Annotated in this window: 41 protein-coding genes (1 of these 41 only partly in view); 18 read left to right on the top strand and 23 right to left on the bottom strand. The window is 42.2% G+C overall.

The window, feature by feature from the left end; genetic code table 11:
* Positions 1-45: 45 nt before the first annotated feature.
* Both ACRHOZ_RS08540 and rlmD read right to left on the bottom strand, forming a co-directional pair.
* A complete protein-coding gene (locus ACRHOZ_RS08540; RefSeq protein ID WP_431124616.1) occupies positions 46-393 on the bottom strand; it encodes a GIY-YIG nuclease family protein in 348 nt (115 codons plus the stop codon).
* Positions 394-442: 49 nt separating this feature from the next.
* Positions 443-1,870 (bottom strand): 23S rRNA (uracil(1939)-C(5))-methyltransferase RlmD, encoded by a 1,428-nt coding sequence (gene rlmD / locus ACRHOZ_RS08535; protein ID WP_431124614.1) that lies wholly within the window; start codon positions 1,868-1,870, stop codon positions 443-445.
* A gap of 120 nt (positions 1,871-1,990) precedes the next feature.
* Here rlmD and ACRHOZ_RS08530 point away from each other — a divergent pair, with 120 nt between their 5' ends.
* From ACRHOZ_RS08530 to rocD, 3 genes are all read left to right on the top strand, one after another.
* Positions 1,991-2,533, top strand: a complete 543-nt coding sequence (locus tag ACRHOZ_RS08530; protein ID WP_431124612.1) for an RNA polymerase sigma factor — start codon at positions 1,991-1,993, stop codon at positions 2,531-2,533.
* A 1-nt stretch (position 2,534) separates the two neighbouring features.
* Positions 2,535-2,915 carry a DUF6768 family protein gene (locus ACRHOZ_RS08525; protein ID WP_420399118.1) on the top strand — a complete coding sequence of 127 codons (381 nt, stop codon included), beginning with the start codon at positions 2,535-2,537 and terminating at the stop codon, positions 2,913-2,915.
* A gap of 146 nt (positions 2,916-3,061) precedes the next feature.
* Positions 3,062-4,306, top strand: coding sequence for an ornithine--oxo-acid transaminase (gene rocD, locus ACRHOZ_RS08520; RefSeq protein ID WP_431124609.1), 1,245 nt, complete (start codon positions 3,062-3,064; stop codon positions 4,304-4,306).
* A gap of 68 nt (positions 4,307-4,374) precedes the next feature.
* Here rocD and ACRHOZ_RS08515 read toward each other — a convergent pair whose 3' ends face one another.
* From ACRHOZ_RS08515 to ACRHOZ_RS08505, 3 genes are all read right to left on the bottom strand, one after another.
* The gene (locus tag ACRHOZ_RS08515) at positions 4,375-5,427 is read right to left on the bottom strand and encodes a S66 peptidase family protein (RefSeq protein WP_431124607.1); all 1,053 of its coding nucleotides are present in this window, start codon (positions 5,425-5,427) and stop codon (positions 4,375-4,377) included.
* A 106-nt stretch (positions 5,428-5,533) separates the two neighbouring features.
* Positions 5,534-6,862 carry a carboxypeptidase-like regulatory domain-containing protein gene (locus ACRHOZ_RS08510; protein ID WP_431124604.1) on the bottom strand — a complete coding sequence of 443 codons (1,329 nt, stop codon included), beginning with the start codon at positions 6,860-6,862 and terminating at the stop codon, positions 5,534-5,536.
* Positions 6,863-6,970: 108 nt separating this feature from the next.
* Positions 6,971-9,421, bottom strand: a complete 2,451-nt coding sequence (locus ACRHOZ_RS08505; protein WP_431124602.1) for a M14 family metallopeptidase — start codon at positions 9,419-9,421, stop codon at positions 6,971-6,973.
* 146 nt (positions 9,422-9,567) lie between these two features.
* Here ACRHOZ_RS08505 and bshC point away from each other — a divergent pair, with 146 nt between their 5' ends.
* The gene (bshC, locus tag ACRHOZ_RS08500; RefSeq protein WP_431124599.1) at positions 9,568-11,169 is read left to right on the top strand and encodes a bacillithiol biosynthesis cysteine-adding enzyme BshC; all 1,602 of its coding nucleotides are present in this window, start codon (positions 9,568-9,570) and stop codon (positions 11,167-11,169) included.
* Between the two features lie 251 nt (positions 11,170-11,420).
* On the opposite strand, the gene ACRHOZ_RS08495 is transcribed toward bshC, so the two are convergent.
* From ACRHOZ_RS08495 to pgmB, 3 genes are all read right to left on the bottom strand, one after another.
* Complete coding sequence (locus tag ACRHOZ_RS08495) at positions 11,421-13,379, bottom strand: thiol-activated cytolysin family protein (protein WP_431124597.1); 1,959 nt, start codon at positions 13,377-13,379, stop codon at positions 11,421-11,423.
* A gap of 227 nt (positions 13,380-13,606) precedes the next feature.
* The gene (locus ACRHOZ_RS08490) at positions 13,607-15,484 is read right to left on the bottom strand and encodes a tetratricopeptide repeat protein (RefSeq protein WP_431124595.1); all 1,878 of its coding nucleotides are present in this window, start codon (positions 15,482-15,484) and stop codon (positions 13,607-13,609) included.
* Positions 15,485-15,545: 61 nt separating this feature from the next.
* Complete coding sequence (pgmB, locus tag ACRHOZ_RS08485; protein WP_431124592.1) at positions 15,546-16,208, bottom strand: beta-phosphoglucomutase; 663 nt, start codon at positions 16,206-16,208, stop codon at positions 15,546-15,548.
* A gap of 234 nt (positions 16,209-16,442) precedes the next feature.
* On the opposite strand from pgmB, the gene guaA reads away from it, so the two are divergent.
* From guaA to ACRHOZ_RS08465, 4 genes are read left to right on the top strand one after another with little or no spacing between them, the layout of a single operon-like run.
* Positions 16,443-17,975, top strand: a complete 1,533-nt coding sequence (gene guaA, locus ACRHOZ_RS08480) for a glutamine-hydrolyzing GMP synthase (RefSeq protein ID WP_431124590.1) — start codon at positions 16,443-16,445, stop codon at positions 17,973-17,975.
* Complete coding sequence (locus ACRHOZ_RS08475; protein WP_431124588.1) at positions 17,972-20,116, top strand: LysM peptidoglycan-binding domain-containing protein; 2,145 nt, start codon at positions 17,972-17,974, stop codon at positions 20,114-20,116. The genes guaA and ACRHOZ_RS08475 overlap by 4 nt, the downstream gene beginning before the upstream one ends.
* On the top strand, positions 20,094-20,498 hold the full coding sequence (locus ACRHOZ_RS08470) for an OsmC family protein (protein ID WP_431124586.1): 405 nt from the start codon (positions 20,094-20,096) through the stop codon (positions 20,496-20,498). Before ACRHOZ_RS08475 ends, ACRHOZ_RS08470 begins: the two co-directional genes overlap by 23 nt.
* On the top strand, positions 20,486-21,016 hold the full coding sequence (locus ACRHOZ_RS08465; protein WP_431124584.1) for a DUF922 domain-containing protein: 531 nt from the start codon (positions 20,486-20,488) through the stop codon (positions 21,014-21,016). Before ACRHOZ_RS08470 ends, ACRHOZ_RS08465 begins: the two co-directional genes overlap by 13 nt.
* Positions 21,017-21,028: 12 nt before the next feature.
* Here the strand turns inward: ACRHOZ_RS08465 and ACRHOZ_RS08460 are convergent, their stop codons facing one another.
* From ACRHOZ_RS08460 to ACRHOZ_RS08430, 7 genes are all read right to left on the bottom strand, one after another.
* Positions 21,029-21,505 carry a nuclear transport factor 2 family protein gene (locus tag ACRHOZ_RS08460; RefSeq protein WP_431124582.1) on the bottom strand — a complete coding sequence of 159 codons (477 nt, stop codon included), beginning with the start codon at positions 21,503-21,505 and terminating at the stop codon, positions 21,029-21,031.
* 4 nt (positions 21,506-21,509) lie between these two features.
* Entirely contained in the window at positions 21,510-21,851 is a 342-nt protein-coding gene (locus tag ACRHOZ_RS08455; RefSeq protein ID WP_431124580.1) for a hypothetical protein, read from the bottom strand.
* 95 nt (positions 21,852-21,946) lie between these two features.
* Positions 21,947-22,234 carry a hypothetical protein gene (locus ACRHOZ_RS08450; protein ID WP_431124578.1) on the bottom strand — a complete coding sequence of 96 codons (288 nt, stop codon included), beginning with the start codon at positions 22,232-22,234 and terminating at the stop codon, positions 21,947-21,949.
* 59 nt (positions 22,235-22,293) lie between these two features.
* Positions 22,294-22,704 carry a MarR family winged helix-turn-helix transcriptional regulator gene (locus ACRHOZ_RS08445; RefSeq protein WP_431124575.1) on the bottom strand — a complete coding sequence of 137 codons (411 nt, stop codon included), beginning with the start codon at positions 22,702-22,704 and terminating at the stop codon, positions 22,294-22,296.
* Between the two features lie 59 nt (positions 22,705-22,763).
* The gene (locus tag ACRHOZ_RS08440; protein WP_431124573.1) at positions 22,764-23,582 is read right to left on the bottom strand and encodes a cyclase family protein; all 819 of its coding nucleotides are present in this window, start codon (positions 23,580-23,582) and stop codon (positions 22,764-22,766) included.
* A 24-nt stretch (positions 23,583-23,606) separates the two neighbouring features.
* Complete coding sequence (locus ACRHOZ_RS08435) at positions 23,607-24,152, bottom strand: 3-keto-disaccharide hydrolase (RefSeq protein WP_431124570.1); 546 nt, start codon at positions 24,150-24,152, stop codon at positions 23,607-23,609.
* Positions 24,153-24,219: 67 nt separating this feature from the next.
* A complete protein-coding gene (locus tag ACRHOZ_RS08430; RefSeq protein ID WP_431124568.1) occupies positions 24,220-25,083 on the bottom strand; it encodes a hydroxypyruvate isomerase family protein in 864 nt (287 codons plus the stop codon).
* A 44-nt stretch (positions 25,084-25,127) separates the two neighbouring features.
* On the opposite strand from ACRHOZ_RS08430, the gene ACRHOZ_RS08425 reads away from it, so the two are divergent.
* The 3 genes from ACRHOZ_RS08425 (at position 25,128) to yidC (ending at position 28,999) form a co-directional block, all read left to right on the top strand.
* Positions 25,128-25,364 (top strand): DUF3820 family protein, encoded by a 237-nt coding sequence (locus ACRHOZ_RS08425; protein WP_431124565.1) that lies wholly within the window; start codon positions 25,128-25,130, stop codon positions 25,362-25,364.
* Positions 25,365-25,419: 55 nt separating this feature from the next.
* Positions 25,420-27,054: a CTP synthase gene (locus ACRHOZ_RS08420; RefSeq protein WP_431124562.1), complete on the top strand. Its 1,635-nt coding sequence runs from the start codon at positions 25,420-25,422 to the stop codon at positions 27,052-27,054.
* Positions 27,055-27,121: 67 nt separating this feature from the next.
* On the top strand, positions 27,122-28,999 hold the full coding sequence (gene yidC, locus ACRHOZ_RS08415; RefSeq protein WP_431124559.1) for a membrane protein insertase YidC: 1,878 nt from the start codon (positions 27,122-27,124) through the stop codon (positions 28,997-28,999).
* A gap of 276 nt (positions 29,000-29,275) precedes the next feature.
* On the opposite strand, the gene ACRHOZ_RS08410 is transcribed toward yidC, so the two are convergent.
* On the bottom strand, positions 29,276-31,159 hold the full coding sequence (locus tag ACRHOZ_RS08410; protein ID WP_431124556.1) for a fasciclin domain-containing protein: 1,884 nt from the start codon (positions 31,157-31,159) through the stop codon (positions 29,276-29,278).
* 488 nt (positions 31,160-31,647) lie between these two features.
* Here ACRHOZ_RS08410 and mnmA point away from each other — a divergent pair, with 488 nt between their 5' ends.
* The 3 genes from mnmA to ACRHOZ_RS08395 are packed head-to-tail and all read left to right on the top strand — an operon-like array spanning position 31,648 to position 34,304.
* Positions 31,648-32,838, top strand: coding sequence for a tRNA 2-thiouridine(34) synthase MnmA (gene mnmA / locus ACRHOZ_RS08405; protein WP_431124554.1), 1,191 nt, complete (start codon positions 31,648-31,650; stop codon positions 32,836-32,838).
* Positions 32,839-32,840: 2 nt separating this feature from the next.
* Positions 32,841-33,785, top strand: a complete 945-nt coding sequence (locus ACRHOZ_RS08400; RefSeq protein ID WP_431124551.1) for an NAD(P)H-dependent flavin oxidoreductase — start codon at positions 32,841-32,843, stop codon at positions 33,783-33,785.
* A 39-nt stretch (positions 33,786-33,824) separates the two neighbouring features.
* Complete coding sequence (locus ACRHOZ_RS08395; RefSeq protein WP_431124548.1) at positions 33,825-34,304, top strand: hypothetical protein; 480 nt, start codon at positions 33,825-33,827, stop codon at positions 34,302-34,304.
* On the opposite strand, the gene ACRHOZ_RS08390 is transcribed toward ACRHOZ_RS08395, so the two are convergent.
* Genes ACRHOZ_RS08390 through ACRHOZ_RS08365 form a run of 6 tightly spaced genes read right to left on the bottom strand, consistent with a single transcriptional unit; the run spans position 34,296 to position 40,378 of the window.
* Positions 34,296-35,627 (bottom strand): DUF58 domain-containing protein, encoded by a 1,332-nt coding sequence (locus tag ACRHOZ_RS08390; RefSeq protein ID WP_431124545.1) that lies wholly within the window; start codon positions 35,625-35,627, stop codon positions 34,296-34,298. The genes ACRHOZ_RS08395 and ACRHOZ_RS08390 overlap by 9 nt on opposite strands.
* A gap of 2 nt (positions 35,628-35,629) precedes the next feature.
* Positions 35,630-36,613 carry an AAA family ATPase gene (locus ACRHOZ_RS08385; RefSeq protein ID WP_431124542.1) on the bottom strand — a complete coding sequence of 328 codons (984 nt, stop codon included), beginning with the start codon at positions 36,611-36,613 and terminating at the stop codon, positions 35,630-35,632.
* Positions 36,603-37,832, bottom strand: a complete 1,230-nt coding sequence (locus ACRHOZ_RS08380) for a DUF4350 domain-containing protein (RefSeq protein WP_431124539.1) — start codon at positions 37,830-37,832, stop codon at positions 36,603-36,605. Before ACRHOZ_RS08380 ends, ACRHOZ_RS08385 begins: the two co-directional genes overlap by 11 nt.
* Positions 37,810-38,544, bottom strand: coding sequence for a DUF4129 domain-containing protein (locus tag ACRHOZ_RS08375; protein ID WP_431124537.1), 735 nt, complete (start codon positions 38,542-38,544; stop codon positions 37,810-37,812). Before ACRHOZ_RS08375 ends, ACRHOZ_RS08380 begins: the two co-directional genes overlap by 23 nt.
* Positions 38,545-39,423, bottom strand: coding sequence for a hypothetical protein (locus tag ACRHOZ_RS08370; protein WP_431124534.1), 879 nt, complete (start codon positions 39,421-39,423; stop codon positions 38,545-38,547).
* Complete coding sequence (locus ACRHOZ_RS08365) at positions 39,407-40,378, bottom strand: stage II sporulation protein M (RefSeq protein ID WP_431124531.1); 972 nt, start codon at positions 40,376-40,378, stop codon at positions 39,407-39,409. Before ACRHOZ_RS08365 ends, ACRHOZ_RS08370 begins: the two co-directional genes overlap by 17 nt.
* A 32-nt stretch (positions 40,379-40,410) precedes the next feature.
* On the opposite strand from ACRHOZ_RS08365, the gene ACRHOZ_RS08360 reads away from it, so the two are divergent.
* Both ACRHOZ_RS08360 and ACRHOZ_RS08355 read left to right on the top strand, forming a co-directional pair.
* Positions 40,411-41,127, top strand: coding sequence for an RDD family protein (locus tag ACRHOZ_RS08360; RefSeq protein WP_420399151.1), 717 nt, complete (start codon positions 40,411-40,413; stop codon positions 41,125-41,127).
* 2 nt (positions 41,128-41,129) lie between these two features.
* A complete protein-coding gene (locus ACRHOZ_RS08355; RefSeq protein ID WP_431124527.1) occupies positions 41,130-41,738 on the top strand; it encodes a trimeric intracellular cation channel family protein in 609 nt (202 codons plus the stop codon).
* Between the two features lie 3 nt (positions 41,739-41,741).
* Here ACRHOZ_RS08355 and ACRHOZ_RS08350 read toward each other — a convergent pair whose 3' ends face one another.
* Positions 41,742-42,461, bottom strand: coding sequence for a peptidylprolyl isomerase (locus ACRHOZ_RS08350; RefSeq protein WP_431124524.1), 720 nt, complete (start codon positions 42,459-42,461; stop codon positions 41,742-41,744).
* Between ACRHOZ_RS08350 and ACRHOZ_RS08345 the strand changes: the two genes are divergently transcribed.
* Both ACRHOZ_RS08345 and ACRHOZ_RS08340 read left to right on the top strand, forming a co-directional pair.
* Positions 42,460-43,101 (top strand): NUDIX hydrolase, encoded by a 642-nt coding sequence (locus ACRHOZ_RS08345; RefSeq protein ID WP_431124641.1) that lies wholly within the window; start codon positions 42,460-42,462, stop codon positions 43,099-43,101. The two genes, ACRHOZ_RS08350 and ACRHOZ_RS08345, sit on opposite strands and share 2 nt — an antisense overlap.
* Positions 43,102-43,137: 36 nt before the next feature.
* A protein-coding gene (locus ACRHOZ_RS08340) for a lysophospholipid acyltransferase family protein (protein ID WP_420399154.1) crosses the window boundary here: on the top strand, positions 43,138-43,764 show its 5' portion. 186 nt of this gene lie beyond the right edge of the window; 627 of the gene's 813 nt are visible here — the first part of the coding sequence; it begins with the start codon at positions 43,138-43,140; its stop codon lies off the right edge, out of view.

The following is a 43,764-nucleotide window of genomic DNA, read 5'->3' as shown; positions in this document are numbered from 1 at the left end:
GATTCCCGAAAAAAATACTTTCCCAGTATATCCTAGAAATATTATTCATTCCTGTCCCATATTGTATATAGGTGCCTCTTTTTTATCTAATTCAAACCATTCTCCTAGGAATCGCTTTGATTTGTAATACTTATGCAATAGTTCTTCTATTACAGGATAAATAGGACATCGACCTCCTTCAGATAATATAGTCATGACAACATCGATTATACAACCGGATTCTGTTGTTATTTTGTTTACTCTTTGATTTAAATTTTCAGTTACCCCTATCTTGTACCTCTTTGAAGATCTATTGTACAGAACATAACAAATCCCATAACTAAATGATTCACCATCCACTAGCTCTTTAGGCTGCCAATTATTTTCAAAATACTCGATTAAATTTTGTTTCATTTCCTAACCAAATTAATCAAAATTCTGCAATTAATCCGCAAAACTAAGATTAACTACCCTTGTAGGTATCACGTAATGAAAGAAGTACAACATTTTCAACGTGATGTGTTTGGGGAAACATATCCACCGGTTGCACCTTGATTACTTGGTATTTTTCATCCAATAGAGCCAAATCCCTGGCTTGGGTTGCGCTGTTGCAACTCACATAAACAATTCTTTGGGCAGCTACCTGCAACAGTTGCTCCACAACTTGTTTGTGCATACCGTCCCTGGGCGGATCGGTGATGATAACGTCGGGTTGACCATGTTGTTCAATAAATTCCGTAGTGAATACATTCTTCATATCCCCTACGTAAAACTCCACATTGGATATGTCATTTCCAAGGGCATTGTTTTTGGCATCTTCAATGGCTTCTGGAACAGATTCAACCCCAATGACCTTTTTGGCTTTTTTGGAAACAAATTGGGCTATGGTGCCGGTTCCCGTATACAGGTCATACACCAATTCCTTACCTGTAAGTCCAGCGAAATCTCTAGTGACTTTGTACAGTTCGTATGCTTGCTCAGAGTTGGTCTGGTAAAAGGATTTTGCGTTTATCTTGAATTTTAGGCCTTCCATCTCCTCAAAAATATGGTCCCGACCTGAAAAGCAGACCACGTCCTGATCATAGATGGTGTCGTTCGGCTTTTGATTTATAACGTAAAGCAAGGAGGTGATTTCGGGGAATTCTTCCATCAAAAAATTCAGCAATAGTTCCCTTTGTTCTTTGTTATCCTCAAAAAATTGAATCAGAACCATGACCTCCCCAATACTACTTGTCCGTAACATCAAGGTTCGAAGTAAGCCTTCCTGGGTCCTTGGATTGAAAAAGGGAAGCCCGTTTTCTACAGCAAATTGTCTAATGGCCGTTCTAATGGCGTTGGAAGGATTTTCTTGTAAATGGCATTTGTTGATGTCCAGAATTTTGTCCCACATACCAGGGATGTGAAAACCCAGCGCATTGCGATCTGTGATTTCCTCCTGCGAGTTGATTTCCTGTTCAGTAAGCCATCTACTGCTCGAAAATGAAAACTCCATTTTATTCCGATAGAAATATTGCTTCTCGGAACCTAGGATGGGCATGGTCTCTGGTAGCTCCACCCCGCCAATTCGCTGAAGATTATTTTCCACTTCCTTCTGCTTATAGAACAGCTGGTGTTCATAAGCCATGTGTTGCCATTTGCATCCCCCGCAAACCCCAAAATGTTCACATTGGGGATCTGTTCGTTTGGCTGAGCGTTGATGAAAATTGGTGGCAACTCCTTCAAAATAGGCCTTACGTTTCCTGGTTGTCATCACATCCACTACATCACCAGGAACAGCATTGGAAAGAAAGATTACCCTTCCGTCCGGAGCTTTTCCAACGGATTTTCCCTTGGCTCCGGCGTCCACAACTTCAACATGTTCAAAGGTCTGTCGGCTCTTTTTTCTTCGCATGGCGCAAAAGTAGGCATAGGTTTTTATTCAGAACAACTAACTTGTATAAATGTATCCCAAAAAATTCTTCAAACTTTTGAACCTTTTCCATGACAAGGCGTCCTTGTATTGAAAGTAGATATGAAAACAACCCGTTTTGTATTTGATGGCTTAATGGTATTGGAATACCAGTCTGGGAACGTAAAGTCTTTGTCCGTACTGGTCAATCGGCATCATAATCGATTGTGCAGGCATTCCTATAGATACACCAATGATGTTGAGGCCTCGAAGGACATTGTCCAAGATTCATGGCGGGTGATCATAAAAAAGTTGAACACGCTAAAGGATCCCAACAGTTTTAGCAGTTGGTCCACCAAGATTGTAACGCACAAAAGTTTGGATTACCTAAACAAACTTAAAAGCAGTCAAAGGAATCTGAAAAGTTATGCGGAAAACAATCCAGAGCAAACGCCAAAGGGAAATGATGACACGGGAAAGGTAACCCGGCTGTTGAGTGCCATAAAGGAGTTGCCTGAAAACCAGCAAATGGTATTGAAGTTATTTTACACGGAAGAATACTCCCTGAAAGAGATTGCCGAAATTTTGGACATATCCGTGGGAACAACAAAATCACGATTGTACCATGCAAGAGAAAAGTTGAAGAAAATTTTAAAAAATAAATAAGATGAAAAAAGAGATGGAAGAAATAGACAAGTTGATCAAGGAAGCGCTTACCCAGGAGGAAGCCAAATTTTACGATGAACTGGGAGAACAGAATGTCTTGGAGAAGTTTGGGGGAATTTTTAAGGGTAAAATGGGCTGGTTGGCCGTTATCATGAACATCATGGTTCTGATATTTTTTGGACTCTTAATTTACTGCTCCATCCAGTTTTTGGATTCGGAAGCTACCAATGACCTTATTAAATGGGGCATGGGCATATTTGTTTCCAGTTTGATCATGAGCATGCTCAAAGTCTATTTTTGGATGCAAATGGACAAAAACGATGTGCTTCGGGAATTAAAACGATTGGAGCTGCAAATCTCTGCGCTTTCCCATAAAAAGTGACGTACAATTCACTTTTAATTGGATAAAAATTTGATATTTTTGCGACACTACTAGGGATGATTTCTCTCCCACGCTGCTTTTTCGAGTCCTCGAAAGAATAAAGGTACAGAAGGAATGGTTGTTTTATCAATTTAAAAATTACTAAAATGGCTGTTTTAGAACATTTAACGTCGCAGCAAGCGATTGATTTAGAGAACAAGTACGGAGCCCACAATTATCATCCACTACCCGTTGTACTGAGCAGGGGAGAAGGGGTATATGTTTGGGATGCTGAAGGAAAAAAGTATTACGATTTTTTGTCGGCCTACTCGGCCGTGAACCAAGGTCACTGCCATCCAAAGATTGTTGGGGCCATGGTAGATCAGGCAAGAACCCTGACATTGACTTCCCGAGCATTCTACAACGACATGTTGGGTATTTATGAAAAGTATGTGACCTCCACCTTTGGGTTTGACAAATTGCTGCCCATGAACACTGGAGCGGAAGCGGTTGAAACGGCTTTGAAGATTTGCCGTAGATGGGCGTATCAGAAAAAAGGGATTCCTGAGAATCAGGCGAAGATCATTGTGTGTGAAAATAACTTCCACGGAAGAACAACAACGATCATCTCTTTCTCCAACGATCCCGTTGCAAGGGAGAACTATGGACCCTATACCGAGGGTTTTGTTAAGATTGAATACGATAATCTGCAGGCTTTGGAAAATGCCTTGATCGCTAATCCAGATGTGGCAGGATTCCTTGTTGAGCCTATTCAGGGTGAAGCAGGGGTCTATGTGCCCTCGGAAGGCTACTTGACAGCGGCTAGGGCACTTTGTGAGCAACACAACGTTCTCTTTATTGCAGATGAGGTACAAACGGGAATAGCCCGTACGGGAAAACTATTGGCAGTTGATCATGAGGACGTAAAACCGGATATTTTGATTTTGGGTAAAGCCTTGTCTGGAGGAGCTTATCCAGTTTCGGCGGTTTTGGCCAATGATGAAATCATGGATGTGATTACCCCTGGAAGCCATGGAAGCACTTTTGGTGGTAATCCTGTTGCAGCTGCCGTTGGAATAGCTGCACTTGAGGTGGTCAAGGAGGAGCAACTGGCAGAAAACGCCATGGAATTGGGTGAAATTTTTAGAGAAGAACTCAACAAGTTCATTCCAAGCTGCGATTTGGTTTTAAAAGTACGAGGAAAAGGCCTTTTGAATGCCATCGTGATCAATGACACAGAAGATAGTTCCACCGCGTGGGATATCTGTATGGCGTTGCGCGACAATGGATTGTTGGCCAAGCCCACCCATGGCAATATAATTCGATTTGCACCGCCATTGGTCATGAACCATGAACAATTGATGGATTGCATTTCCATTATCAAGCAAACGCTTTTGGAGTTTGAAAAATAAAAAAAGCTTCTTGGAACAAAGGCTCGGTTATCCGGGCCTTTTTTTATGCATGTTATTAAATCTGAGGGTTATAAAACTGCATTTTCCAAAAGCTCCAAAGTCATTTTATCGGCATCCCAATGGGCATGGATACCAATTGGAAAAGTAAAGTTGTTCGGGACATGGCCAAAGCTCATTCCATACGCTGACGGAATGTTCAAGGGAGCAATTCGGTCCATGAGGACTTCCTTTAGGGTGAAACCGCTGGGACTTGGTTCTTTATCGCATCCGGCGCAAACCCCAAAAACGATTCCCTTGGCTTTTTTAAATGTGGATCCTTCGATCAACTGTGTTAACATTCTGTCCATTCTATAGGGCGCTTCCTCCACATCTTCAATACAAACTATGGCATCGGTAAAATCAATTTCATGAGGGGTGCCTACTAATGCCACAATCAAACTTAAACTACCACCCACTAATTTACCCGATGCGGAACCTGCAGTTATGGTGTATCGCTCATATTCCGGGTTTTCAAGCATTTCCTTGTCCTCCAAAACCACATTTTCTATGGTTTGTGGGTAATTGGGGGATTCCAACTTTGTCAGCAACTGTTGCTTGCTGTAGTCGTCATCAATTGTACTACCCACGGGACCATGGAAGGTGACCAATCCAGTTTCTTGGTTGATGCCATTCAGAAGGGCGGTAACATCACTAAACCCTACCAATATTTTTGGATTTGATTTTATGTTGTCGTAATTGATCATTTGCATGATTCGGGTGCAGCCGTAACCACCACGGGCGCAGAGAATGGCATCTATATCCGGATTGGTGAACATTTCATTAAGATCATCTGCCCGTTCTTTATCCGTGTCGCTAAAATATCCGTGATTTCCATGAATACGATCTGTATGGTAGGGAACAAAGCCCATATCAACCAAGGTGGACTTCATTTCTTCTAAAACCTCAGGTTTAACCGCATACCCTGGGGCAATCAGCCCAATGGTGTCTCCTTTCTTTAGTCTTTTGGGCAACAATTTGTTGGTGTCCTTCGCAAAACCTTCAATGTTGGGTCTTACCTGGGAGACCAAGGTGGAAGCGGACAGCAGTGCGGATAGATTGATAAATTGCCTTCTTTTAAGCATTGGGTTTAGGTTTTACATGGTCACAAAATAAAATAGCCACCCTAAATATGGTGACTATTTTTGACTTTATGATTTGTATCTACCACAGAACGGTATGGAGGCATGTTTAAGGAGCTGCTGATCCACCCTTTGACCTTGCCCTACGCAATTGCCTCTGTATTTTTTTAATAGCGGACTCAATGGACTTCTCTGGCTCAATGATGTTATATTCACCCCAGAAATCCGGGTCGGAGAATCCCAATGCCTCATCACTCAAAATAATGGACTTTTTAAGACGTTCCCTGACTTTTGGTAATTGTCCGTCCAAGTTTTTCTCCCAATCTGTTACCGCCATTTCGGCTGTCATACTATACACGGAGTTGAACAGTTTGTCTTGCCAATCCACTTTAAATTCCAAAAGGACATTGCTGTACCCATAATACCACTTGCCTCCTTTTTCACGGTAGTCCACTCGGTAGGCCACCTCCGTGGGCCATACATCCACCTTGGCGGGTTTTTTCCTGACAAAGAGCCGGGCCGCCTTGTACTTATCTGTGATGTTGAGGGTGTAAATGGCACTGGTCAAGGTTCTGTTCTCCACATCGATAAAAAGCTCTCCTTGGTATAAGGGCTCTTTAATACTCTCCCATTGATTAAACTTGATAACATAAATCAGCTGGTCATTAATTCTGGTGGAACGACTAAAGGTGAACTGGTAATCTTGAATGGAGCCTTCAGCGAAAATATACTCTGGATACTTCATAATATCCACATAAAGGGTGTTGAAAGGCCCACCTTGAAGTTTCAGGGCTACGGTATCCAATTTACTGTAGTCTGTGCTTTTGCGTGCCCTATAGAGTTCAACTGCATCCTTTCGGAGTGAGCTATAGGGAGTCTTATAAATGTTTACCACAGCTTCGGACAGGGATACATTTTTTCTTCGCTTTTTGATGGTTTCCCTGTAAAACGCGGTCATCAACGTGGGATCGTCAAAGTAATTGTCCCCTTTTCGGGCCAAAGTCTCCCTAACCAAGGCTGCTGCATCTTTTGGGGCGTTGATATTCACCTCCGATAGCTCTGTAACCGAAACTACAAGGGTAATCTTGTTTTTATTGGGCTTTAAATCGGCCAGCGGAATGTTCTTGCTCTTATACCCCAAAAAGGAAACCACCACTGTGCCATCCGTCATTTCCTTGGGTATCTTAAGCAAAAAATTACCCTCCGTATTGGTAATCGTACTTATGTTGGTGCCTTCTACCGAAAGGGTAGCAAAAACCAAGGGCTTTTTGGAGGAAGCATCGCTTATTTCTCCCTTGTATTGATTAAAAGCACTGTCTCCATCCTGAACATCCTGAAATGCCATGGAATCCAAAGGGGAAAGCATCCAAACAAGTAAGAGAAGACATGTGGGGACCAATCGAATCCCTTTGTATAAAGTGTTGGCAAATAAATTCATAGCCTATGATTTTATAAATAATCCTAACTATAAAGATACAAATTTTTAAAATGCGAAGCTAGGGCTGGATACCCGTCCCAACCCTTTAAATTTGCCACAGCCTTGTACTTAATCTACCATAAACAAGGCGTTTGCAAAGAACAGTTTTCCATTTTCCCAAAAGCCTCGGAACAACGGATTGTCAACCATGTAAACCACCGCACCTTCACCGCGGTTCTCCACACCAAAAATCAGTGAATTGGCTACTTTTTTGAGTGCTTCACTCCCAGCAAAACCGGACACTTGTTTGGGACTTTCACCTTCTAAATAAGCGGCGTTGCCGTATTTTAAGTAATCATATCCTGCACTTCCAAGTTTTAGGGTAAAGTATTCCGTTCCATAGCCATAGGCCAAAGGATGCGAATTATCCACTCTTGCTTTAAAGATGGCTCCGGTAATGGCATTTTTGATTTGTTCCCGTTGTGCGTTCTTATGGGGTTTTGGTTTATTTTTTGTTGAATCTTTGGCAGCTTCCTTTTTCTTGATGCCGAATCCTTTTTCACCATCAATACCATCAATGGCACCGCCCATGGCAATGAGCTTACCTCCGGCAGACACCCAGTCCTTGAGTTTGGTCAACTGGGCCTCATTAAAATGATTTCCATAACCTCCGCTGGGAAGTATCAGAATATCGTAGTCTTTTAGATCTACCTGATCGGCATATTCGCTATCAATAACCGTAATGGGATACTCCAATTGCTGCTCAAAGAAATGCCAGATTTCTCCAAACCGAAGGGTGGAGGTAGGTTCCCCGGATAAAACCGCGATTTTGGGTTTGGAAATCATTTGAACATAAGCAGAACCAAAATCCTTTCCAGAATCAACATAACCCGTACTGGAGGCCGTCAATTCTTGACTGAATTCCCTGCTAATTTTCGTCAATTGGGAAAAGAAGTCCGCATTATTTTGATTATCGCCCTTAGTGATGATCAAACTCCCCCTTGCAAAGGACTTGCCTTCAACGGAAAATGGATGATCAGCTTTGCGTACGCGAATACCGGCTTTCAGCAATGCAGCCAAGAATTTGGCATCTTTCATGCTGTTCCAATTGGAGATATAGGCGTAGCTATTGGCATCCAAAGCACCTGAGTTTACCGCTGGATTTTGCGCTTGACTGGTAACCAACGAAGTTGAGGCTATACCATTCAAGCCATATGCATATGGCAAAGACCAGGCTGTAATGTCATAGGTAAGTGAATCACTCAGTTTTGCATTCGGCTCAAACAATACCTTGACCAAAGTACCTTTGGACTGGTTTGTGGAGACCACCAAACTGTTTTGGGAAATAGCCATGCTTCCACTGCCACCTGTTTGGTAATTATAGCCCTTAACCGATGAAACTGTTGGACTTCCGTATTTGATTTTATGCTTGGAAAGAAGTTGCTTCAATGCTTCAATTTTATCGGAATCCCCGTTCAATACATAGCTTTTGTATTTGAAGTTTTTATTTTGGTAGAACTTCTTGAATTCTTGGTTCAACCGCTCCGCATTTTGGTGGGAAACCTCAATAGTGGAAAGTCCCGTGGTATGGTGATGGGCAATACGGTCCTTAAGAGTAAGAGTGTCACCAATACCGGTGATTACTCCAAGTCCAGCGTGTCCACTGCCACCTTGCTCATAGGTCATGCCAATAGCGCCATTATAGGTGGGGTAGGTATCTCCATAGCTCGGGTAGAAAAGGTCAAATATTTCCTTGGTAAAATAGAACCAGCCCTCGGCATCAAAATATTTGGCGTGGTTCTTTCCTAAAGTAACTTGAAAATCGCGTTGGAAATCCGTAATCACTTCGTGGTAGGGTTCCGCGGCAGGGGCAAAATAATAGGGCTCATTGACGCCTTGTTCATGAAAATCCACATGCACGTGGGGAAGCCACTCGTTGTACACTTTAATTCTCTGTTGACTCTCCACCTGGGTCAACCAAGCCCAATCCCTGTTGAGGTCAAACATATAGTGGTTGCTTCGCCCGCTCCACCAGCCTTCGTTGTGTTCCTTGCTGTTGGGGTCTAACTGATGGGGCGTGTTTTTATACTGATTGTACCAATTGCTATAACGGTCCCTTCCATCTGGATTGATACAGGGGTCCATAATTACGACAGTGTTATCCAAATAGGAACGTTTGCTGGTAAGGAGCTCATAAATGGTCTGCATGGAGGCTTCCGTACTTACGCTTTCATTTCCGTGAACATTGTAACTCAACCACACAATTGCTGCGGAGCTGTTTCCAGAACCTTCCGTATCCTTTAAATGCTCTTGCCTAATGTTTTCCAGATTGGCCATATTGGTGGCAGAGGATACATAGGCCAATAGCAGCGGGCGTCTTTCATTGGTTTGCCCGTAAGTGGTTAATTTGACCATATCCGGAGCTTGCTCCGCCAAGTATTGGTAGTAATCCACCACTTCGTGGTGACGGGTAAATTCCGTTCCCAATTCATACCCCAAAAACTCAGAAGGGGATTTTAGATTTTGTGCAGTAAGGAAACAGCTTGTAAGGGCCAACAGAGAAAATAAAAATCTTGTCATATGTGCGGATGTTAGTAGAAATCAAATCTAACAATAAATTAGAGAATCACCATTTTTAAAACAATATTGGACCTTATCTAATTAACTTATTTTTAGGATGAGAAAAAAAGAAGAGAAGTATCTTTAGCACTTCATTTTGAACTTTGATGGACGTAGCGTGTATACCTTTTAAGGAAACTGGTTATTTTTCTAGACTTATTTGTGATTATTTGGATCAAAAGGAAGACCTAAAACCTTTTTACAACAGATTCCCCCAAATAGAAAATTTTCAAGACCAGATAAAGGAAAAAGAAGCCAACTTTCCTTCGCACCGTAGAGGCACTTTGGTGGAAGCCGTTGAGGAACAGTATAAGGGACTAAAGGTTTCAGAACTTACGCAAGAGAACATTTCCCTATTAGGTGATACCAAAACCTTTACCGTGGTAACTGGGCACCAGCTGAATCTGTATACGGGTCCACTTTACTTTTTGTACAAAATTGTTTCCACCATCAACCTTACCAAAAAACTTAAGGAGACCTATCCGGATTACAATTTTGTTCCCATCTATTGGATGGCCACGGAAGATCATGATTTTGATGAGATCAACTACTTCAATTTCAAAGGTCAAAAAGTGCAGTGGAACAAGGAGGCTTCAGGCGCGGTTGGCGCGTTGAATACCGAAGGGTTGGAGGCAGTGTTCCAAACTTTTTCCGCCGGTCTTGGAAATTCAACAAGTGCTGAGCATCTTAAAAACTTGTTTCAAACCGCTTATTTGGAGCACAATACGCTTACCGAAGCCACTAGATTTTTGGCCAATGCATTGTTTGGCGAATTCGGTTTGGTTATTGTGGACGGAGATGATTCCAACCTCAAAAAGGAGCTGGTGCCGTATGCCAAACAGGACATCTTTGAGAATATCCCGTTTGATTTGGTTACGACTTCAATCAATGGACTCTCTAAAGTATCAACGGATTATAAGATTCAAGTAAACCCGCGGGAGATTAATTATTTCTATCACAAAGATGGAATTCGTGAGCGGATTGTTGGCAAGGATGGAAATTTTGAGGTGTCCAATACGGATATCAAATTCACAAAGCAAGAGCTTGAAAAGGAACTGGAGCAATTTCCCGAGCGCTTTTCACCCAATGTGATAGCACGCCCCTTGTATCAAGAGGTCGTATTGCCAAATCTGTGTTACATAGGAGGAGGAGGGGAACTGGCTTATTGGTTGGAACTCAAGGCGTATTTTAATGCTTTGGAGGTAACCTTTCCCATGTTATTACTTCGTAATTCGGCCCTAATTATGACCGAAAAACAAAACGGAAAAGTGGAGAAGTTGGGATTGAAGATTCCTGATCTCTTCTTAAAACAGAACAGTTTCATCAACAAGAAAATTAGGGAAATTTCCAATATCGATATTGATTTTTCTCCGCAGAAGAAACATCTAGAGGAACAATTTGAGGCCATGTACAAATTGGTCGAAGAAACAGATAAAAGTTTTATTGGTGCTGTAAAAGCCCAAGAAGTGAAGCAGAAAAAAGGTTTGGATGCCCTTGAAAAAAGATTGCTTCAGGCGCAAAAACGAAAACTCCGAGATCATGTTATCCGCATGACGGATATCCAAAATGCACTTTTTCCAAACCAGTCCTTGCAAGAAAGGCAACTTAACTTTTCCGAGGTATATTTGGAAATTGGGGAGCGCCTAATTCCCAATCTTATGGAGTCTTTAGACCCGCTGGCAGGAAAATTCTTGATTCTAAAGGATTAATTTTATCTATTTTAACCATTTGTATTTCAGTTCATTACGACTGTAAATGGCTTTTTTTAGGTGTTTTTTTCAAAAAAAATCGAAAATAAAGTAGGGTATTTTACCACCTAGTTGTTTTACTAGTGAAAATTGCTATGAAATTTTTTAACAAAATGAGTTGGTAAACTCATATGTTTAGGTTGGTTTTGATTTTATTTTAAAGCCCCGGAGTGGTTCCTGGGGCTTTTTTTTTTCACTATATCAAATCAACCTTAGTCAATGACCCAGGGTCCTTCGAATCTATCTTCACCAATAGTAGCCGACGAGAACCATTCATTAAGCTCATCGCCAGTATCCTCTATGAACAGGAATCGACTACTGCTCCCACCTATTGAAAATTCTGTGGCTGCCCCAACTTTATCAAATAATCGGCCGTTTTTGAAACTCTCAGCATCACCAAACCATTCGTTGGAAGGAGTTAATGGCGACCAAGAACCCGAGCCGCTTGAATCGTATATCTGATAATCATCTCCACTGGTCCCGAAAAAGGCCATTTTTGTGGCACCAACCCGCACCGCGGCACCAATGCCTTCACTTCCTAGAAAGAAATTACCGCTATCTCCGAAAATAGAATTTACTAAAAGCACGCTACCGGCGGCTCCCACGGGACCGGCAGGTAACTGATTGGTTTCCGTGTAATTATTCAAAATATAAATTTGCAAGCTAAAACCATCCCCGCTAAAGATGTAGAGTCGTTCGGCAAGATTGTCCGCAAACTTCACCATGGCTCCAACATTTTCAAGTTCTAGACCACCTAAGGGGCCATTTTCATCGGTAATATCAAATATTTTTCTATCACCATCTTCCAAGATACCAGGAGTGTTTCCGTTATACCAGGCATATTGGGTACCCGCCTTATTAAAGATGACCACATCGCTGTTACCTACATGCCCCATAGCTCCTATGCCATCTTCAAAAAGTTCCACTAGATCGGTATAAGCTCCTGGAGGCAATACTCCTTTTAATTCGCAATTGACCACGTCGTATTCTGTTGCCAGAGATGTGCCCACAATAGTGTCGGGGCGCTCCACACTGCGTACCACATAGGATAAAGGTAGACCCGCCCTAATGTCGGTACTCTCAGCCAACTTGCTGGCTATATCGGAAATGTTGGTCTCTCCCGCAAGCTCAAAAGTTCCGGCGGCATCGCCTCCATAGGCAACAACCTTGATTTTGAGGTCATTGAGTTCTTCCATAGCGCTTACCCCTAATTCGCCTTCCACTTTATTTCTAAAAGCACCATAGGCAACATCCAATTTGGCTTCCATTTCTTGGCGACTGGAAGTGGATTCCACCAGCATATAGAATATTCTTCCATAAGTAACAGAAGAAATAAAGGTAGCAGGATTGTCTGCCTGAATGTAAGCATCCAATTGCTCTGGAGTGGCATTGTCCGAGAAAATGGCATTTAGGCTAGTGGGGAGGTCAAAACTCATGGTGTAATAGCGCTGGGTCAATTTGACCAAGGTGCGATTAAATGTTTTCTCTGTGCTGAAAGACAGGTCGGACGAAACCTTGGTTGTGAAAGTCTGAACATCCAATCCCATTTCAAGGGCCAATTGACTTTCAGATTCAATCTGTAAAATATCCAAAGTGAAGTTGGCGGGTACTACATCCCCGGCTCCGGCAATGATATTGTTCATCGCATTTTGGATGCTGCTTTTAGATACTTGATCTACGGTGAAACTTGATTGAAGATTGCCATTGTTTAAGTCATAAGAAACGGTTCCCCCAGCCCTTTCTACCACAATAGGGGAAGGGGTGGCATTATTCAATGTTTTTCCTTGAAGCAGACTGCCAGGATAAATAACATCCGCACTGGTATTGAACAAAGGAAATGTTCCGTTGCCATCGGTTACACTTACCCGTTTGGTAACACAGACAAATCGCTGCTCTATGTCATCGCCTTCTTCGTCCGTGGTTACATAATCCTCACTTTGAGGCTCAGACTCTGAAAGTTCTGTGGTGGTCCTGCTTTCTGGAAAACTTTCAAACTCGCCTCCCTTGGCCACTACTTGGGCAAATGTTAGATCTGCCCCAGAATCTGGGTCGGGATTGGTGGTTGGGTCTGGGTCAGGTCCCATTTCATCAGTATCCGTGCTACACCCTATGAGCATAATCACCAATAAAGGAACCAAAATTTTTACGATTGACTTTTTTGTTGTTTTCATCACCTATTGTTTTGTGGGTTAAATTTGATTGCAATTTTGTGTGACCTGCCCGGCGAACGGTCTGCAGCCCTTAACCGAGCAAGACCACAAAACTGGTTTGTCAACTTAATGACACGGCAAACCTAAAGCGCTGATTTTGAGCAATGAAAAAACTAAGGTGGACAATTGGTGGACACCTTGAAATTAAAATGGGGACAAAGGGTGGACGGTACTGTAAGCCCCTATATTTAAAGGCTTAGCACAAGGTCTTGTAACGAATCTTCCGTGGTGATGTCCAGCTTTTTGCGAAGTCGGTATCGGGCTTTTTTTATCCCTTCGGGTGAAATATTAAGGATGTTGGCGATCTCTTTTGAGGAAAGATTCATCTTTAAGAGAGCTAGAAGACGTAGCTCATTGGAAGTGACCTGTGGATATTTGGTTTTTACGTTGCTATTGAAATCTTTGTGCACCTCTTCAAAATAACGTGAGAAATTTTCCCAATTGTTGTCGTCCTGCAAATCAAAATTAATGGTCCGGATAAGCTGTTGATACCCTTTATTCGAGGTTTCATTCTCCTTGAGCTCTTGTGCCTTTTGTTTTAGGCTTTCCAGGACCTCGTTCTTTTTGGCCAAGTGCAGGGCATGGGTGGTAAGTTCTTTCTTTTTAAAGGCCAGCTCGGTATCCACTTTCTCCTTTTCGAGTTTGTTACGCTTCAGTTTTTGACGGATGCCATAAAAACCAATTAAAGATAATACCAAAAGCCCCCCTAAAAGCATTTTTTGCAGGGTGCTGATTTCTGCCTGTTGCTCCAAAACAGTTATCTCTTTGTCTTGTAGCGCAATCTGTTGTTCTTTTTTTTCAGTGTCGTAAATGGTTCGGAGTTCCTCTATTTGTTGGGATTTGGTTTTGTCAAAAATGGAATCGTTAACAGATTTGAACATTTCATGATCGGAGAGAGCCAATGTAAAATCCCCCTGTTTTTTATAAACCGTGTACCTTAACTGTAATGATTCCCTTAAATTGTCTTTTGCACCAATCTCGGAAGAAATCCGTATGGCCTGTTCCAAATGATCCAGGGCTACTGAGAAATTGTTGCTGCGTATACTGATTTTGGCAAGCTCTATTAAATCAGCAGCAATATTTTTTTTGTATTCCAGTTTTGAGTGGATTTCCAAGGCCCTTTCCGCAAAATCTTTCGCTTTATTGAGATCCTCAGATTCTCTGAATACGCCCGCCATGGCAATCAAGGCATTTCCTTTTATCTCTTCGTTTCCAATTTCCGTAGCGATTTCCAAACTTTCGTTGAAATACTTCTGGGCATTGGAGAATTGGCCCAGGACCATATAGTTGTCACCTATGTTATTGGCCGAAAAGGCCTTGTATTGCTGATCGTTAAAGTAATCGTAAATGGAGTAGGATTTTTTATAATAAGGGGTTGCTTTTTCATGGTTTCCCAGCAAGGTTTCAATATTGCCCAAGGCCATGAGTGCATCGCCAGCCCTTATCGTGTCCTTGATTTGTTCATAGAACTTTAGCGCTTTGTGGGTTTCCTTAAGTGCGATGTTATAGTTGCCCAGTTCTATATGAATGCTCCCGATTAACTCATACTCGGCTCCAATCAGATTGAAATCCGCATTGTAGGTTGTTTTGATTGAATCCCTGTTTCGGTATAGTTCAATATTCCTGTTGGCATACTCTAATGCCTTTTCATAATTGCCCTGACTCTTCTCGAAGGAGGCCTGAGAGTGATTGATGAACAACAAACCAAGAGTATGGTCTTGCTTCTTGAAAATCTGGTAAGATCGGTCAAAATAATATTTGGCTGAATCAATCTGCCCAGAATTTTTGTAGGAATCTGCAAGATGCAGTTGACCACTTCCAAGCCCTGTTTGATACCCTATTTTTTTCGATAACTCAAATTCCTTCTTTGCAAACTCAAAGGCTTTTTTGGGGTCCTTGAACATCAAATTCTCATAGATGATGCCGTAATAGGCCACTTTTAAAGTGTCATCTGGCATTTTACGAGTTACCTGTATAATGCTGTCAATATTTTTAGGTTGTTGAGCATTAAGGCAGGTTGCCAAAAGTAGGAAGCTGATACAACTGTAATACAGGATTATTTTCATGGTGGGTGGATTACGAACTAAAAATAGGCAATTTTACACCAACCTTTTGAAAAAGAATATGTTAGCTAAATAGCTCTTTAAAATGGGACTTGATTTCGAAAAGAGTGGCCTCGGCCATGGAATCAAACCTTAAATCTGCGTGGCCAACCCTTTCCTTGGGACCTATTCCCACGCTGTAAAAACCACCGGCCTTGGCGGCATCAATTCCACTTTCGGCATCTTCAAAAACGATACATTCATCCGGCTGAAGCTTCATTTTTTCAGAACCATATAGGAAGATGTCGGGTTCAGGCTTACTTTTTGATACACTATTTCCATCCCCAATCACATCAAAATACATATTGGCATTGAGCTGTTGCAATACCTTGATGGCATTCTTGCTTGCGCTACCCAATGCCACGTTAAAGCCTTCGGTTCTTAAATGAGTCAATAACTCCTTGGCTCCGGGAAGATAATCTTCGGATGTCATTTCATCCAAGCTGGCTACATATATATCATTTTTCTTTGTGGCCAGTTCAGCAAGGGTTTCCTCATTCAAAGAAGCTTGGTTATGGTCCAGAATCACTTTTATGGAGTCCATTCTTGAGATACCCCGTAGTTTATCGTTTATCTCGTAATCAAAGTCCCAGCCCATTTCATCGGCTAGGTTTTTCCATGCCTTATAGTGCAGCTCTGCGGTGTCAGTGATAACCCCATCCAGGTCAAAGATGAATCCCTTAATCATAGTTTGGCGTGTTTAGGACAGCAAAGAAATGATGAAAAATGTAAAGAAAAAAACGAATTGACGTTATATTTAAGTGCGATATTTCGCAATAAAATAGAAGTTGAGGATACCCTTGAAGCTCTCCAAATCAACAAAAAATAAGGGCAAGCGTTATTAAATAACTCTTTTGAAAACTTATAAAAAATATCCCCGAAAAGATACTTTTCCAACTCCGGCAAATTGCTATTTTTGCCCATGCAAAACAACGTACTTATCCTAGACTTTGGCTCCCAGTACACCCAGTTGATTGCAAGAAGGGTCCGTGAGCTGAACATTTACTCAGAAATAAAACCTTTTAATAACCCACCTGAAGATTTATCGGCTTACAAAGCCGTTATCCTTTCAGGATCTCCCTATTCCGTTAGAAGTGAAGATGCCCCGCATCCGGATCTTACGGAAATCAAGGGAAAAATCCCATTATTGGGGATTTGTTATGGAGCACAATATCTCTCCCATTTCAACGGAGGTAGCGTGGCTCCGTCAGCGACCAGGGAATATGGTCGCGCCAATCTGTCTACTGTAAAAGAGGGTGAAACCTTTTTGGAAGGCCTGGAAATAGGAAGCCAAGTATGGATGAGCCATAGCGATACCATCAAGGAACTTCCCACTGGGGCAGTGCGTTTGGCCAGTACCCATGATGTTGAAAATGCGGCCTTTCGCATTGAAGGCGAACAAACCTTTGGTATTCAATTTCACCCAGAAGTTTATCATACCAAGGATGGAAAGCAGCTACTGGAGAATTTCCTGATAAAGATTGCCGGTTTAAAGCAGGATTGGACACCGGATGCCTTTATAGAGACCACAGTGGCTGAGCTTAAGGAAAAAATAGGGGATGAGAAGGTAATTTTAGGACTTTCAGGTGGAGTGGATTCCAGCGTGGCGGCCATGTTGTTGCACAAGGCCATTGGTAAGCACCTGCACTGCATCTTTGTAAACAATGGATTGCTGCGGAAAAATGAGTTTGAAAGTGTTTTGGACCAGTATCAACACATGGGGCTCAATGTTAAGGGCGTGGATGCTTCGGCACGTTTTTTGGAAGCCTTGAAAGGAGAATCCGAACCGGAGAAGAAAAGAAAGATCATCGGAAGAGTCTTTATTGAAGTTTTTGATGATGAAGCCCATAAGGTGGAAAATGCAAAGTGGTTGGCCCAAGGAACCATCTATCCCGATCGGATAGAGTCCGTTTCGGCAAGCGGCGGGCCATCGGCCACCATTAAAAGTCACCACAATGTTGGTGGACTTCCGGACTATATGAAATTGAAAATTGTGGAACCATTGCATTTGCTATTTAAGGATGAGGTCCGAAGAGTAGGTAAGAATTTGGGGATGGATCCTGCAATTTTGGGAAGACACCCATTTCCAGGCCCAGGTTTGGGAATTCGGATTTTGGGTGACATTACTGCCGAAAAGGTGTCCATATTACAGGAAGTCGATGCTATTTTTATCGATGGACTCAAAAAATGGGGACTTTATGACAAGGTTTGGCAGGCCGGAGCCATGCTTTTGCCCGTAAATAGTGTGGGGGTTATGGGAGATGAACGCACTTATGAAAAATGCGTTACGCTCAGAGCAGTGGAAAGCACGGACGGAATGACGGCAGATTGGGTGAATTTGCCCTACGAATTTTTACAAAAGACCTCCAATGATATAATAAATAAGGTGAAGGGCGTTAATAGAGTAGTGTATGACATAAGCTCCAAGCCTCCAGCAACAATAGAATGGGAATGAAAAAACATCTTGTATTATTGGGTTTTGTGGCGTTTTTCTTGGCCACAGCGCAGCTTTCTGCGCAAAAGTTTACAACACATGCCGTAAAGGAGGGAGAGACCCTACAGAGCATTTCCCAAAAATACAGGGTTACGCCCTATACCATTATCCAATCCAATAAAGAGATAAAATCCGCTGCAGACGTAAAGGTCAATACCCTTTTGGTCATTCCATTGGATGGCAGTGTCATCACTCCCAAAACCGAGCCCAAAGAGGAAAAGGTTGCGGAGGAGCGCAAACCCAAAAGTTTTATTAGGCATAGGGTAAGGAAACGCGAAACTCTATTTGGACTTACCCAACGCTACGAAATAACGGAGGAGCAGTTGAAGCGCCATAATAGGCAGTTGTATGCAGAACCTTTAAAAAAGGGCATGATTTTGCAAATTCCTGTCTATCCAGAACTTACGGAAGAAGAGGAAAGAGCCCTGGATTTTGAGACTTACACGGTACAACCCAAGGAAACCCGCTGGAGTATTGCACATAAGTATGGTATCTCCGTGGATAGCTTGGCAAAGCTTAACCCTGAATTGGACGGTACTTCCGATTATTTGGCGATTGGGCAGGAACTTACCCTACCAAGGCCCAAAGGGGATAGCTTGGAACAAGAAATAAATCTTTTTACTTCGTTTACTGTACCTCCCAAACAGACGCTGTATAGCCTAGGAAAGGAATATGGGATTCCTTCGGATTCCATTGTGAAGCTTAATCCCGAAATCATGGAGCGAGGAGGCTTGAAAGAGGGAATGGTGCTGCGTTTGCCCAAAAAGAAAAATACTTCTGGGGAAGTCAACACGGACAATTTTATTTTTTACGAAGTAAAACCCAAGCAAAACATTTTTAGGCTCACCCAAAACTTGAAAATCTCAAGGGACACTCTTTTTGCCTTGAACCCTACTTTGGAAAATGGGCTTAAAGCAGGAATGGTGCTAAAGTTGCCCAAAGCAAATTCCAGGGAATTGGTGGTTAAAAATGCCTTGGTCATTGACAAAATCAACTTGGCTGACAGTATCAATTTGGAAAACAGGCCCAAATTGGTATTTATGTTGCCCTTTAGATTGGATCGTATCAACTTGAACGATCGCACGAAAACTTCCAACCAAATAAAAACCCGCAGGGATTTGGAGCTTAGTCTCGGTTTTTACTCTGGGGCCTTGGTGGCCTTGGATTCCATTAAAAAAATGGGCGTTTCGGTAGAAGTGGATACCTACGACACCGAGTTGAGCCAAGCTAAAGTAAAGGAGATTCTTTTCCGCGAAAGTATTTGGGATGTGAGTGCAATAATTGGCCCGGTATCAACCAAGGCTTTGGATGAAGTTGCCGTGCAAGCGGCAAGCAAGAACATTCCAGTAATCTCTCCAACGGCCTCGGATAGCGAACTGAGCCATGGAAATGTGTATTACTCGGTACCCAAGGATGAGGTGCTAAGAAAAAAGATGTTGGATTATCTGGCCAAGGTACATACCGACCAAAATGTCGTTATCATTGCAGATTCCACACATCAAGTTGCGTACGACTCCATTTTGTCCAAGTTTCCGGCAGCACAGATTGCCAAGGTCATAGACAACAAATCCCTTCATTTGGATGAGTTTTTGATTCAATTGTCCGAGGAGAAGGAAAATTGGGTTTTCTTGGAAACCGATCAGGCCAATATGGTATCCAGTGTAAGTTCCATATTGAACTCGGCCAATACAGAGGAGGTTTCCGTGCGAATGTTCACCACCAATTTCAACAGTGCCTTTGAGAATGACGCAGTCTCTGTCTCGCATTTGTCCAACCTAAAATTTGCATACCCAAGTTTTTACAGAAAGGCGGGCAATGATTCCTTTACCAGGGCCTATAGACAAAAATATGGGGGGTTGCAGCCCGACAGATATGCAGTGAGAGGCTTTGATGTCACTTTTGATCTTTTGTTGAAGCTGGCCCATAAGAACAATCTATTCGAAACCTCCAAAATAGTTGGGTTGACCGAATACACTGGAAACAGTTTCAACTACTTCAATGAATATGCATCAGGGTTCTACAACAGGGCGGCTTATCTGATGGAATACGATAGTTTACAAATCAAGGAAATACAACTGGATGACCTCAAAAGTAACTTATAAGGGCGAACTACGAACCACTTGTCTGCACCTTAGATCAAACAATGAATTTGTTACCGATGCCCCTGTGGACAATAATGGTTTGGGACAGGCTTTTTCCCCTACGGATACGGTGGCAACAGGGTTGGCCAGTTGCATGTTGACTATGATGGGGATTAAGGCCCGTGATTTGGAAGTGGATTTGGCCGGTTCCACCGCTGAAGTAACCAAGCATATGGCGGCAAACCCCAGACGTATCAGTAAGATTGAGGTGAAAATGGAATTTCCTGCCCATGTTTCCGATAAACATCGGAAAATTCTTGAAAATACGGCGAACACCTGCCCTGTACACTACAGTTTACACCCTGACATTGAAAAGATAATTGAATTTAATTGGGTAAAATAAATACCATAATATGCTTACTTCTTTTTGGTTTTTTGGGTTGGGGCCAGGAAATTGAGGAAGGAGTGTTATGGGATGCCAATAAGCGTTTATCCTGGTCGGATTTTAAAGGGAAAGTACCTCCAGCAGCCGAACCCGCAGCTACCACAGCCAGTGGCATCAGTTATCGCTACTCCGCAAACCTGATTCACCATGAGGTAAAGTTGGATTTTGAAGTAAATGCCTATTTCTATCCCAATGAATCGTGGTACAAACCAGAGGTTTGCGACGAGCTTATCCTAAGTCATGAACAACTCCATTTTGACATTGCTGAGCTCTTCGCCAGAAAAATGCGTAACAAATTACGACGAACCTCCTTTTCGGATAATGTAAAACAGGAAATCCGGGATATTTATCAGGATATTTTACAGGAGCTTCAGGATTTTCAGGATCAATACGATTGGGAAACCGGATATTCCAGAAATGCAAAAAAACAGTTGGAGTGGAACCGTAAAATTGCCAAAGCACTAAGCGAGGAATAGCTTCCTATCAATTCACTTGATTTTCCCATCGTGGAATCCCGCTCGTTTCCAATTGCCATTTTCATTTACCCATAAATGCGTAACCCTATACTGATTTTCTATGGTGTCTTGGGAAATTCTATTGGTGACCAATACCCTCCCGGTAACTATCGTAAAATCCCTGTAGTGGACGAATCCCAGGTCATCCATTTCATAATGCAGCACTTCCAACTCCCCTGAAGTTAGGCGTTCGTTTCTTTTTTCCAAGTAGCCCAACCAGTTTGATTTGTGAATCGCTTGGGAGGTTCCATTGGTGTGCACATAAGAATCGGTTATCATGGAATCCAGGGTTTGGATATCTCCATGTTGGAAGGCAGTGTTGAATTTTTGCAAAGCCACCAAGAGTTTTTCTTTGGATGCCTCGGAGGTTTCCTCGGATTTTGGTTTGGGCGAACAGTTTAGGAAGAGACCAAGGGCTAATACAAATAGTATGCTTTTGAAGGAGTTCATGGTTTTATAATTGTTCAAATATATTGGTACCTCTTGCTCCCGTTCTGGATTTCCATTCAAAATGCTCCGTCAGACGCAGTTTACCTTCTGCAGTGACCGAAAGTTGTGCTTTGGAAATCCCATTATCCAATATACCATCTGTTTGAAGCTGGCAGTAGCTGAAGTTGAGAATTTCCTTTTCCAGAACACCAATTAGAAACCCCTTGGCAACCTTTCCGCCAGAGTATGCGGCTTGCACTTGATTGTTCTGTTGCGAAAAGGCAAAGATGGTTTCATGGTTCACTACACCATTTGGAGCGGTTTGCACCACATTCATTTGAACATTATCCAAATCAAAAGAATCCATTGGACTGTATTTTTTGGGATGGTTATGGAACTTGCTTTATTCCACAACCATCCGTTAAAAATATTTGATTTATGGACAACTATCAAAACTAATTCTCAGTTCAGCAGCGTAGCCAAAGGGGTTAGGGCTCCAACCGGAATCAAGTCAAAATCGAGAATCCCTTCTTCTACCAATGGAAGTTGTTCCAAAATGGACCTAGCTTCATCCAAGGAAGCTGTTTCCATGAAGAATATTACACCAGGTCGGTCCTTTCTAAAATAAAAACTACGGATTTTCTCATCGAGATAGAGCTTAACGGTCGCTGCCAGCTCTTCGGGCAGGTGCTGATTCAATTCTGATTCGCTAACTGCTCTTTTCATTTTGTCAATAGCTAAAATTTGCATAAAAAAAGATTTAATGATTAATAAATTAAAATGTATATACAACATGAATAATAAAATTTTTAGATATTGTTAATTTTGGATTCAAATTGCTGGAAACCCTTAAGGTCATACCAACTAAGTACGGCATGGATTTCATCCATGGCGGCTTCCCAAACCGGACGTAGTTGCTCCACCCTCGTTTTTCCTTCCTTGGTGAGATTTAGTTTGGGTCGGTTGGAAGCCCCTGATTTGCTAACATATCCAGAGTTCACCAATCTGACGAGGTTTCTACTGAGCGAGGACCTTTCCAAGGTCAGAAGCTGTGCAATTTGATTTTGCTCTATAGTACCAGTCTTATATAGCGCCATCATAATACTTAACTGGTTTTCGGTAATGTCGGAATTTCCAAGATGTTTTCTATAGATTCCATCCAGCTTTCTGGATAAACTCCTCACCCGAGAACCCAAACAAGATTCGAATGTATAATTCATTTTACGTTGTATATACATCACAAATGTAGTGATTTGTAATTTATCACCAAAAAAACTTTTTAAGGTAGTAGGGCAACAATCCTGAGAGGAGCCCCACTGCCACCTTGTATCTTCATGGGAAGGGCTACAATTTCAAAACCTTTTGCGGGTAGTTGATCTAGGTTGGTCAGATTTTCAAAGGCTGGGATATTTTCTCCCAACAGAATCACGTGACTTTTGAAGTATTGGGATTGTCCATAATCTATGCTCGGCGTATCAATTCCGATGGAACTGATATTCCGATTTTGTACAAGCCATTCTGCTGCTTCTGGAGAGAGTCCAGGAAAATGAAGCAATTTAATGGCATGCTCCCCACGTTCATTGGTGCCAAGGTACTCGACTTTGTTGGGGTAATATTGGGAAAAACCGGTTTGCAACAGGACAATACTTCCATCTGGAATGGTAATTCCCTGTTGGCGCTCCCAATCTTTTAAATCTTCCACGGAAATCAAATAGTCGGGATTATTCAATGCGTTGGATGAAACATCAATTTTGATCGCATCCCCAATGAGCTTGTCCAATGGTATTTGATCCACCGTCTTGCCGCTTTCTGAAAAATGGATTGGGGCATCAATATGGGTGCCGCCATGTTCGGCGGTACTGAAGTTATAGGCGGAATAGTAGTAGCCCTTTTCTGTTTGACCTTCAAAAACGGTATCCATTTCAAATTCCTTGGCGGTAACCCAATAAACCGTTTCGTCGGAGTAAGCATGGGAAAGATCAATAATTGCCTTTTCTGCAGATTGCTGTTGCGCATGCAAGTCAGGTTCAGATTTTGGTCGTTCGTTGCAGGATACCAGAATCCATAGAATCAAAAGATATGTATTATAGCTTTTCATAGCTGACATTTTGGGTCAAGGATGTCAATCCAGACTTTCCACAGTGACATTCCTAAATTTAATCTTTCCCTTTCCAGCTGCTTGAAGGCCTATAAATCCTTCAACCAGGCTATCATCGCGCAGATCCACGGTTAATGTATCGTTGACCCAAACCTGTACGCGATCGTCTTGGTTTTTGATTTTGTAAGTGTTCCATTGGTTCAAGGTAGTCACTTTGGCCAGTGGTACGGCTTTAGTCACTACTGCACCGGTTCTAAAATCCTGGTTGGGATGTAAATCCCAGATATTGATTTCATGACAATCAGCTGCGTCAATGTTGTGCTCCTTGCACCTCAGAAATACTCCTGAATTGATGGTGCTATCTGGATAAAATTCCAACTCCAAACTGAAATCCTTATAAGAATTATTGGTCATAACAAACCCAGACCCCTCCGCACTGGTTCCAACTAGTTCGCCTTTATCAAAGGACCATGTGGCATCACCCTTTTCAAACCAATCGTTCACATTTTCATTGAATAGCTGCTCCTTGCGATTACAGGAAAACAAAAGGAAGGATACTATAACTAGCAAAAAATATGGCTGTTTTTTCATTTAATGATGGGTGTATTTGGTTGGTTGTTATAAGGTTGTAGGGTCATTACACATCGCACCGTAGAAATCCATCCTTGAGCGCTTCAATTTTATCACTCCAGGTGGGGATGAACTCTTGGGCCACATAACCTGTATATCCCGTGTCCAAAATAGCCTTCATGATAGCCGGGTAATACAGTTCTTGTGAATCATCAATTTCATGTCTTCCCGGAACCCCAGCGGTATGGTAATGTCCAAAATACGGGTGGTAGTTCTGAATGCTCCTTATGATATCACCTTCCTGTATCTGCATATGGTAAATATCATACAACAATTTAAAATTGTCACTTCCCAAGTGCTTGCATAGCTCTACCCCCCAAAGCGAACTATCGCACATATAATCTGGATGGTTTACCTGGTTGAATAGTTCCATTTGAATGATGACCCCATGTTTTTCTGCCAAAGGAATAATCTGCGAAAGTCCATCCACGCAATTATGTAATCCCACATAATCGTTCATGCCATTTCGGTTTCCACTGAAACATATAAGATTCGTGTAACCGGCCTCAGCAACTTTCGGAATCATTTCCGTGTAATTCTTAATGAGCACTTCATGGTTTTTGGGGTCGTTCCAACCCTCTTCCAAACTAATTTCTGCTCCATTGCACATGGAACAGTGGATATCATATTTTTTTAGAAGGTGCCAGTCCTTTGGGCCTATTAAATCAATGGCCTTAATGCCCAATCCATTCAAAGTCTTCAGAAAATCCTCCAGGGGAATATCGCCAAAACACCATTGGCAAACACTGTGGTTAATATTGTTTTTTAGTTTGAAGTCTTTGGTGGTTTCCATGTTTTGTGCGTTAACTTTGGTTGTTGCAATACCCGCAGCTCCTACAGCCGTGGTTGCAATAAAATTTCTTCTCTTCATGATGGATGGATTATTGTGGTTAAGATAGTACTTTAGAGATTGATATGGAAATAAGCCCAGACAAACAAAAGCTGTTGGAACTGGCCCATTACAAAATGCCATTTGGCAAGTATAAAGAGCGATATTTAATCGATTTGCCTTTGGCTTATTTGGTGTGGTTCAGGCAGAAAGGCTTTCCAAACGGGAAATTGGGAGAGTACCTTAGCACCACTTTGGATATCAAGGAAAATGGTTTGGAACCCATCATTCGGAAAATCCAAAAAGAATTTCCGGTCGATTGAGTTAGTTTTCTACTAGCAATTCGTACCTTTACACCCCGTAATAGAGTATCCAAATATGTCACAGACAAAGTACATTTTCGTTACGGGAGGGGTAACTTCATCCTTGGGAAAAGGAATTATTGCCGCATCATTGGCCAAACTACTACAGGCCAGAGGTTACCGAACCACCATCCAGAAATTGGACCCCTATATCAATGTTGATCCAGGTACCTTAAATCCGTATGAACACGGGGAATGTTACGTGACCGATGATGGTGCGGAGACCGATTTGGATTTAGGCCATTACGAACGCTTTTTGAACGTTAAGACCTCACAGGCCAACAATGTGACCACAGGTAGAATTTACCAAAGTGTTATTGAAAAGGAACGTAAAGGGGAATTTTTGGGCAAAACGGTTCAGGTGGTCCCGCATATTACCAATGAAATCAAGGAACGTATCCAAATCCTTGGGAAAAGCGGTGATTATGATATTGTAATTACGGAGATAGGTGGAACTGTTGGTGATATTGAGTCACTACCTTATATAGAAGCTGTTAGGCAGTTGCTTTGGGAGCTTGGGGAAAACAACGGGATTGTAGTCCATTTGACGTTGGTGCCCTTCTTGTCGGCTGCTGGAGAGTTGAAGACCAAACCTACCCAGCACTCAGTTAAAACTTTGATGGAAAGTGGTATCAAGGCTGATATCCTGGTCTGCCGAACCGAACATCACATTTCAGATGATATTAAAAGAAAACTGGCTCTTTTTTGCAATGTGAAACAAGAAGCCGTGATTCAATCCATAGATGCGTCCACCATTTATGACGTACCCATGCTGATGCAGGAAGAGGGACTGGACAAAGTGGCCCTTGAGAAATTGGCCCTGCCCAATGATGTGGAACCCGAATTGGGCCAATGGGAACAGTTTCTGCAAAGACACAAAAACCCTAAGCATCAGGTGACCATTGGACTGATAGGGAAATATGTTGAACTTCAAGACTCCTATAAATCCATTCTCGAATCCTTTATCCATGCCGGGGCGGCCAATGAGGTCAAGGTGGTGGTCCGTTCCATACATTCAGAATATTTGTCCGCAACTAATGTGGATAAGAAATTAATGGGACTCGATGGGATTTTGGTAGCTCCAGGTTTTGGTGAAAGAGGAATTGAGGGCAAGATCAAAGCTGTCCAATATGCCCGTGAAAACGACATACCCTTCATGGGCATTTGTTTGGGGATGCAAATGGCGGTTATAGAATTTGCCAGAAATGTATTGGGTTATACCGAAGCCAATTCTACCGAGATGAACCCGGAGTCGCCAGACCCTGTCATCAACTTAATGGAAGAACAGAAAAAGGTGACCAATATGGGAGGTACCATGCGATTGGGAGCTTGGGATTGCGATTTGCAAGAAGGTAGCTTGGTACACGAAGTTTATGGAGAAACCGAAATAGCTGAACGACACCGACATCGATTTGAATTCAACAACGATTACAAAAGTCGGTTGGAGGAGGCTGGATTGAAAGCCACCGGTTTTAACCCAAAGACCGGGTTGGTTGAGGTGATTGAAATTCCGGCACATCCGTGGTTTATTGGAGTGCAGTACCACCCTGAATACAAAAGTACCGTAGCCAATCCCCATCCATTGTTTGTTGGATTTGTAAAGGCGGTTTTGGCGCAAAAACAGCAACAAACTAATGCCAGTTTGGCATAAACTGCGGTTTTGGACATATATTTGCGACCTGAAAAGCGCAGATAAAGATTTTCACTAAATAACTTTCATGGAAGAAAAGAAACTGGACCCCAATTCCATTATTGGATTTGTGTTGATTTTTGGAATACTCATCTTTATGTTTTACCAAAATCAGCCTACCCCTGAAGAATTGGAGGCCCAAAAAGCGGAACAGGAAAAGATTGAGGCGGCTGCCCAACAAGAGGAAGTTGCCCAAGAACCCCAGATAGAGACTCCCGCACCAATCAATACACAAGATTCTACGGCAGTGGCCAACTACAAGAATTCGGTTGGGGCATTTGGATTCACTTCTACCCAAGAGGGAACAACCAAATTGGAAAATGAAGTTTTGTATTTGGAGGTTTCCAATAAGGGAGCACAGATTGTAGAAGCACGGATGAAGAATTTCGTCACCTATGATTCTGTACCTGTATACCTGGTAAAAGACGGCAATGCAAAATTTGCCCTGAATTTTACGTCTGCGGACAATCGTGTTTTAAACACTTCGGACCTTTATTTTGAACCTACACTTTCCAACAATGGGGATAACCAAGTGCTTTCCATGAAAGCCAAGGTGTCCGATAACCAATTTTTGGAATACAGATACGAAATGAAACCCAATGATTATTTGTTGGGCTTTACCATAAGAACCCAAGGGTTGAATGGGGTAATCAATTCTGGAAGACCGATTGACCTGGAATGGGATTTAAAAGGGATACGTCACGGGAAAAGTGTCAAGTATGAAAACCGTTACACCCGTTTGACCTATAATCATGACGAAGGAAAAATCAGTAAGCTTTCTGAGGGTAGTGAATTTGATGAGGAAACGGAGGAAGACATAAAATGGTTGTCTTACAGACAGCATTTCTTTAGCACCATCTTGGCCACAGATACTCATTTTAAAACGGCTGAATTGAGTTCACAAAACTTGGTGGAAGAGGAGAGCAAAGAAACTGAATTCACCAAGATCTATAAGACCAAGGCTCCTTTGGAACTCCAAGGCGGGGAATTATCCATGAATATGCACTGGTACTATGGCCCAACGGATGTTAAAGTACTGGACAAATATGAGGATTTGGGATTGACGGATACCATTCCCTATGGCTGGGGGATTTTTGGTTGGATCAATAGATATGTGTTCACACCCTTTTATAATTTCCTGAGTTCTTTCTTGCCTTATGGTATCGCAATTATTGTGATGACCATTTTGGTTCGATTGGCTTTGTCGCCGGTAACTTATAAGTCCTATCTCTCCCAGGCCAAGATGAAAGTCTTGAAGCCTGAAATCACCGAGATCAACGACAAGTACAAGGACAATGCCATGAAGAAGCAGCAGGAAACCATGAAGCTTTACAATAAGGCTGGGGTAAGTCCGATGAGTGGCTGTATACCCGCTTTGCTGCAGTTGCCGATATTCTATGCACTGTTCATGTTCTTCCCAACTTCTTTTGAGTTGCGACAGAAATCGTTTTTGTGGGCAGAGGATTTGGCGTCTTACGATTCTATTTTTGAATGGTCCACAAACATTCCCGTAATTTCCAGCTTCTATGGAAATCATGTGAGTCTGTTTCCCATATTGGCGTCCATTGCTATTTTCTTCTATATGACTTTGACCACGGGTCAGACGATGCAGATGCAACAACAGCCTGGCATGCCCAACATGAAATTTATCATGTATCTCTCTCCACTGATCATGTTGATTTTCTTCAACAATTATGCGAGTGGATTGAGTTTGTACTATTTCATCTCCAACTTGATTACCATCTTCATTATGTTGGCCATCAAGAACTATATCTTGGATGAGGATAAGATCCATGCACAGATCCAGGAGAACAAAAAGAAGCCGAAAAAGGAAAACAAATTCCAGAAAAAAATGCGGGAGATGATGGAACAGGCCGAAGAGCAAAAGAAAACAGGAAGAAGATAATCCTTCACAAAAAAACAAAAACTCCCCCAAGGTTCTTGGGGGAGCTTTCACCATTGATAGGTATAGTTTGGAAAGATTTGGGACTCCAAAGATGGCACATAAAAGCTGCCCAAAAAATTAATAGTTGTCAAAGCAGGTATTTTGTATGGTAAAAGAGACCTGTTTTGATGTGTCATCGACGAACGGTAAACCCTTATAGATAAAGGAACTCCCTTAAGGTAAATTAAGGGAGTTCTTTTGTAATATTTGACCTACAAAATCTACATCAAAAGATATTTAGTTCATAGTGTCTGGAATCAAGACGGCATCCAAAACATGGATTACTCCATTTATGGCCTGCACGTCCACAGCATCAATTCCTATGCCCATATTTCCAGCTCCATCAGTTACATCTGCAATGTTGCCATTTGTGCCGGGCAGGGTAATGGTGAACGTATCACCTTCCAAGGTGGCCGGCGTTACTGTGTCTCCATTTGGAGTTAAGTCCCCAGAGCGGATATTGGCTCCAGCAATTACATGGTGCTGAAGGACAGGAATCAAATCGGCTTCCTCAGGAATGGCTGCCAATGCATCAAAGGCTGCATTTGTTGGTGCAAACACGGTAAATGGATCGGAGCCATTTCCATCTTGAGCGGATAAAACCGAAACAAAATCAGTGCTAGGGGTCAAATCTGTTAACGCGGTTACCAAAGTTGAGAAATTTGGATCTGCGGTTGCAAAGGTAACCACGGTAGGAAGGTCAATAACCATATCCACAGCATGGATAACCCCATTAGTGGCCACAATATCCGCTATAGCCACTTGGCTCATTCCGTTCAAGGTAACACCGTCATCTGTATTGATATACAAGCTCAATGGCTCATCAGTGTCGAAAGCTGCTGCAGTATTCACATAGGAATTGGACAATCCTGATGAGAATGCGGCCGCGCCTACCACAACATGGTTGGAAAGGATATCATTGATATCGTTGCCATTTGGATTCATGAAGGCATCAAAACCTGTATTGACTGGAGCAAATACGGTGAACACTTCCATTTCATTGGATAACAAATCAGTAAATGTGGTGTTACCTCCATCTGTAAGGGCAGCAACCAAAGAAGTTAAATTTGGATTAGCTACGGCGTGATCTACAATGTTGGGCAATCCTATAACGGCGTCAACAATATGTACAACTCCGTTAAGTGCTTTTACATCGGCGGCTTCAACTGAGGAAACCCCATTGAAGGATACACCATCCGAGGTGTCAAAGAAAATGCTCATTTGCTGATCTCCAGCCCCTGTAGCTAAGGTATTGCTATATCCTGAACCCAATCCTTCCAAATCAGCTTGGTACAACTCCCCTTCCAGAACATGATTCAATAAAACATTTGTGAGCACGTCTACCGGAATATCACCCAAGGCAGCTCCATCCAAGAAGGTTTCAAAGGCTGCATCGCTAGGAGCCAAAACCGTGAATGGGCCTGCACCTCTTAAAACTGTAGGTAGGTCTCCGTTAGCAGCGACCAAGGCTGCAACTAAGTTCTCCAGGTTTTCATTTCCAATGGCCAAATCGGTAATGGGAACCAGTAAAATATCGGCCAATTCGTCCAAAATGGTTTGTGGGAGCAACACCTTATTGATGATGTGTACCACTCCATTGGAAGTTTCCACATTGGCGGTTGTCACCTGGGCATCTGCGTCGGTATCGTCACCAATAAAAACACCTCCATCGGTGGAGACCGTTAGGTTGGAACCTTGCAGAGTGGTTAAGGTTTGTCCATCCGATAAATCTGTGGACATAGCTGCAGTTCCAGAAATAACATGATAGGTGAGAATCGTAGCCAACAGATCTTGCAGTTGTTCAGAGTTGAAATCATCCAAGGAATCAAATCCGTCCAATTGGGCCAAAAGATCTGCAAAGGCAGCATTGGTAGGTGCGAAGACCGTGAAAGGCCCATCACCACTTAAAGCACTAATTAGATCATTATTGGCACTTTCATCGGCTTTTTGTATGGCACTTACCAAGCTGCTTAAATCTGCAGTGGCCTGAGCAGCTTCAACAATGTTGGTGGTCTCTTCAGGTGGTGGATTCATGACTCCGTTGTCATCTTCCTCACAGGAAGTAAAGATCAATACGAAAATTAACAAGGTCAATTTTGAAAAATTAATTAGTGCTTTCATGGGTAAAATTTTTGATTATACATTTTGTTTAATAAAACAAAGATTTAATTAAACATTGTAAATATATAAAATGTTTAATGTTTTTTATTAAAAGTTTAACAAAAAATATTCTTGGGTATATGGATTTCACCATTTTTCTTACAAAATCACCAATAAAAAAGGGTGAATCGACCTAAAAAGGAAATATTTGGAACCTATTTATAGAGATTTCCCTTTTTTAGTTAGGGAACCTTCTTTAGACCTATTTTTGAAAAATTGGCATTTCTTAGTGAAACAACAATTGTAATTATGTTTAATAATAGAGGTTAAAAACTTAGTCAAATTATGCAATGAACAAATTAATTTGGCCAAGTATACAATTGAAATGGCGTTATGATTTGTCGCAACTTGATACTACCACTAAAGTGCAATTTGTAACTATTACCGAATTGTAACGACCTAGCGTCAATGTTTCTCATTTTGTATTTTTGCACACGTAATTCAATAGGATGAAAAAAGTTGTAGTAGGACTTTCTGGTGGAGTGGATTCCAGCGTTACAGCCTATCTTCTAAAGGAACAGGGGTATGATGTTATTGGCCTGTTCATGAAGAATTGGCACGACGATAGTGTTACCATTTCCGAGGAATGCCCATGGTTGGAGGATAGCAATGATGCCCTGATTGTTGCGGAGAAGCTGGGAATACCGTTCCAAACTGTTGATTTAAGTGCGGAATACAAGGAGCGTATCGTGGATTATATGTTCAATGAATATGAACGAGGGCGTACTCCTAATCCAGATGTACTTTGCAATAGGGAGATCAAGTTTGATGTTTTCCTAAAAATCGCATTACAGCTGGGTGCCGACTATGTGGCTACCGGACATTATTGTCGCAAAGGGATTATAGAAAATGAAGATGGTACCAAAACATATCAATTGTTAGCTGGTGTGGACAATAACAAGGATCAGTCTTATTTTTTGTGCCAACTTTCCCAAGATCAATTGGCTAAAACCTTGTTTCCGATTGGGGAACTTACCAAACCAGAGGTAAGACAGATCGCTTCGGAAAACAATTTGATCACGGCGGACAAAAAAGATTCTCAAGGACTTTGCTTTATCGGGAAGGTGCATCTACCTGAGTTTTTGCAACAGAAGTTGAAACCCAAAAAGGGAGTCATCGTTGAAGTTCCGGATGATGCAGACCAATATAGCCATGGAACCCCATCGTTCAATAACAAAAGAGAAGAGTTGGCTTTTCAAGCGGAAAAACCATCTTATTCCGTGACGGATGGCAAGGTAGTGGGTGAACACCAGGGAGCACATTATTTTACTATAGGACAACGCAAGGGACTCAATGTGGGTGGAACCAAGGAGCCTTTGTTCGTAATAGAAACGGATGTGGACGCGAATGTCATTTTTACGGGACAAGGAAAATCCCATCCAGGGTTATACAGAAGCACCTTGTTCGTCAAGAACGATGAGTTGCACTGGGTACGCCTAGATTTGGCATTGAAGGTGGATGAAACCATGGAGGTCATGGCAAGAATCCGTTATAGACAGCCTTTACAACAAGCCACGCTTTATAAAACGGATAACGGTCTTTACGTTGATTTCAAGGACAAACAATCCGCAATAACCGAAGGGCAGTTTGTTGCTTGGTATATAAAAGACGAACTTGTGGGTTCAGGAGTTATCTCATGATTATGGATCCCAGCAGAATCACCCAACTTTTTGGTGTTAAATATCCCATTGTTCAAGGTGGCATGATTTGGACCAGCGGCTGGCGATTGGCATCCGCAGTGTCCAATGCCGGTGGGTTGGGACTGTTAGGGGCAGGTAGCATGTATCCCGAAGTACTCAAGGAACATATTGCCAAATACCAACAGGCTACGGACAAGCCGTTTGGTGTAAATGTTCCTATGCTTTACCCCAACATTGAGGAAATCATGGACATCATTGTTCAATCCGGGGTCAAAATTGTTTTTACCTCCGCGGGAAACCCAAAGACCTGGACCACCTTTTTGAAAGGAAATGGGATCACCGTTGTGCATGTGGTCAGTAGTGTGAAGTTCGCCTTAAAAGCACAAGAGGCCGGTGTAGATGCCATAGTGGCCGAAGGCTTTGAAGCAGGGGGGCACAATGGAAGGGATGAGACCACTACCATGGTGCTCATTCCGTCAGTAAGGGAAAAAGTGGAGATTCCATTAATTGCTGCAGGAGGGATAGCCACAGGCAAGTCCATGTTGGCAGCTATGGTTTTGGGTGCAGATGGAGTGCAAGTTGGAAGCCGTTTCGCAGCTAGCGATGAGGGATCTGCCCATGCCATGTTCAAGGATTATATTGTAAATGCTAAAGAAGGCGATACCCAACTTACCTTAAAGGAATTGGCTCCGGTTCGCTTGTTGAAGAACAAGTTTTACAATGATGTTCAACAAGCTTACGCCAATGGAGCTACCGCTGAAGAATTAAAACAACTCCTGGGTCGTGCCAGGGCCAAAAAGGGAATGTTTGAAGGGGATATGGAAGAAGGCGAATTGGAAATTGGTCAGGTATCCGGGCTAATTCATGAGATTCTACCGGCGGAAGTCATAATCAAGAATATGATGGAGGAATACGGGGCTGCCATCCAAGATGTCAAGGGACTTTAGGGCCATCAAATCGATAATTTTCCCTACTTTTACTGGGTAATGAGAACACTAATCCCCACATTAGTCGTGTTCCTTTTTGCATCACAAATGCATGCACAACTGGAGCGGGACAAAGTACTTCATTTTGTAGGTGGCGGGCTTTTTGGCCTAGCTGGCGCAGGTATAGCTAAACATGCATCAGATGGAAATCGGGTTTGGACGTTCGTTGGAGCGGTGGCTGGTAGTGCCTTGGTTGGTGTGGCGAAGGAAGCCATAGATTCCGGTCAACAAGACAACGCTTGGGACAATGAGGATTTATTGGCAACGGTTTTGGGAGGTGTGACGGTTGGGGTGTCCATTGAACTGTTCTCAAAGAAGCGAAATAAAAGACGGCCCATGGGAAGTTTGACCACCCAAACTTTTGATCCCGAAGATTTCCAGGTGAACACTAAAGCTTACCAGTACGTTGACTCGGATTCCCCGTTACCAACCATTAATGCCCTTGGGTTTAATGCACCAGGGGAGATTTATCTAGAGTAACCCTCGAGCTTTTATCTCCAAATATTTGTTGATTGTGTTGATGGTCAAACTTTCAGGCTTGGTCAATATGGTTTGGATACCATACTGCTGCAATTCTTTTTGCATTAACCTTTTTTCCAAAGAGAACTTTTCCGCAATGGTCTTGTGGTAAATGGTCTGCAGATCTTCGGCATCTGTGGAGATTAGGGCTTCCAGCTCCGTGTTTTCAAAGAAGATGACCACAAGCACATGTTTTTTGGCTATGGCCAAAAGGAAGGGCAGTTGTCTTTTTAAGGCTGATATATGCTCAAAGTTGGTGTAAAGCAGCAACAAACTTCGCTGGTTGACTTTTCTTTTGATATGCGCATAAAGCAGACCAAAATCGGAATCTGTAAACTCGGTGGTAATGTTATAAAGCTTTTCCAGAATGGTGTTCAAGTGCGATATTTTTTGCACGGCGGGAACAAAGGTTTCTATGTTTTTGGAAAACGTGAGCATCCCTGTTTTATCGTTCCGTTTTAGGGCCACATTTGAAAATGCAAGGGTTGAATTGATGGCATAATCCAATAGTTTAAGACCATCAAAGGGCATTTTCATAACCCTGCCCGTATCGATAATGGAGTAAATGGGTTGGGACTTTTCGTCCTGGTATTGGTTCACCATCAACTGGTTTTTCTTGGCGGTCGCCTTCCAGTTTATGGTTCTGATATCATCACCTTTGATGTACTCTTTGATCTGTTCAAATTCCTGGGTATGTCCTATTCTCCTAATCTTTTTCAATCCAATTTCAGACAGGCGATTATTGATGGCCAAAAAATCATATTGCTGCATTTGAATGATGGAAGGGTATACTGGAACCATCTGGTCTTTTTGGAACACAAAACGCCTTTTTACCATTTGCAGCGGGGAAGAAGCATATACATTAAGGTTCCCAAAGACATATTCTCCACGTTCCACGGGTCGCACTGAGTAATCAAAGGTGTGGTTTTCATTCTTATTCAGAAATGCTTCGTATGCAAAATCCCGTTTTTGGAACTGGACAGGAAGTTCGTCAATGACCACTATACCGGTCTTAAACGGATATTTGGAGGTCAACTGAACTGCGAGCAGATTTTCATCGCTGTTGGAAAGTTTTTGGGGAAGTTCTCTTTGCGCCCTTATGGCATCGCCCGTGGCAAACAACAAATAACAATCCAGAAAGAACAAAGCCAACAACCCATATACCAACAACCAGGCAATAGGGTATACACTGGGTACCCAATAGGAAATCACAAAACAGGCCGCCAAAATTGCGATGTACCAAAAAAATCGGTTATGAATGTAAAACGACCTAAGAATACGCATGTCTATCTTGGGATTTCAACGGATTCCATGATCATATTGATCACATTTTCAGTGGTCATTCCTTCCATTTCCCTTTCAGGAGTGAGAATGACCCTATGGTTCAGTACGGGAACAAGCGCTTTTTTGACATCTTCGGGAATCACAAAATCTCTGCCGGATATAGCCGCAAAAGCCTTGGATGCCGCCAAGGTGGCTATGGATGCCCTAGGTGAGGCACCTAAATAAAGATGCGGATGGTTTCTTGTATTGGTAATGATGTTGGCAATGTAGTTGATGATTTTTTCCTCAACGATTACACCATGGATGTTCTTTTTGAACTCTGCCAATTTTTTTGCCGCCAATACCGCATTTACCTGATCCTGGGGCTTTTCTCCCTTGCGTTCATGATGCCCTAGGATGATTTGCACCTCCTCTTCAACGGAAGGGTAATCAATCTTGATCTTAAATAAAAAACGATCCAATTGGGCTTCAGGGAGTGCATAGGTGCCCTCTTGCTCAATGGGGTTTTGCGTGGCCAGCACCATAAAGGGTTCGGCCATTTTATAGGTGGTGCCATCAACCGTGGCTTGGCGTTCCTCCATGGTTTCAAAAAGGGCTGCCTGGGTTTTGGCGGGTGCCCTATTGATTTCATCAATTAAGATGATATTGGAGAAGATAGGCCCCTTTTTAAATTCAAACTCTGAATTTTGGACATTGAATACCGAGGTTCCCAAGATATCACTCGGCATTAAATCCGGGGTAAATTGTATCCTGCTAAAACCGGTCTTTAAAGTCTTTGCAAACAATTTGGCCGTGATGGTCTTCGCAATGCCAGGCACCCCTTCAATCAAGGCATGCCCGTCTACCAAAAGGGATACAATAAGGAGGTCCATAAAATTTTGTTGGCCCACAATGACTTGGGAGAGCTCTTCCTTAATATGTGAAACCGTATTTTTTAGCTCCTCTAATGGAACCCGGCTGTCAAAGTTCAAATCGTTATTTTCCATCAACTTTTGCTTTAAATGCTTCTATTTTTTTATTCAGTTCTTCAAGTTCTGTATCCGATATTTGGGCTTTGCCCTGCAGCTTTTCTATCAGCTTAAACAATTTTTGAACATCCGCTGGGTCGTTGTTGCTACGTATGGCCAATCGATTGAGAAATGCCTCGTCCTGGTTTTGCGTGGAGATATGCAATCGCGTACGGATATAGTCCAAAAAGTAGGCAATTTTATGTGTTGTTATTTGTTTTTGTTCTCCATTTTCAAAGTACATGTCGGCAATGGTTCGCGTAAATGCCAAGGTTTGATTTTTTAAAGGGGTAACAATGGGGATGGCCCGTTGTTTTCTCTTTCCTTCAAAAATGACATAAACCAAGGCCCCAATAAGGACTAAATAATAGGCCCATTTGAATTCCTTGGTATTTAGGAACAGGTACATGGGAGAGGTATAAAAAGACTTCCCTGATTTGTAATGGTTGTCCATTAAAATAGTGCCGCTTGTTGGCAGATAGGACAACAGCCCTGCGGTATAATCTCTATGTTCATCCTTTAGGATGAAATAGTTGGTGAATGCTTCTGGAAAGGTGGAAAGCACTATAGTACCCTGGCCAAATGGCTGTTTTATGGCGTTGATTCCCTTGGAAGTGGTTTGGACACTGTCCGCATTTTTTCGAACCTCCCCCAACACCACGGTATTTAAGGTATCTATTTTACCAAAAGTTCGTGCGTTGTAGTTCTTGCTAAACGATATCTCTTTGGCTGCAAGCTTGGGGTTCACCAATTTATAGTGAAACTCCGGCTCCAGGTCTTCGGTGCTATAGAGGTATTCCTCTTCCAGGTGCAAGGTATCCAAAAGCTTCTCATCAAATCCTTTGGAGGCCACAAACAAGGTATTTCCTTGATCCACCCAATCCAACAGCGTGTTCAGTTCAGAATCTCCAAAATACACAGACTCATTTACAAAAAAATATGCTCCTGCCACATCTGCCCTGTTTTGCAAGAATTCAAATGGGGGTCTGGTCACTTGCAGTATGCGCTCCGGATAAAAACCCTCCATGAGTTCGTTGAGCACATAAGTCCCATAGGGTATTTTATGATGGGTTACGTAAGACGGAAACCAATTCACCTTTTTTGGTTTGTTATACTCCAAAAGTAGCAGAAGCCCTACTGTGATAATACTGATGATGATATATGCCCTTCCCTTCTTAAACATCTGTGGCAATGGCATTTTTTAAGGTTACAAATACTTGTTCAGCCTTGGTATATCGGTCTTGATCTATGTTGAACTCTCCATACCAAATATAATCGTAGAGCAAGGTGGCCCTACTAAAAGGGGTCTTCAACTGGCTATTGGAAAGCTCTGCAATATAGTCGTCGTTGGTTTTTTGCAACTGCCATTCAATGAGTTCCCTTTCTGTCAACAGTTTCAGGATAAAGAGGTAATAATAGCGAATGGCCAAACGATAATTATTCTGGGCAAGGGCATCCCTGATTAGTTGTTGGATATCCTCTGTTTTGATAATGCGTTCTTCTTCGGAAAGGGAAACAATATTTGGGTTTTTCTGGGTATATATCAACGAACGGGTATTCGCCTTAACAAAAAATCCAATGATCAGAAACAATAGAATCCCAAGTAAAATGTAGGGAAGTATCTGAAGGAAGGAAGCCACGGCACCTACGGCTGCCTCCACTCCAAAAAGCCATTCAAAAATTTGAAGTAGGATGTTGTACATCCAATCTTTGAAATTGTCCCACCCGCTGTTATCGGTTTTGATAATTTCATAATTGAAGGCTTCGTCCTCCAAGAAAGGTTTCAGATGCTCTTCTGAAATTTCAAGTGGAACAATGTTGGCATCGTCATGTTTTACCAACGTATCGTTTTGCCCAAACGTTAGGATGCAAATCGACAAAAACACCACAAAAACTATCCACTTCTGCATTTATCCCTCAGCTGATTTTCCCAAATTATCTATGCGCTCATAGGTTCCCGTAAAGTTTTTCTTTTCGTTAAGGTTAAAGTAAATAAGTACTCCTGCAACCAAAGTGATGATATTCAACAAGAACTGCACGGAAACGGACAGCAAATTCAACAGAATATAAATTGGATCAAAAATACCGCCGGTTAAGGCAACTGGATCTGTCTCCCCGGCCATAGTGCCCATTTTCACCATCATATAGATATAGGCGGGAATGCTAAAAGCATAACTGGCGATTCCAACTATGATTCCGATAACAAAAAAGGTGATGAACGTAATCCACCAGTTGTCCTTGATCAAGGTAAAACTGTATCCGTAGGCTTCGCTTACCCCTTTCTGGTTAAAGACCATAACACTAAAGGACAGTGCAAGAATAGGATAGAGGTAAATGCCAGGGATGATACAAAAAACAAATCCTACCATTATGGACAATCCAACCAAAAGTCCCAGACCTATAAAACTCCAGAAGTGTGTGTATACATTTTTCTTGATTTCCTCAAAGTTGATGACCCCTTTGTTGTTAGCATAGGATTTGATATAGAACAGCACAGTGGCCTGCGCCATCACATAGGCCGCAATAATGGCCAGAAAAAAGATAAAAAATACCAACACCATCATGATGGGATTGAAAAAATCGTTGGAGGTCTCCACGCTAAAGGAGAACATATCCCCGATAAAGTAATAGTAGAATCCTAGGGAGATCAACATCACCAATAGATAGGGGCCAACAATCTTTAAAATGGTACCAAAAAAAGGTTGGAATTGGTTTCGGATAAAACCGAAGGTATCCGATAAGATTTCCCCCAGTTCCCGTTGTTTTTTAAACTCAATGTACTGTTGCATGCTTTGCTTTTCGTTTGAATTGGTTAGGATATATGATATAGTAAAATACGATAAGGAATAAAGAACTTGCAATGATCAAAATGGCCAACCAGTCGGGCATTTCGGTATGGCGGGTTACATAGCCCTCCAAAAAACCCGCTAGAATAAAGAACGGTACTGTGCTGATCATAATTTTTAATCCATTTTTCACGCCTCGTTTAAAGGATTCCATGCGGGTATAGGTACCTGGAAAAAGCATCCCGTTGCCCATGACCAAACCTGCACATCCTGCTATAATAATCACGGAAATCTCGATGGTACCATGAATCCAAATGGTGCGAACGGACTCCCATAAGAGGCCCTTTTCGTAAAAAAAGTACTGGAAGCTGCCCAACATGATTCCGTTTTGCAACATGATGATCAAGGTGCCGATGCCCAACAAAATTCCCAAGGCGAAGGCGTAGACCGCTACTTTTATATTATTGATGGTAATCCCCAAAAACATATTGAACTCTCCTTGTTCTTTGTAGACTGCCATGGGATCACCCTTCTCAATATTTTCCAAGGTCATGTTCACATAGCCATCCCCCAAAATGGAGCGGACAAAATCCCCTTCATTGGCCGATGAAAAGGCTCCTACGAAGGAGAAAAAAGCAAAAACCAAAAAAGAAATCAACAATTCTCGGTGATGCTGGTAAAACATGGATGGAAATTCAGTTTTCCAAAAGCCCACAATACGGTTCTTGGATTCCCGTTTGGTCTTATATATTTTCTGATGTGCCTGTGAGGCCAGAGCATTGAGGTACAACTCGGTATTGCTCTTGGGATAAAAAGTTTTGGCGTAGCTAAGATGATCTGTGATTTCAATGTAGAGGTCGGATAGCTTATCTGGAGTCAGCCGATCTTGATTGTTCAAGACATTTTCAAAAGCGATCCATTTGTCCTTATTTTGCTTAACAAAAGCAGCCTCTCGCATTAAATTTGGTTTGTAAGTAAAGAAACTAAAATATGGATCAATTTCAAATAGAAACGGCCCAAAATATAAGTATCACCCAAAACACTTCCAACCTTGGGGAGCGCATGCTGGCCTATATAATAGACAGCTTTGTGATTGGTGTCTATACCATTTTGGTCTTTATTCTTTTAGGATCCCTGGACATGGATTTGTTTGACCAATGGGCTTACTATTTAGTGATGAGTATTCCTGCTTTTTTGTACTATCTTTTGTTTGAGACTTTCTCCGACGGCAAGACCATAGGAAAAGGATTGATGTCCCTACGCGTGGTAAAACTGGATGGTTCCAAACCTAGTTTTGCCAACTATTTTGTACGTTGGGTATTACGAATTATCGATGTGGTGCTGACTTCTGGTGGAGGAGCTGTGCTGACCATACTGATTCGAGGCAAAGGACAACGATTGGGAGATATTGCGGCAGGTACTACGGTCATCAGTGAAAAAAAGAAAGTATCCCTAAAAGATACCTTGCTGCGCGAGCTGCCAAAGGACTATAAACCCCAATTTCCACAGGTTACCGTTTTTAAGGATTCCGAGATACAGACCATTAAAGAACTGTACGATAAATCCAAGCTTAACGGAGATCATAACGTTATTGTTTCCTTGGATAAGAAGATTAAGGAGGTCACAGGGATTCAGACCACTTTGCACCCCATCCAATTTGTGGATGAGGTCATCAAGGATTACAATTACTACACTCAAAAAATGTAATCGTGTTTTATCAGACCATAGATATTTTAGGTACCGTTGCTTTTGCCATTTCTGGAGTTTTGGTGGCCATGGACAAGAAATTGGACTTGTTTGGGGTATTGATCATTGCTTTTGTAACGGCCATTGGCGGAGGAACCCTTCGGGATTTGCTCATTGGAAATACACCTGTGGTCTGGATGCGTGATCTAACCTATGTTACAACAATTTTCATCAGTGTGGTGTTTGGGATACTATTTGTAAACCAACTAAAATACTTACGACGCTCCCTATTTTTGTTTGATACCATTGGGATTGGACTTTTTACCATGATTGGGGTGGAGAAGGGGTTACAAGCTGAGCTTTCCCCTGTAATGTGCGTTGCCCTGGGAACCATGACCGCTAGCTTTGGAGGGGTAATTAGGGATATGCTTTGCAACGAAATTCCAGTAATCTTTAGGAAAGAAATCTATGCCACGGCCTGCATTTTAGGAGGCGCCAGCTACTTCTTGTTTACCCAATTTCCCATCAAAGAAAATTACGCTTATATAGCGGCAATAGTGGTGGTGATCAGTTTACGTTTATTGGCTGTCCGCTTTGGGATAAGTCTTCCCAATATTTACAAAAAGACCTAGGGATTATAGTACCTCGGCCTTTAGGATATAGACATTTTGCCAAGGCCAATCGCCATCACCCACTGGAACGTTGTTAATGGCGTCCACTACATCCATCCCATCTATGACCTTTCCGAAGGGTGTATACGAGCCATCCAAATGGTAGCTACCTGGTTTGGTGACCACAATAAAAAACTCATAGGGTGAGGCCAACTTATGCGGATTGTGTCGTTCACTACTGGGCATTGAAATGGTGCCTCGGTGATGCTTGTGTCCTTTTCTGGTGTCAGGGGGAAGCAAATATCTGCCAATCAATCTTCTTTTCTTGGCAGTTTTCGTATCATCAGAATTCCCACCTTGAATAATAAAATCCTTGACAACCCTATGGAATTGGGTATTGTCAAAATAGCCTTTCTTGCTCAGATAGATGAAGTTGGCTTTGTGGTAGGGTACATTGTCGTACAGTTGAATGGTAAAACTGCCCATGCTTGTGGTCAATCGCACCTTATCTTCCTTAAGTTCCTTGGCGTAATTGAAAAAGAAATCAATGGCATTTTCCTCGTCAAGTACAAAGGCCTCTTCTTCCTTTTCCCCTGAAGTTTCAGGAATGGGTTCTGCCGGAATTGAATCCGTTTTCACCACATTTTCCTCGGTCTTTGAAGCTTCTTTTTTTGGAGCATCACCACAAGCGACGAGAAAAAATAGTGGTATAATTGCAATGAACTTTGAGGGTTTGGTCAACATGGATTTTAACGAATTTTATCATCAAGCTTTAAAAATAAAGAATCTACCACTTCCCGGAGAGGAATCACATCATAAAATGTCTCCATTGATGCGTGTCCAGTGGTTGAAGTCCAATGACATCAAAAAAAGGAATCCCAAGCAAGCAGCGGTAATGGCCTTGTTTTATCCAGATGCCAAGCAAAGCACCAACATGTTGCTGATTCTTAGAAAAGCATATGAGGGTGTTCACTCCAATCAGATTGGATTTCCAGGAGGCAAGGTAGAGGATGGGGATGCTAATTTGAAGGAAACGGCCCTTCGCGAGACTTTTGAGGAAGTAGGCGTGCCTCCTGAATCTGTGGAGGTGATAAAGGAGTTGAGTGAATTATATATTCCACCTAGCAATTTTATGGTGAGACCGTTTCTGGGTTTTTATACCAAACCAAGTCCATTTATAATCCAGCAAAGCGAGGTTGAGGCGCTGGTGGAGGTAAATCTGTACGATTTTCTGGACAAGAAAAATCGGATTGAAGAAACCTTGAGTACTTCGTACGCCAAAAGCATCAATGTACCTGCTTATAAATTAAATGGTTATACCGTTTGGGGCGCTACAGCCATGATGCTTAGTGAGATTCAGCAGCTACTGGAGGAAGTGCTTTAACGGCTATTTTGTAAATTAGCCCCCAACAGTAAGCGCATGGGTCTCTTCAAGAAAAATCCTTTTGGTCACATTTTATTCTTAAAACGTTGGTTGATCCGTGTTGCCGGAATGATGACCCATCAGCGATATAAAGGATTTAACACATTGGAAATTGAGGGTTCCCAAATCATCAGGGATTTACCGGATACCAATGTGCTGTTTGTAAGCAATCATCAAACCTATTTTGCGGATGTTGTGGCCATGTTCCACGTATTTAATGCCAGTCTAAAGGGGAGGGATGATTCCATCAAAAATTTGGGTTACCTCTGGAATCCGAAGTTGAACATTTACTATGTGGCGGCCAAGGAAACCATGAAAAAAAGTCTGCTCACCAAAATATTGGCCTATGCAGGATCTATCAGTATTGAGCGTACCTGGCGGGCAGATGGACAAGATGTGAACCGTCATGTAAAGTTCAGCGATATCAGCAATATTGCCCGTGCGTTGGATGACGGCTGGGTGATTACCTTTCCGCAAGGGACCACCACACCCTGGAAGCCCTTAAGAAAAGGAACAGCGCATATCATAAAAAGGTACAAGCCTGTTGTGGTTCCTGTTGTAATTGATGGATTTCGAAGGTCTTTTGATAAAAAAGGATTGCGGGTAAAGAAAAAGGGCATTTTG

It is taken from the genome of Flagellimonas flava, assembly GCF_050617915.1.
In the GTDB taxonomy this organism is placed as follows: domain Bacteria; phylum Bacteroidota; class Bacteroidia; order Flavobacteriales; family Flavobacteriaceae; genus Flagellimonas; species Flagellimonas flava_A.
Note: the sequence above shows the minus strand (reverse complement) of the source record. Positions and strands in the feature narration are given on the sequence as shown.

Bases quoted from the DNA above. Each gene is read 5' to 3' on its own strand.
- ACRHOZ_RS08425 (WP_431124565.1), top strand. From the start codon at position 25,128: ATGGAAATAAGCCCAGACAAACAAAAGCTGTTGGAACTGGCCCATTAC.
- mnmA (WP_431124554.1), top strand. From the start codon at position 31,648: ATGAAAAAAGTTGTAGTAGGACTTTCTGGTGGAGTGGATTCCAGCGTT.
- ACRHOZ_RS08390 (WP_431124545.1), bottom strand. From the start codon at position 35,627: ATGCGTATTCTTAGGTCGTTTTACATTCATAACCGATTTTTTTGGTAC.
- ACRHOZ_RS08490 (WP_431124595.1), bottom strand. From the start codon at position 15,484: ATGAAAATAATCCTGTATTACAGTTGTATCAGCTTCCTACTTTTGGCA.
- ACRHOZ_RS08345 (WP_431124641.1), top strand. From the start codon at position 42,460: ATGGATTTTAACGAATTTTATCATCAAGCTTTAAAAATAAAGAATCTA.
- ACRHOZ_RS08495 (WP_431124597.1), bottom strand. From the start codon at position 13,379: ATGAAAACAACAAAAAAGTCAATCGTAAAAATTTTGGTTCCTTTATTG.
- yidC (WP_431124559.1), top strand. From the start codon at position 27,122: ATGGAAGAAAAGAAACTGGACCCCAATTCCATTATTGGATTTGTGTTG.
- ACRHOZ_RS08410 (WP_431124556.1), bottom strand. From the start codon at position 31,159: ATGAAAGCACTAATTAATTTTTCAAAATTGACCTTGTTAATTTTCGTA.
- ACRHOZ_RS08510 (WP_431124604.1), bottom strand. From the start codon at position 6,862: ATGAATTTATTTGCCAACACTTTATACAAAGGGATTCGATTGGTCCCC.
- ACRHOZ_RS08445 (WP_431124575.1), bottom strand. From the start codon at position 22,704: ATGAATTATACATTCGAATCTTGTTTGGGTTCTCGGGTGAGGAGTTTA.
- ACRHOZ_RS08540 (WP_431124616.1), bottom strand. From the start codon at position 393: ATGAAACAAAATTTAATCGAGTATTTTGAAAATAATTGGCAGCCTAAA.
- ACRHOZ_RS08400 (WP_431124551.1), top strand. From the start codon at position 32,841: ATGGATCCCAGCAGAATCACCCAACTTTTTGGTGTTAAATATCCCATT.
- ACRHOZ_RS08385 (WP_431124542.1), bottom strand. From the start codon at position 36,613: ATGGAAAATAACGATTTGAACTTTGACAGCCGGGTTCCATTAGAGGAG.
- ACRHOZ_RS08450 (WP_431124578.1), bottom strand. From the start codon at position 22,234: ATGCAAATTTTAGCTATTGACAAAATGAAAAGAGCAGTTAGCGAATCA.
- bshC (WP_431124599.1), top strand. From the start codon at position 9,568: ATGGACGTAGCGTGTATACCTTTTAAGGAAACTGGTTATTTTTCTAGA.
- ACRHOZ_RS08370 (WP_431124534.1), bottom strand. From the start codon at position 39,423: ATGCAACAGTACATTGAGTTTAAAAAACAACGGGAACTGGGGGAAATC.
- rlmD (WP_431124614.1), bottom strand. From the start codon at position 1,870: ATGCGAAGAAAAAAGAGCCGACAGACCTTTGAACATGTTGAAGTTGTG.
- ACRHOZ_RS08375 (WP_431124537.1), bottom strand. From the start codon at position 38,544: ATGCAGAAGTGGATAGTTTTTGTGGTGTTTTTGTCGATTTGCATCCTA.
- ACRHOZ_RS08470 (WP_431124586.1), top strand. From the start codon at position 20,094: ATGACCTCAAAAGTAACTTATAAGGGCGAACTACGAACCACTTGTCTG.
- ACRHOZ_RS08530 (WP_431124612.1), top strand. From the start codon at position 1,991: ATGAAAACAACCCGTTTTGTATTTGATGGCTTAATGGTATTGGAATAC.
- ACRHOZ_RS08420 (WP_431124562.1), top strand. From the start codon at position 25,420: ATGTCACAGACAAAGTACATTTTCGTTACGGGAGGGGTAACTTCATCC.
- ACRHOZ_RS08505 (WP_431124602.1), bottom strand. From the start codon at position 9,421: ATGACAAGATTTTTATTTTCTCTGTTGGCCCTTACAAGCTGTTTCCTT.
- rocD (WP_431124609.1), top strand. From the start codon at position 3,062: ATGGCTGTTTTAGAACATTTAACGTCGCAGCAAGCGATTGATTTAGAG.
- ACRHOZ_RS08460 (WP_431124582.1), bottom strand. From the start codon at position 21,505: ATGAACTCCTTCAAAAGCATACTATTTGTATTAGCCCTTGGTCTCTTC.
- ACRHOZ_RS08455 (WP_431124580.1), bottom strand. From the start codon at position 21,851: ATGGATTCTTTTGATTTGGATAATGTTCAAATGAATGTGGTGCAAACC.
- ACRHOZ_RS08360 (WP_420399151.1), top strand. From the start codon at position 40,411: ATGGATCAATTTCAAATAGAAACGGCCCAAAATATAAGTATCACCCAA.
- ACRHOZ_RS08350 (WP_431124524.1), bottom strand. From the start codon at position 42,461: ATGTTGACCAAACCCTCAAAGTTCATTGCAATTATACCACTATTTTTT.
- ACRHOZ_RS08395 (WP_431124548.1), top strand. From the start codon at position 33,825: ATGAGAACACTAATCCCCACATTAGTCGTGTTCCTTTTTGCATCACAA.
- ACRHOZ_RS08380 (WP_431124539.1), bottom strand. From the start codon at position 37,832: ATGCCATTGCCACAGATGTTTAAGAAGGGAAGGGCATATATCATCATC.
- ACRHOZ_RS08475 (WP_431124588.1), top strand. From the start codon at position 17,972: ATGAAAAAACATCTTGTATTATTGGGTTTTGTGGCGTTTTTCTTGGCC.
- ACRHOZ_RS08440 (WP_431124573.1), bottom strand. From the start codon at position 23,582: ATGAAAAGCTATAATACATATCTTTTGATTCTATGGATTCTGGTATCC.
- ACRHOZ_RS08525 (WP_420399118.1), top strand. From the start codon at position 2,535: ATGAAAAAAGAGATGGAAGAAATAGACAAGTTGATCAAGGAAGCGCTT.
- ACRHOZ_RS08515 (WP_431124607.1), bottom strand. From the start codon at position 5,427: ATGCTTAAAAGAAGGCAATTTATCAATCTATCCGCACTGCTGTCCGCT.
- ACRHOZ_RS08430 (WP_431124568.1), bottom strand. From the start codon at position 25,083: ATGAAGAGAAGAAATTTTATTGCAACCACGGCTGTAGGAGCTGCGGGT.
- pgmB (WP_431124592.1), bottom strand. From the start codon at position 16,208: ATGATTAAGGGATTCATCTTTGACCTGGATGGGGTTATCACTGACACC.
- guaA (WP_431124590.1), top strand. From the start codon at position 16,443: ATGCAAAACAACGTACTTATCCTAGACTTTGGCTCCCAGTACACCCAG.
- ACRHOZ_RS08365 (WP_431124531.1), bottom strand. From the start codon at position 40,378: ATGCGAGAGGCTGCTTTTGTTAAGCAAAATAAGGACAAATGGATCGCT.